45 protein-coding genes and 1 tRNA gene (1 of these 46 cut by a window edge) are annotated in these 57117 nt (G+C 57.2%); 23 read left to right on the top strand and 23 right to left on the bottom strand.

Annotated elements, in window-relative coordinates; all coding sequences use genetic code 11:
- Together B3Z17_RS14860 and B3Z17_RS14865 are read right to left on the bottom strand one after the other, a co-directional pair.
- A protein-coding gene (locus B3Z17_RS14860; RefSeq protein ID WP_286830583.1) for a TldD/PmbA family protein crosses the window boundary here: on the bottom strand, positions 1-1132 show its 5' portion. 212 nt of this gene lie to the left of the window's left edge; only the first 1132 of its 1344 coding nucleotides appear in the window; its start codon is at positions 1130-1132; its stop codon lies off the left edge, out of view.
- 98 nt (positions 1133-1230) lie between these two features.
- On the bottom strand, positions 1231-2121 hold the full coding sequence (locus tag B3Z17_RS14865; RefSeq protein ID WP_286830584.1) for a dienelactone hydrolase family protein: 891 nt from the start codon (positions 2119-2121) through the stop codon (positions 1231-1233).
- 165 nt (positions 2122-2286) lie between these two features.
- Between B3Z17_RS14865 and B3Z17_RS14870 the strand changes: the two genes are divergently transcribed.
- Positions 2287-3972: a U32 family peptidase gene (locus B3Z17_RS14870; protein ID WP_286830586.1), complete on the top strand. Its 1686-nt coding sequence runs from the start codon at positions 2287-2289 to the stop codon at positions 3970-3972.
- A 49-nt stretch (positions 3973-4021) separates the two neighbouring features.
- Here the strand turns inward: B3Z17_RS14870 and B3Z17_RS14875 are convergent, their stop codons facing one another.
- Positions 4022-6211: a toll/interleukin-1 receptor domain-containing protein gene (locus tag B3Z17_RS14875; RefSeq protein ID WP_286830588.1), complete on the bottom strand. Its 2190-nt coding sequence runs from the start codon at positions 6209-6211 to the stop codon at positions 4022-4024.
- A 370-nt stretch (positions 6212-6581) separates the two neighbouring features.
- Positions 6582-8093 carry a UbiD family decarboxylase gene (locus B3Z17_RS14880; protein WP_286830590.1) on the bottom strand — a complete coding sequence of 504 codons (1512 nt, stop codon included), beginning with the start codon at positions 8091-8093 and terminating at the stop codon, positions 6582-6584.
- 84 nt (positions 8094-8177) lie between these two features.
- Here B3Z17_RS14880 and B3Z17_RS14885 point away from each other — a divergent pair, with 84 nt between their 5' ends.
- The gene (locus B3Z17_RS14885) at positions 8178-8864 is read left to right on the top strand and encodes a hypothetical protein (protein ID WP_286830591.1); all 687 of its coding nucleotides are present in this window, start codon (positions 8178-8180) and stop codon (positions 8862-8864) included.
- Here B3Z17_RS14885 and B3Z17_RS14890 read toward each other — a convergent pair whose 3' ends face one another.
- Positions 8865-9710, bottom strand: a complete 846-nt coding sequence (locus B3Z17_RS14890) for a sterol desaturase family protein (RefSeq protein WP_286830593.1) — start codon at positions 9708-9710, stop codon at positions 8865-8867. It abuts the gene before it with no gap.
- A 110-nt stretch (positions 9711-9820) separates the two neighbouring features.
- Between B3Z17_RS14890 and B3Z17_RS14895 the strand changes: the two genes are divergently transcribed.
- Positions 9821-10507 carry a Crp/Fnr family transcriptional regulator gene (locus B3Z17_RS14895; protein ID WP_286830595.1) on the top strand — a complete coding sequence of 229 codons (687 nt, stop codon included), beginning with the start codon at positions 9821-9823 and terminating at the stop codon, positions 10505-10507.
- Positions 10508-10527: 20 nt separating this feature from the next.
- On the opposite strand, the gene B3Z17_RS14900 is transcribed toward B3Z17_RS14895, so the two are convergent.
- On the bottom strand, positions 10528-11328 hold the full coding sequence (locus B3Z17_RS14900) for a substrate-binding periplasmic protein (protein WP_286830596.1): 801 nt from the start codon (positions 11326-11328) through the stop codon (positions 10528-10530).
- A 122-nt stretch (positions 11329-11450) separates the two neighbouring features.
- Positions 11451-12653, bottom strand: a complete 1203-nt coding sequence (gene hutI / locus B3Z17_RS14905; RefSeq protein WP_286830597.1) for an imidazolonepropionase — start codon at positions 12651-12653, stop codon at positions 11451-11453.
- Between the two features lie 105 nt (positions 12654-12758).
- Here hutI and B3Z17_RS14910 point away from each other — a divergent pair, with 105 nt between their 5' ends.
- The 5 genes from B3Z17_RS14910 to hutG are packed head-to-tail and all read left to right on the top strand — an operon-like array spanning position 12759 to position 18910.
- Entirely contained in the window at positions 12759-14135 is a 1377-nt protein-coding gene (locus B3Z17_RS14910) for a formimidoylglutamate deiminase (RefSeq protein WP_286830598.1), read from the top strand.
- Positions 14132-14857, top strand: a complete 726-nt coding sequence (hutC, locus tag B3Z17_RS14915) for a histidine utilization repressor (RefSeq protein WP_286830599.1) — start codon at positions 14132-14134, stop codon at positions 14855-14857. The genes B3Z17_RS14910 and hutC overlap by 4 nt, the downstream gene beginning before the upstream one ends.
- A 32-nt stretch (positions 14858-14889) precedes the next feature.
- Positions 14890-16548, top strand: coding sequence for a urocanate hydratase (gene hutU, locus B3Z17_RS14920; RefSeq protein WP_068302702.1), 1659 nt, complete (start codon positions 14890-14892; stop codon positions 16546-16548).
- A 17-nt stretch (positions 16549-16565) separates the two neighbouring features.
- On the top strand, positions 16566-18119 hold the full coding sequence (gene hutH, locus B3Z17_RS14925) for a histidine ammonia-lyase (RefSeq protein WP_074519359.1): 1554 nt from the start codon (positions 16566-16568) through the stop codon (positions 18117-18119).
- A complete protein-coding gene (gene hutG / locus B3Z17_RS14930) occupies positions 18116-18910 on the top strand; it encodes an N-formylglutamate deformylase (protein WP_286830600.1) in 795 nt (264 codons plus the stop codon). The genes hutH and hutG overlap by 4 nt, the downstream gene beginning before the upstream one ends.
- Before the next feature lies 1 nt (position 18911).
- Here the strand turns inward: hutG and B3Z17_RS14935 are convergent, their stop codons facing one another.
- From B3Z17_RS14935 to B3Z17_RS14950, 4 genes are read right to left on the bottom strand one after another with little or no spacing between them, the layout of a single operon-like run.
- The gene (locus B3Z17_RS14935; RefSeq protein WP_286830601.1) at positions 18912-19367 is read right to left on the bottom strand and encodes a methyltransferase family protein; all 456 of its coding nucleotides are present in this window, start codon (positions 19365-19367) and stop codon (positions 18912-18914) included.
- Between the two features lie 15 nt (positions 19368-19382).
- The gene (locus tag B3Z17_RS14940; protein ID WP_286830602.1) at positions 19383-19799 is read right to left on the bottom strand and encodes a VOC family protein; all 417 of its coding nucleotides are present in this window, start codon (positions 19797-19799) and stop codon (positions 19383-19385) included.
- A gap of 11 nt (positions 19800-19810) precedes the next feature.
- Entirely contained in the window at positions 19811-21142 is a 1332-nt protein-coding gene (locus B3Z17_RS14945) for an amidohydrolase (RefSeq protein ID WP_286830603.1), read from the bottom strand.
- A 22-nt stretch (positions 21143-21164) separates the two neighbouring features.
- Positions 21165-22070 (bottom strand): haloalkane dehalogenase, encoded by a 906-nt coding sequence (locus B3Z17_RS14950; RefSeq protein ID WP_286830604.1) that lies wholly within the window; start codon positions 22068-22070, stop codon positions 21165-21167.
- Between the two features lie 198 nt (positions 22071-22268).
- Between B3Z17_RS14950 and B3Z17_RS14955 the strand changes: the two genes are divergently transcribed.
- Positions 22269-22358: transfer RNA gene (locus B3Z17_RS14955), tRNA-Ser, on the top strand.
- A 657-nt stretch (positions 22359-23015) separates the two neighbouring features.
- Here B3Z17_RS14955 and B3Z17_RS14960 read toward each other — a convergent pair.
- Both B3Z17_RS14960 and B3Z17_RS14965 read right to left on the bottom strand, forming a co-directional pair.
- Positions 23016-23900: an alpha/beta fold hydrolase gene (locus B3Z17_RS14960; RefSeq protein WP_286830605.1), complete on the bottom strand. Its 885-nt coding sequence runs from the start codon at positions 23898-23900 to the stop codon at positions 23016-23018.
- Positions 23901-23966: 66 nt separating this feature from the next.
- Positions 23967-26288: a TonB-dependent receptor gene (locus tag B3Z17_RS14965; protein ID WP_286830606.1), complete on the bottom strand. Its 2322-nt coding sequence runs from the start codon at positions 26286-26288 to the stop codon at positions 23967-23969.
- Positions 26289-26473: 185 nt separating this feature from the next.
- Between B3Z17_RS14965 and B3Z17_RS14970 the strand changes: the two genes are divergently transcribed.
- Positions 26474-27172 carry a TetR/AcrR family transcriptional regulator gene (locus tag B3Z17_RS14970; protein ID WP_286830607.1) on the top strand — a complete coding sequence of 233 codons (699 nt, stop codon included), beginning with the start codon at positions 26474-26476 and terminating at the stop codon, positions 27170-27172.
- Positions 27173-27297: 125 nt separating this feature from the next.
- Here the strand turns inward: B3Z17_RS14970 and B3Z17_RS14975 are convergent, their stop codons facing one another.
- Positions 27298-28233, bottom strand: a complete 936-nt coding sequence (locus B3Z17_RS14975; RefSeq protein ID WP_286830608.1) for a hypothetical protein — start codon at positions 28231-28233, stop codon at positions 27298-27300.
- A 281-nt stretch (positions 28234-28514) separates the two neighbouring features.
- Here B3Z17_RS14975 and B3Z17_RS14980 point away from each other — a divergent pair, with 281 nt between their 5' ends.
- The gene (locus B3Z17_RS14980; protein ID WP_068302749.1) at positions 28515-29225 is read left to right on the top strand and encodes a Crp/Fnr family transcriptional regulator; all 711 of its coding nucleotides are present in this window, start codon (positions 28515-28517) and stop codon (positions 29223-29225) included.
- 3 nt (positions 29226-29228) lie between these two features.
- Here B3Z17_RS14980 and B3Z17_RS14985 read toward each other — a convergent pair whose 3' ends face one another.
- The 6 genes from B3Z17_RS14985 to B3Z17_RS15010 form a co-directional block, all read right to left on the bottom strand.
- Positions 29229-30266 (bottom strand): adenylate/guanylate cyclase domain-containing protein, encoded by a 1038-nt coding sequence (locus B3Z17_RS14985; RefSeq protein WP_068302751.1) that lies wholly within the window; start codon positions 30264-30266, stop codon positions 29229-29231.
- A 10-nt stretch (positions 30267-30276) separates the two neighbouring features.
- Entirely contained in the window at positions 30277-30636 is a 360-nt protein-coding gene (locus B3Z17_RS14990) for a truncated hemoglobin (protein ID WP_068302758.1), read from the bottom strand.
- A gap of 146 nt (positions 30637-30782) precedes the next feature.
- Positions 30783-32363 (bottom strand): cysteine synthase A, encoded by a 1581-nt coding sequence (gene cysK, locus B3Z17_RS14995; protein ID WP_286830609.1) that lies wholly within the window; start codon positions 32361-32363, stop codon positions 30783-30785.
- 15 nt (positions 32364-32378) lie between these two features.
- Positions 32379-33809, bottom strand: coding sequence for a pyridoxal phosphate-dependent decarboxylase family protein (locus tag B3Z17_RS15000; RefSeq protein WP_414672778.1), 1431 nt, complete (start codon positions 33807-33809; stop codon positions 32379-32381).
- A gap of 50 nt (positions 33810-33859) precedes the next feature.
- Positions 33860-34783: a hypothetical protein gene (locus B3Z17_RS15005; RefSeq protein WP_286830611.1), complete on the bottom strand. Its 924-nt coding sequence runs from the start codon at positions 34781-34783 to the stop codon at positions 33860-33862.
- Between the two features lie 393 nt (positions 34784-35176).
- Positions 35177-35614, bottom strand: coding sequence for an RrF2 family transcriptional regulator (locus B3Z17_RS15010; protein ID WP_068302770.1), 438 nt, complete (start codon positions 35612-35614; stop codon positions 35177-35179).
- A gap of 244 nt (positions 35615-35858) precedes the next feature.
- Between B3Z17_RS15010 and ytfE the strand changes: the two genes are divergently transcribed.
- From ytfE to B3Z17_RS15035, 5 genes are all read left to right on the top strand, one after another.
- Entirely contained in the window at positions 35859-36533 is a 675-nt protein-coding gene (gene ytfE / locus B3Z17_RS15015) for an iron-sulfur cluster repair protein YtfE (protein ID WP_286830612.1), read from the top strand.
- A complete protein-coding gene (locus B3Z17_RS15020; protein ID WP_286830613.1) occupies positions 36526-38925 on the top strand; it encodes a nitric-oxide reductase large subunit in 2400 nt (799 codons plus the stop codon). Before ytfE ends, B3Z17_RS15020 begins: the two co-directional genes overlap by 8 nt.
- A 224-nt stretch (positions 38926-39149) precedes the next feature.
- Complete coding sequence (locus B3Z17_RS15025) at positions 39150-40178, top strand: NAD-dependent epimerase/dehydratase family protein (protein WP_286830614.1); 1029 nt, start codon at positions 39150-39152, stop codon at positions 40176-40178.
- Positions 40175-41593, top strand: a complete 1419-nt coding sequence (locus B3Z17_RS15030) for a B12-binding domain-containing radical SAM protein (protein WP_286830615.1) — start codon at positions 40175-40177, stop codon at positions 41591-41593. The genes B3Z17_RS15025 and B3Z17_RS15030 overlap by 4 nt, the downstream gene beginning before the upstream one ends.
- Positions 41590-42402, top strand: coding sequence for a hypothetical protein (locus tag B3Z17_RS15035; RefSeq protein WP_286830616.1), 813 nt, complete (start codon positions 41590-41592; stop codon positions 42400-42402). The genes B3Z17_RS15030 and B3Z17_RS15035 overlap by 4 nt, the downstream gene beginning before the upstream one ends.
- A 237-nt stretch (positions 42403-42639) precedes the next feature.
- Here the strand turns inward: B3Z17_RS15035 and B3Z17_RS15040 are convergent, their stop codons facing one another.
- Positions 42640-43572, bottom strand: coding sequence for a winged helix-turn-helix transcriptional regulator (locus tag B3Z17_RS15040; RefSeq protein ID WP_286830617.1), 933 nt, complete (start codon positions 43570-43572; stop codon positions 42640-42642).
- A gap of 41 nt (positions 43573-43613) precedes the next feature.
- Entirely contained in the window at positions 43614-45083 is a 1470-nt protein-coding gene (locus B3Z17_RS15045; RefSeq protein ID WP_286830618.1) for a carotenoid oxygenase family protein, read from the bottom strand.
- A gap of 96 nt (positions 45084-45179) precedes the next feature.
- On the opposite strand from B3Z17_RS15045, the gene B3Z17_RS15050 reads away from it, so the two are divergent.
- The 4 genes from B3Z17_RS15050 (at position 45180) to B3Z17_RS15065 (ending at position 49667) form a co-directional block, all read left to right on the top strand.
- Positions 45180-46409: an acetyl-CoA acetyltransferase gene (locus B3Z17_RS15050; RefSeq protein WP_286830619.1), complete on the top strand. Its 1230-nt coding sequence runs from the start codon at positions 45180-45182 to the stop codon at positions 46407-46409.
- Position 46410: 1 nt separating this feature from the next.
- Positions 46411-47580: an acetyl-CoA C-acyltransferase gene (locus B3Z17_RS15055; protein ID WP_286830620.1), complete on the top strand. Its 1170-nt coding sequence runs from the start codon at positions 46411-46413 to the stop codon at positions 47578-47580.
- 47 nt (positions 47581-47627) lie between these two features.
- Positions 47628-48503 (top strand): DUF1295 domain-containing protein, encoded by an 876-nt coding sequence (locus B3Z17_RS15060; RefSeq protein WP_286830621.1) that lies wholly within the window; start codon positions 47628-47630, stop codon positions 48501-48503.
- Positions 48504-48656: 153 nt separating this feature from the next.
- The gene (locus B3Z17_RS15065) at positions 48657-49667 is read left to right on the top strand and encodes a LacI family DNA-binding transcriptional regulator (protein ID WP_286830622.1); all 1011 of its coding nucleotides are present in this window, start codon (positions 48657-48659) and stop codon (positions 49665-49667) included.
- 157 nt (positions 49668-49824) lie between these two features.
- Here the strand turns inward: B3Z17_RS15065 and B3Z17_RS15070 are convergent, their stop codons facing one another.
- The gene (locus B3Z17_RS15070) at positions 49825-51414 is read right to left on the bottom strand and encodes a sodium:solute symporter (protein ID WP_286830623.1); all 1590 of its coding nucleotides are present in this window, start codon (positions 51412-51414) and stop codon (positions 49825-49827) included.
- A gap of 231 nt (positions 51415-51645) precedes the next feature.
- Between B3Z17_RS15070 and B3Z17_RS15075 the strand changes: the two genes are divergently transcribed.
- The 3 genes from B3Z17_RS15075 (at position 51646) to B3Z17_RS15085 (ending at position 57042) form a co-directional block, all read left to right on the top strand.
- On the top strand, positions 51646-54108 hold the full coding sequence (locus B3Z17_RS15075) for a TonB-dependent receptor (RefSeq protein ID WP_414672779.1): 2463 nt from the start codon (positions 51646-51648) through the stop codon (positions 54106-54108).
- A 147-nt stretch (positions 54109-54255) separates the two neighbouring features.
- Entirely contained in the window at positions 54256-56154 is a 1899-nt protein-coding gene (locus B3Z17_RS15080; protein WP_286830625.1) for an alpha-amylase family glycosyl hydrolase, read from the top strand.
- Between the two features lie 3 nt (positions 56155-56157).
- Entirely contained in the window at positions 56158-57042 is an 885-nt protein-coding gene (locus B3Z17_RS15085) for an ROK family protein (RefSeq protein ID WP_286830626.1), read from the top strand.
- Positions 57043-57117 lie beyond the last annotated feature (75 nt).

Consider the following 57117-nt stretch of genomic DNA (forward strand, 5'->3'; position numbering starts at 1 on the left):
CACCCATGCCAATCAGCTCGGTGATATATACGCCGTCCTTGATGTCGGCGATCAGCTCCGAAGGGCTCAGCTCGCCTGGTGCCATATAGAGGTTGCTGTGCGAAATGCCGGGGGCAGAGGACGTGCCGCGGCTGGCGTGCCCTGTTACCTCAAGGCCCAATTGGCGCGCGGTGGCAGAATTCAGCATCCAAGTTTGCAGGATGCCGTCCTCCACAATGGCGCATTTGTGCACACTGACACCTTCGCCATCAAACATGCGGGAACTGAGGCCACGCATCTTCAGTGGGTCATCAATGATAGTGATGCCAGGCGCGAATATCTGTTCGCCCATTTTGTCCTGCAGGAAGCTGCTTTTCCGTGCGATGGAGCCACCGTTGATGGCGCCTGACAGGTGATTGAGAAAAGACTTTGACCAGCGCGGATCATAGACAACGGGCATCTGCCCACTGGCCATTTTGGCAGCACCCAGCCGCTTCACGGCACGCTCGCCCGCTTCTGTGCCCACCCAGGAAGCGCTTTCAAGGTCACTAAAATGGCGGGCCGACGTAAATTCATAGTCACGCTCCATGCCCGTGCCCTCACCCGCGACGGCGGAGGAGGAAATGGAGAAGCTGGAACCCTGATAGTGGCCTGAGAAGCCGTGGCTTGTGACGAGAGAGATGGCCCAGCTGCTGGCGCTTGCGCCCGCACCAGATGAGTTGGTCACGCCTTCGACCGCCCTTGTGGCATCCTCGGCTTCGCGCGCCAGGTCGGTCAGTTGTTCCGCCGAGACTTCTGTGCTGTCAAAAAGGTCCAGCTCTGCCATCGGGCCGGTGTGCAGCCTGTCTTCCGGTGCTAGGCCGCAGTAGGCATCCTCTGGCACAGCCTTGGCCATGGTTACCGTGCGTTCCACAAGGGCTTTCAGGGCGGCCGGCCGGCGGTCGCTTGTGGACACCATCGCCTGCTTTTTCCCGATCATGACCCGAAGGCCGATATCTTCGCCCTCAGACCCGTCCACATCCTCCAAGTTACCTTCGCGCCAGGACACGCTTTTTGACCGGGCGTCCACGGCCACGGCATCAGCGGCATCGGCCCCTGCCTTCATCGCATTCGTGACAAGGTCCTGAAGCAGGTTGAGGGTTGTGTCGGTCATGAATTGTCCTTGGAAAAAAGCCTGAAAAACATGGACGCCAATAAGCCATAGAAAGCGCTGGTGTTCAATGTTGTTCTGGTTTGGCCACCATCAAAACCTCAGGATAGATGCTTCTCGAAAAATGCCAGCGTGCGGGTCCAGGCCAGTTCGGCAGCTTCAGGGTCATAGCGGGCTGTGGTGTCATTGTGAAAGCCGTGGTTGGCACCTGCGTACATATGCATCTTGTACGCCTTGCCGTTGGCCTTCAGCGCCGCCTCATAATCAGGCCAGCCGGCGTTCACACGCTTGTCCAGTTCGCCAAGATGAATCATGAGCGGGGCATTGATGCTCGGCACTGCCTCGGCTGGTACACCGCCGCCATAGAAGGGCACAGCGGCCTTGAGCGTAGGCACCTCTGCCGCCAGCCGGTTTGATACACTGCCGCCAAAACAGAAGCCCACGCAGCCGACATTGCCCGTGCAATTGGGGTGGGCCTGCAGGAAGCTGACGGCCGCTTTGAAGTCCTCGACCATCTCGTCGCGGTCGCGCTGACGCTGCATGGTGCGGCCGTCATCGTCGTTGCCGGGGTAACCGCCAAGGGGGTAAAGCGCATCGGGCGCGAATGCGATATAGCCCGCGGTGGCGACACGCCGGGCCACGTCACGGATATAAGGGTTCAGGCCACGATTTTCATGGATCACCACCACGCCCGGGCGCTTGTTCATGTCGCTGGCGTCCACCGGGCGCACCAGATAGCCCATCATGTCGCCCGCGCCCATGGGGGACGGGTAAGGCACATCGTCACCCACGATGCGCGGGTCATTTGGCTTTACCTGTTCCGCCAGCGCATAGTTGGGCATGAGGCTGTCAGCCAGCGCTGCCACGGTCAGGCCGCCAATCGCCAGACGGCCAAGGCGTGCCATGAAGGTGCGGCGGTCGATAAAACCGTGGGCATATTTGTCATAGAGGTCCAAGGCCTCCTGTGGTGGCGTTGTGCGTGTGTCAGCCATGATGTCCTCCTGTCCCCTGAAATTGTGCCCAGCTTACCATAAATTATCATGGGTGCGGTACGGTGTCGCGTGGGTGGCTGGATCAGCCATAAGACTGGAAAATTAGCGGGAAATGGCGTATGACCCGGCCAAATTGGCCGTTAGGCACAAGTGCGAGTGAAGGTAATGACCGAACAAATGATCGTGAACAAAACAGCATCCGGGCGCCGGTCCGAACTGTTGATGCCCGCGGGTAACCTGGAGAAGCTGAAAGCCGCTGTGCTATATGGCGCGGACGCGGTTTACCTGGGCACGCCGGACATGAGCCTGCGCACCAAGTCTGCCTTCTCGCTTGAGGATGTCGTGGAGGGTGTGGAGTTTGCACATGCGCACGGCAAGCGCGTCTACCTGACGCTCAATCTGTTCTCGCACAACAAGGACATCACCAAACTACCACAGTATCTGGAAACCGTCCGCAAGGTGGCGCCTGACGGTCTGATCGTGGCCGACCCGGGCGTGTTCATGTTTGTGAACGACCAGGCGCCGGAGCTCGAACTTCATATCTCCACGCAGGCGAATGTGTGTTCGTGGCAGTCAGTAAAATTCTGGGAAGATCTGGGCGCAGGGCTGGTGGTGCTCGGGCGTGAGGTGTCATTCGAGGAACTTAAGGAAATCCGTGAAAGATGCCCGGATATCAAGCTTGAGGCCTTTGTTCACGGCAGCATGTGCATGACCTATTCGGGCCGTTGTATGCTGTCGAACTTCATGGCGGAACGCGGCGCCAACCAGGGCGCGTGCGCTAACTCTTGCCGCTGGAAGTACAAGGTGCATATGCGGCTCAAGGACGGCACGGTGAAGGAGCTGCCTCTGTCGGAAGAGAATCTGGAGCTGTTTGAGTTCCTGATCGAAGAGGAATATCGCCCGGGCGACCTGCTGCCCATCGAGGAAGACCAGCGCGGCACCTACATTCTGAACAGTAAAGACCTCTGTATCATGCCGAAGCTGAATGATCTTTTGAGCATCGGTGTCGACAGCCTGAAGGTCGAAGGCCGGGGCAAAAGCCCTTACTATGTGGCTATGGTGGCGCGGGCTTACCGTATGGCCATAGACGCCTGGTACGATGACCCCGAGGGTTGGTCCGCCGACCCGTACATGAAAGAATTGAGCACTGTACCGTCACGCGGCTATACGATGGCATTCCATGACGGGCGGCTGACCAACTATGCCCACGGGTTTGAGGATACCTATACGCTTGCGGACCATGAATATGCAGGCCTGATCGAGGACGTCACTGATGACGCCTTTATCGTCAAGGTGAAGAATAAGCTGGTGGCGGGCGACGTGGTCGAGTTTGTGCCGCCCAGCGCGCGCGAGCCGATGCTGCTTCGGATCTATGATTATGAGAATGCCACGAACGGCAAGGTTGCCACAGAGGTCCATGCCGGCAACACGCCGCTCATTCGCCTGCCGTTCAGCCTGTTTGATCAGGAATCGGCGGAAAGCCTGAAGGCTGATTTCCCGCCCATGACGGTCCTCAGGAAGGAAAAGGCGTTGACGGAAGACCAGTGGGCGCGGTTGAAGCTGGACGCAGAAGCCCAGGCGCTTGAACAGGGCCGGGGCAACGCCGCCGTTTATGAGACGAAGCGTTCGACGTTGCAGGACGCGCTGGACGATCGCCGGTCGGAGCTTAGGCTACGCACTCCTCGTCGGGGCACGGAAGGATGCTGCGGCAAGGGCTGCAATGGTTGTCTTGTGTTCTGGCATGACGACAAATATGCCAAGGCCAGAGACATTCTTGCGAAGAAGAAGCAAGGCGAGATGCTGGCCCGCAAACTGACAGACGAAGACATCGCTGCCCTTGAGGCTGTATAATGCGCCCAGGAAGGCCTGTCCCAGAAAGGCCAGTCCGCGGCCTGAGACCTTATTCGCTGCCGCTTGTTTCCGAAAAATATCGAGCAGAACTATCTCGAAATCCGATACCGTCCAGTTGAGCGAGAAGGTGTTCAGCCTTCCCCAGGTCGCCCATTGCGGTATAGATTTGTGCCAGCTTGCTTTTGCCGTCAGGAGAGAGGGTGGCAGTTGTCGTTTCCAAGGCGTTCATGGCCTTGCTCCAAACCATTCTTGCGGCTTCCATATGGCCGGATTCTGCCAGCAGTTTTCCTTGGGCCAGATGGGTATTAGCATATTGTGTCAGCGCCCCATTCGAACGTAAGTATCCGTCCGATTCATGGTCCAGTGCCGTGATGGTTTTCGCAAGGAGAGCTTGAGCGTCTGCAGTGTTACCTCCGCGTACCAACAGCTCGGCCTCAAGAACGGCCACGCGGTAGCTGGTCAAGCGCCGGATGGTCCGGCTATTATCTCTCGCCAGCGCCTCTGTAATCTGAGCTTTACTCTTTTTCAGAGCGCGTGTTGCAAGAGGTACCTGCTCCAATTGCAGCGCCATATTGGCGAGTTCATAGTAAGCTTGCGCAGAATTGCCAAGCCACATGGTATTTTCCGGATCCTTTGCCACCAGGATGTCATACCCTTCGGCAGCAGCTTTCTGGAAAGACAGGGCTTCAGGGAGGTCGCCCCGGATACGGGCAAGGCTTCCCAGATTCTCCAGAGAAATCAAATATCGTCGATAAATGCGATAGTTTTCGGGGTCGCGGGTTGTCAACTCATCATACAGGCTCAGCCGTGCCTTGAAGGCGTCTTCTGCCATTTCAAATTCGCCGGCGTTCACATAGGTGTGCCCTGCATAGTGGTATGCACTGGCCAGATTAGTCAGGGAATCATTGTCATTCTCTCGAAGAGATGCGATCTGTTTATGCAACTCAATGCTTCTCGCATGCATAGGTAAGGCTTCTGTCAGGTTCCCTAGAGGGCCGGCAAGCAGAGATGCCAGGCCCATTAATGCGTCAGCCTCCCGTTCAAGCCATACTGTAGGAATGTACAGGTGCGCTGCGTCGCCGGGAACATATTGACTGGTATTTGCCCGATATTTCCTTATCAGTGCCAATCTTTCCCGATAATCTCGTTCAGCATCCACGAAATGACCCTGCCGGAGGGCCAGATAGCCAGTAAAAAAGAGGTTGTTTTGCAGCCGAAAAATTGCGGCTTCCCGCATTGGGTGATGCTCGTAATATCGCCGAGACACAACCAGGGTCTTGTCGAACATTTCTTTTGCTCGATCGCTTTCCCCCTTCCTGTCCAGAGTCTGCCCCAGCTTTAGCATGGACCCGGTCATTCGGGAAAACCCTTCGTCGCTCAGAGAGTTCAAGTCCTTGTTTTTGAAAAACTCTACTGTCTTACGTGTGAGATTTTCTGCCGCGCTCAGCTCTCCTGCCGCCAGCAGAGAATAATAGGATTCGCTCATCATGAATTTCAGCAGATCTTCAACGTCGTTCTTGTTGGTGATAGCTTCTTGTGTTTTAGCTTCCGCGAGCTTTTGCGCTTGTTTTGCAGCGTCGCGTGCTGTTGACGCCTCATATGTCAGGGCTCCCATAACTGACATCCCGACAATCGAGGCTGCTGCCACCGCAATCATGTTTCTCTGTCGACGCTGTTCGTCGCGGCGAACGAGATCGTTTAACCCCACGCCGATCAAACCGGCGACGATTTTCAGTAGGCCCATGGATTTGCCATCGCCTTCAGCGCGGATGTCTGCCGCCAGGCCTTCCGCTGACAAGCCGCCCCGACTGCCATCAGCGCGGAAGCTGTGCAGGAGGGCTTCGGGGAAGCATTCCTTTTCCGGGTCATCTGCGAACGGCACCCCGTCTACAATCATGCACAGGATGCGCCCGTCACCGTGGGTCTTTTTAAATTCAATGATTTCCCGGTTCACTAGCTTTGACTTGGCTGAGTTGGGTGAACACAGGACAATCAGAAATTCAGATGCTCTCAGGGCTTCAAAAAGCCTGTCGGTCAGCCGGTGAGCAGCAGGCAACTCGTCCCGATCTCTGAAGATGGGTGCCAAACGCGCTGGAACCTCTCCAATTTCGGTCGCGCGACCAACAAGGTTTTTTGGAATGCGATAGGATTCCAGCGATTTCAAGAGCCATTCAGCCCAGGCTTTATCAGCATGGCTATAGCTGATGAAAGCCTTGTACCTGAATTCTGTAACGGACATAGCACCCCCACACTCGTGCATATTCATATGTCGGTCGTAAATATATAAAAAAACAACCACTGCGGCCATTTCAGGGCCAATGATTGTTATTGTTGCCAGATTGCGAGGTGTGGCTCAATTCAGGATTGCGTCCCAAATGGCCGTTTTCTGCGGCGTTGAGGTTTGGTTGTCTGTTTACCTAAAATTTTACCTGAGTTTCTGCGGCTTTTCCTGAAATGTCGGAAAGCGTGAATCAAGATAATCTATTGGTGTGTATAAAACGGTATATGGCGGTTCTACGCGATGGGTGTGCCAACGGAAAACGGCTTGCGGGAGAATCTCCTGGAATGGCACCCGACAGGACGCTAATCAGAAGCTGCAAGACCGGGCGCTATTTCTTCCAGATTTTCGGGTTCTCGCCGGGGATGCCCAGGCTTTCCCAAATGGCGTCGACCTTGTCGATTACATCATTTTCCATGTAAATCTCTGCGCCCCATTCGCGGTGGGTCTCATTCCCCACCTTGTTGGTGGCATCCATACCCAGCTTACCGCCAAGGCCACTTTCCGGGCTGGCGAAATCCAGATAGTCGATCGGCGTGTTCTCGACCGTTACGATATCGCGCACCGGGTCCATGCGGGTTGAAATCGCCCACATCACGTCTTTCCAGTCCCGCGCATCAATATCATCGTCCACCACAATCACGAACTTGGTGTAGACAAACTGCCTGAGGAACGACCACACGCCCTGCATCACGCGTTTGGCATGGCCGGCATAGGCTTTCTTTATGCTGACAACCGCGATGCGGTAGCTGCAGCCTTCGGGGGGCAGCCAGAAATCCGTAATTTCAGGGAACTGCTGTTGGAGGAGCGGGATAAATACTTCATTCAGCGCCTCGCCCAGGATCGCAGGCTCGTCCGGTGGTCTGCCGGTATAGGTCGACAGGTAAATCGGGTCTTTCCGCATGGTGATGGCTGTGATGGTAAAGACCGGGAATTTCTCAACGCTGTTATAATAGCCGGTGTGGTCACCATACGGGCCTTCATCGCGGTAATCATCCAGGCTGACATAGCCTTCAAGCACGATCTCAGCGGTTGCAGGCACCTGCAGCGGCACGGTCTTACAGTCCACCAACGGCACTTTCTTGCCCCGCAGGAGCCCGGCGAACTGATATTCGCTGAGCGTGTCCGGCACGGGCGTCACAGCCGCCAGAATGGTGCCCGGGTCCGCGCCGATGACCACGGCGGCGGGCACAGGCTCGCGCTTTTCGTTTTTCCAGCGCTGATACTGCTGGGCACCGCCTCGGTGCTTCAGCCAGCGCATCAGCGTCTGGTTCTTCGAGAGTTTCTGCATCCGGTAGATGCCCAGGTTATAATTGTCCTGGGCCTTGTCGGACGGGCCTTTGGTGACCACTAGTGGCCAGGTAATGAGGGGCGCAGGTTCGCCCGGCCAGCAGGTCTGGATGGGTAGCTTGTCCAGATCGATATCGTCACCGGTCAGCACCACTTCCTGCACCGGCGCCTTCTTGACCTTCTTGGGCTTCATGGACAGAACCTGCTTGGCCAGCGGCAGCAGGCTGATGGCGTCCTTGATGCCACGTGGCGGCTCAGGCTGCCTCAGGAATGCCAGCGTTTCGCCCACTTCCCGCAGTTCATGCGGTTCCCGGTTCATGCCCCAGGCCACGCGCTCAACGGTACCGAATAGGTTCACCAGAACCGGCATGTCGGCTTTTTCGCCGCGTTCGTTCACGACATTTTCAAAGAGGAGGGCAGGGCCGCCCGCATGCAGCACGCGCGTTTGGATCTCCGTCATCTCCAGTTCGGTGGAGACGGGTTCCCTGACGCGCACAAGGCGTCCCTCAGCCTCTAGCCGGTCAATGAAATCTCTGAGCGAATCGTAAGCCATACAAGGGCTTATAGCGAAGCCGCGCGACAGGCGCTATGGTGTTTTTTTGGTTTGATCAATTTGACGCATGCAGGGGGCGAGGAAATGAGTGAAGCAAACGCACATGCCGAAGTGGCGACAGTAGAAGAAACAGCGCCAACGGTTCTGATGCCAAAATGGTTCCAGCGATTGGCGGCTGTGTGCGCCATTGCGGTTCCTGTGGTGATCCCGGTTTCCATGTTCGAGCTTGAAAAACGATCATCGGCTCAGGAGCGGACAGAAAGCGTCGCGTTTGAAATATCAAGCGACGCCATGAAAGGCGTGGCTACCATGCGGGATACGATGATGGTGCTTGAAGATATCATCAGGCTGCATGAAGCAGGCATGGCCGATAAGATCGCGGCTGCAGGGTTTGTTGACAGGTTCCTCAAGCTTCGGGATGAAAGCCGGTTGAAGATCATCAGGACTGGGGCCGAAATCAACGGCCACCTCCTGCGCTTTCACGGCACGATTGATAGCCAAACCCTGGATGCATTTGCGGCAGATGCACGGGCGTCCGTCAACCGATATATCCAGCCTTTCAGTGACTGTGTGAACAAAATGCTGCCGCTGGTGATGGCGGGTGAAAACCCAAAACAGGATTTTGACCAGTGCAAGCTGGCCGACCTTGCTGACGGCCTGATGGCCGCATCCATCGCGGTCAGCCAGGAATCGGTTTCACTGGGATTGCACGGACGCTATGACCCTGAGAAGCTGAGAGACGCAAAGGCAGGCGCCGACAAATCGGGTTGATCATTCGGCAGCTGCCGGCACCTCCTGGGGCGGGGTCTCAGCATAGGGCGTGGTTTCATCGCGGACGAGCGGCCATATCAGCTGCGCGCCGGCGCTCATGGGGGCGAGATTCTCGACCCCGTATTCCTTGGGGTAGGTTCGTGTGATTTTGGCGGTACCAAACAGCACGTCCCAGAAAAACAGCAGGTTGCCGAAGTTACCCTTATAGTTTGTTGCGGGGTCGGCGGCATGTTTGCCGTGGTGGGCGAAATGGGTGGCCGGCGTGCTGATGGTTCGTTCCACCAGCCACATCACGGGCGACAGCCATTTGATGTCATATAGCTTCGCATCCCATTTGGTGCTGGAGTGCGCCCCGTAAATCACCAACAGTTTGACGATGATATAGCCCCCATAGATGGGCGCGAGCCCCAGATGGATCAGCGCGCCAGATAGCCACAGAGAGGGCATGAAGGCGTAATAAAGGATGTTGTTCCGGTATACGATGCGGATGCTCATATATTCAGCGTTATGGTGCGAGCGGTGCAGGCCGTAAAGCCACGGGAAAGTGTGCGAAGCCCGGTGCCACCAATATTGCGCCATATCATCGAACACCAGCAGAAGCGCCACCCCGGCCCAGATCGGCATGTCCGCCAGCATGCCTTTGGCCTCAGGGGCGATCCAGCCGGTCACATAGGCAGACGCAATGATCACGCTTGGCTGGGTAATTGCCAGCAGGAACAGACCGCAAATCAGCTCGATCCATTTGTCCTCAGGGCGCTCTGTGGGCAGAAACAGTAATTTTGATTGTACGGCCTCAAGCGCTGCGAAGGCGAAAAAGATCGTGAAGATGATCAGCTCATACGGCATTTGGTGCTTCCCTGGTTCCGGCCATCGGCCGGGTTTCCTCAATTCCCGTGACAAAGCATGACGCATGTGGCTGAATAAGAATGTAAAATAGTTTACATTGTGGGGTATCCATGAGCTTTGTTTTCAACTTTGGCCTGCCGGGTCTGATGTCGGCGCTGTCGGCTGAGCAGCGCGCACTGCTGGACGGCCTTGGTGTGCGGCAAAGCTACCGGCACAAACAGCATATCCAAAGCCGGGGCGACCAGAACAAGGGCTTTTCCATCATCAAGGAAGGTGCAGTTTGCTTCGGCAAGACAGACCGCGATGGCCGTTTCATCGCGCTCGCCGTTCTGGAGGCAGGGCAATATTATGGTGAGTTCACCGTCTTTGGCGGCCTGCCGCGTAGCCACGATGCCCATGCCCAGGGTGACACAGTCGTCAGCCATATCTCGAAGGCCCGGTTTGACCAGCTGTTGATCGACAGGCCGGATCTTGCGCTGCCGATCATCCGGCTTTTGACGCTCAGGCTCTATCATTCGCTGGAATGGATGGATGATGTCAGGCGGTATCCGCTTAAATACCGGCTGGGAAAAACCTTGCTGTCCATGGCGCAGGAGGAAGGGGATGCCACCATCAAGGTCACCCAGGCTGAGTTGGCAGACCTGTTGGGTGTCAGTCGGGTTGCTGTTGCGCAAACGCTTGCGGACTACCGTCGGCGTGGTTTTGTTCAGTCCGTTTATGGTGGGGTAAAACTTATCGACCTGCAGGCTTTTCGCGATTGGTTGCGGGCGTTCGTCACCCTTGAGCCGGTGACGTAGGTGAGCGGGCAGGGTGTGCCTTAGTTGTCTTTTGGCTTCGGCAGGTAGGCGTCATAATTCGACACGAAATTGTTCGGTAGGGCGCGATCCATCGTACCGTCCCGAACCATCGACAAAATCGCTGCGTCAATGCGCTTGATCAGGGCGGGGGAGACACTCTTAGAAAACACCATGTGGGCCGGCCAGACATAGAAGGGCCGATTAACATCATATTTGATATTGTCGACGTCGGCTTCCAATATGCCCGCCCGTGTAGTGGTTTCGTCATTGATCCACACATCGGCGCGGCCCTTGGATAGAAGGGTCAGCGCCGAGGCATCTGAATGGGTTTCAAGGATGGCCAGTTCGTCCCTGATGACATTCAAGGGTGGTGGCAGGGTGGTCATGGGGCTTATGACCAGCACCATCTTCCGAATTTCATTCAGCGTATGAGGGATGGTGGTGTTTGTTCGTACGAAGGCATAATCGCGCCGGAATACGATGGGCAGGGAAAGCTGGACAGGCCGTTCATAGCGGAATTTGATCATTGCACCCAATTGGGGCACACCTGCCGCTGCCTCTTCGGTCTGCAATTCCCGGATCATTCGGTTCATCACCATATATTGCAGTTGAAATTCAACGTCCGCACGCTTGCTGACCTCGCGGATGACTTTGGCAAGCGGGCCGTGAATGGCACCATTTTCCCCCTCAAGGAGGCCGGGAAGCGCAAGGTAGTATAGCCGTAGGGTGTCGTCAGCGGCGGCCTTATGGCCAACACTGAAAAACAGACACATAGCAGCAAGACACACCTTGAAGGGGCGGCCCGACACGGCACGTTTCATTCCCTGAGCTTCCCTGAGCTTCCCTGAGCTTCCCTAGCTTTTATTGCGCGTACGATAACACATCCAATGCGCCCGCCAAAACGGCAGAGCAAAAAGAGGCTTAAAAGCCGCCTTGATACAATCTAGGGGTGGGAAATGATCCGGTTTGGCGAAATGCCACCCACATAATAGGCCAGTTCTGCGGGCTCCGAGATGTCGAACAGCAGAATGTCGGCCTGTTTGCCCGCTTCAAGCGTGCCAAGGTCTTGCTCGAGTCCCAGAGCGCGAGCACCGTTCAGGGTGATGCCGCGCAGCGCTTCTTCCGGTGTCATGCCGAAGAGCGTGCAGCCCATATGCAGCATTAGTTGCAGCGACAGAACGGGTGAACTGCCTGGGTTGGCATCTGTGGCCAATGCCATATGCACACCAGCCTGGCGCATCATCTCAACCGGTGGGCGCTTGGTTTCCTGCAGAACATAAAAGGCGCCGGGCAGCAGGACTGCCACAGTGCCAGTGTCCGCCATCGCGCGCACACTTGTCGCGCTGGCATATTCCAGGTGGTCGGCCGACAAGGCCTGATAGCTGGCGGCAAGCGCACCACCCGATAGGTCAGACAACTGGTCGGCATGCAGTTTCACGCGGATGCCGTGGGCTTTTGCGGCATCAAACACGCGCGCGGTTTGTTCTGCGCTGAAAGCAATGCCCTCGCAGAAGGCATCGACGGCATCAGCGAGGCCCTCTTTGGCGACGGCCGGGATCATCACATCGCACACATGGGCGATATAGCCGTCTTTGTCGTCCTTAAATTCCGGGGGCAGGGCATGGGCGCCCAGGAAGGTGGTACGCACGCGCAGGCCCACTTCTTCTGCGGCGGCCTTGGCGGCCCGTAGCATCTTCAATTCGTCATCAAGTGTCAGCCCGTAACCCGATTTGATCTCAACCGTGGTCACCCCGTCTGCGGCCAGGCGTTTCAGGCGTTTTACCGCGGAGGCGGTCAGCTCTTCCACGCTTGCAGCGCGAGTGTTTTTGACAGTCGACAGGATGCCGCCGCCCCGGCGGGCAATTTCTTCGTAGGACACACCGTTCAGGCGCTCTTCAAATTCACGGGCACGATTGCCGCCATAGACAATATGGGTATGACAGTCGACAAAACCCGGGAAGGCCCACATATCGTTGCCATCAATTTCCTCGGCCGCGGACAGGCCTGCAGGAAGCTCAGCCATGGGCCCAACAAATGCGAGTCGGCCATCCCTCACCCCGATTGCGCCACTTTCAATAGCGCCATAGGGCGCGCTGCCCTCGGCCATGGTGGCTATGTTTACATTGCGCAACAGCGTGTCAAACATGGGTTTTCCCTCGTTAATCCTCTCCCTGCCTTTTCGATTATCACAAGAATCGATTGACAGAAAGGCTAACCTGTATGAACTTGTATATACAAGTTGGAGGCGGCAATGCAAAAACATTATTTTTCTGAAGGCCTGGTGGGTGGAGACTGGCTCCATGACCTGTGCCTGACTGTCGCGCCAGATGGCATGATTACCGCGCTTGAAAGCGGCAAGAAGGCGCCAGCAGGCAAGCCTGTGCATGGACCTGTTCTGCCGGCGATGCCTAATCTCCATAGTCATGCGTTCCAGCGTGCGTTTGCCGGCCTCGCAGAATTTCGTGAAGCGGGTGCCTCGGATTTCTGGAGCTGGCGTAACGCCATGTATCACTTTGCCCGCCACATGACGCCTGAGGCGGTAGAGGTGATCGCAAGCGCGCTGTATGTCGAGATGTTGAAGGCAGGCTATTCGGCGGTGGGCGAGTTCCACTATCTTCATAATGCGCATGAGGATCAGTCGCTGGCCATGTCAGAGGCGGTTCTGAAGGCAGCGAACGCAAGCGGCATTGCGCTGACACATCTGCCGGTTCTCTATCAGGCATCGGACTTTGGTGGCGAGCTGCCGGTTTCAGGCCAGGCGCCCTTTATCCATTCCACAGATGATTTCACGCGGCTCCTGAAGGTATTGAAGCCGCGCTTTGATGGGCGCCACAGACTGGGGCTTACGTTCCACAGCCTGCGCGCGGTGCCGGAAGACAGTTTCGCGCCAGCCATTGACGCAATCGAGACGCTGGATATGAAAGCGCCGATCCACATCCATATCGCCGAACAGACGCGTGAGGTGAATGCATGCGTTGACTGGGCTGATAAGCGCCCGGTTGAATGGTTGCTGGAAACCCAAAATGTGGACGAACGCTGGTGCCTGGTACACGCCACCCATGTGGTGGAGGCTGAATGGCGCGGCATGGCAGAACGCGGCTGTGTCGTGGGCCTGTGTCCGACAACAGAGGCTAACCTGGGTGACGGTGTCTTCCCGGCGCATGAGTTTGTCAAGGCTGGCGGCCGGTTCGGTGTGGGCTCTGACAGCCACATCAGCATTGATGTGCGCGAAGAACTCAGGCTGCTGGAATATGGCCAGCGCCTTGCGCGGCAGGCCCGCACTGTCTTGACCCATGCAGATGGTGGCCACACGGGCGAGTTCCTGTGGCGTCAGGCGGCCATGGGCGGTGCCCAGGCACTGGCGCAACCGATTGGCGAGATTGCAGTGGGTAAGCGCGCAGACCTGATCGTCCTGGACGGTAAAGCACCCATGTTTGCGGGCGCGGCTTATAGCCAGATTGTGGATGCCTTTGTCTTTTCTGGCCAGCCCAACCCCATCACCGATGTGATGGTGGCGGGCGACTGGGTCATCACTGGTGGCAGGCACGCGAATGAGGATGAAATCTTCGGTCGATACAATGAGACAGTGGGCCGCATTGCCCGCCTGATGGAAGAGGAGGGCGCATGATTCCGGTCCCCAGATACGAGCAGGTCAAGCGCCACATCATGGACGCCATTGAGGCTGGCAGCTATGACGCAGGCGACAAGCTGCCAAGTGAAAATGAGCTGGTGCGCGAACTGAATGTGTCGCGCATGACCGTGAACCGGGCCCTTCGGGAACTGACCGAAGAAGGCCATATCGTGCGACGCGCGGGCATGGGCAGCTTTGTCGCAGACCGCCGCATGCGGGGCCACGCTGCAGATATCCTGTCGATCCGCGGTGAGCTTGAAGCCCGGGGCGAGGAATGGTCGGCGGTGGTTCTGTTCCAGGAAGAAATCGCGCTGCCGAAAGATGTGGCAGAGGAAATGGGCCGCACCACAGGTGACAAGGTTTTCTATCTGTTGATCGTCCACAAAGGCGACGATATGCCGATCGAGCTTGAAGAGCGCTGGGTGAACCCCGAGATCGCGCCAGAGCTGCTATCGCAGGATTTCGAAGCGACAACCCCGACCGATTATCTGCTGGCGGTGGCGCCCTTGTTGCGCGCCGAGCATGTTGTGCGCGCTGTAGCGGCAACCCCCAGCGAAAAGCGGCTCTTGGAGGTCAGGGAAGGGTCACCCTGCCTTGAGATCAACCGCCGTACCTGGACCGGTGACCGCGTGGCGTCCTATGCCCGCCTGCTGTACCCCGGCGATAGATATGAATTGACGGCAAGGTTCTCCCCCGTGGGTGCCTCGTCTACCGCATAAAAATACTGTTTCGAGAGAGAAGGGACAAAACCATGAAAAACCGCCCCGATATTCACGCACCGCACGGTGCTGAGCTGACATGTAAAAGCTGGGCCACTGAAGCGCCCATGCGTATGCTGATGAACAACCTGGACCCAATGGTGGCCGAAAACCCCGAAGAGCTTGTGGTCTATGGCGGCATCGGCAAGGCCGCGCGTAACTGGGAATGCTATGAGACCATCATCGCCACCCTGCGCGGCATGGAAGAAGATGAAACCCTCTTGGTGCAGTCGGGCAAGCCTGTGGGCGTGTTTAAAACCCACACGGACGCACCGCGCGTGCTGATCGCCAACTCGAATCTCGTGCCGCACTGGGCGACGTGGGAACATTTCAACGAGCTCGATAAAAAAGGCCTGATGATGTACGGCCAGATGACGGCGGGCTCATGGATCTATATCGGCAGCCAGGGCATCGTGCAGGGCACCTACGAGACATTCGTTGAGATGGGCCGCCAGCACTTCGGCGGTGACCTCTCCGGCAAGTGGATACTGACAGCTGGCCTAGGTGGCATGGGCGGCGCGCAGCCGCTGGCGGCCACCATGGCGGGGGCAAGCTGCATGGCCATCGAATGCCAGGAAAGCCGCATCGATTACCGTCTGAAGACCGGCTATCTGGACACCCGCGCCGACACGGTAGAGGAAGCGCTCCAGATCATTGAAAAATCGCACGCGGAAGGCAAAGCCATCTCTGTTGGTGTGCTCGGCAACGCCGCTGAAATCCTGCCGGAGATGGTAAAGAAGGGCATTCGCCCCGACGCGCTCACGGACCAGACTTCGGCGCACGATCCGGTGAACGGCTACCTGCCTATCGGCTGGACGGTTGAAGAGTGGTTCACCAAACGCGAGACGGACCCGGCAGCCGTTGCGGCTGCATCAAAGCCGTCGATGGCGGTGCATGTGCAGGCGATGCTTGACTATCACGCCATGGGCGTGCCCACGGTTGATTACGGCAACAACATTCGCCAGGTGGCGTTTGACGAAGGCGTGAAGAATGCGTTCGACTTCCCTGGCTTCGTGCCTGCCTATATTCGTCCGCTCTTCTGCCAGGGTATCGGCCCGTTCCGTTGGGCCGCGCTTTCTGGCGACCCTGAAGATATCTACAAGACCGACCAGAAGGTGAAGGAGCTGATCCCGGACAATCCGCACCTTCATAACTGGCTTGACATGGCGCGTGAGCGCATCCAGTTCCAGGGGCTGCCGGCACGGATTTGCTGGGTTGGCCTTGGTGACCGCCACCGTCTGGCGCTCGCGTTCAATGAGATGGTCAAGAACGGTGAGCTGAAGGCCCCTGTGGTTATCGGCCGCGACCATCTGGACAGCGGCTCTGTCGCGAGCCCGAACCGCGAAACGGAAGCCATGATGGACGGCTCAGATGCTGTGTCCGACTGGCCGCTCCTGAATGCCCTGTTGAACACGGCGTCTGGCGCTACCTGGGTCAGCCTCCACCACGGTGGCGGCGTGGGCATGGGCTTCAGCCAGCATTCGGGCGTCGTGATCCTGTGTGACGGCACCGAAGCCGCCGCCAAGCGTGTGGGCCGCGTGCTGTGGAATGACCCCGCCACGGGCGTGATGCGCCACGCGGACGCGGGCTATGATATCGCCAAGAATTGTGCACGCGAGAAGGGCCTGAACCTTCCGATGCTCGACAAGTAGAGAGTAGGAACTGATTGATGACAGTGCATAAAATGATCCGCAAGGCAGGCCATTTCAGCCTGCAGGACCTGAGGCATATTTACGAGAAGCCAACCGAGCTGACGCTCGATAAGTCCGACCAGGCGCGCATTGATGCCGCCCGGCAGACGGTGACCGACCTGATCGACCGCGGCGACACCGCTTACGGCATCAACACGGGCTTTGGCCTGATGGCCAACACGCGCATCAAGGCATCAGACGTTGAGAAGCTGCAGGAAAACCTGGTGCTCAGCCACGCCACCGGTACAGGCGAACCTTTGAAGGACGGGGTTGTGCGGCTCGTGCTGGCGCTTAAGGCCACGTCGCTGGCACAAGGCCACTCAGGCATCCGCGGTGAGGTGATCGATGCGCTTCTGAAGCTGCTCAGCCACGGCGTTTACCCTGTGATCCCGGCCAAGGGGTCCGTGGGCGCATCGGGTGATCTGGCGCCGCTCGCGCACATGTCGGCAGCCCTTCTGGGCGTGGGTGACGTGCGTCATGAGGGCAAGATCATGACCGCCAAGGACGGCCTGGAAATGCTTGGCCTTGAGCCGCTTCGGCTGGCCGCCAAGGAGGGCCTGGCGCTCTTGAACGGCACGCAGGTGTCGACGGCGCTGACGCTTTCCGGCCTCTTTGAGATTGAGAATGTGTTTGCCTCCGCCATGGTGGCGGGTGCCATGAGCGTGGACGCCATGAAGGGCTCTGACGTGCCGTTCGACCCACGCATCCATGCAGTGCGCAGGCAACAAGGTCAGATCGATACGGCGGCCATGTACCGTAGCCTACTGGCCGGCAGTAACATTCGTCAAAGTCACGAGGACTGCGAAAAGGTGCAGGACCCCTATAGTCTGCGCTGTCAGCCACAGGTGATGGGCGCGGCGCTTGGCGTGATGCGTCAGGCAGCTGAAACGCTGCTGACAGAAGCCAATGCGGTGACCGACAACCCGCTCATTTTCCCGGACGAGGGGGATATTCTCTCAGGCGGTAACTTCCACGCGGAGCCGGTGGCGATGGCGGCTGACATGCTGGCAATTGCCGCGTGCGAGATCGCCTCGATCTCAGAGCGTCGCACCAGCCTGCTTGTCGACCCCAAGATGTCCGGCCTGCCTGCCTTCCTGGTGGAAGACGGTGGCCTGAATTCGGGCTTCATGATCGCGCAGGTGACGACCGCCGCACTGGTGAGCGAGAACAAAACGTTCGCGCACCCTGCAAGTGTGGACAGCATCCCGACCTCGGCAGGGCAGGAAGACCATGTGTCCATGGCGACCTTCGCGGGTCGCCGCCTGCATGACATCGCCTTCAACGCTGGTGCGGTGATCGCGATCGAGCTTCTGGGTGCGGCACAGGGGATGGACTTCCACCGGCCGCTCAAGTCATCCGAACCACTAGAAGCTGTTTATGGGCTGATCCGGGAACGGGTGGATTTCTACAAAGAAGACCGTTACTTTGCCCCTGATATTGAGGCAGCGCGGGAATTGGTGGCCTCCGGTAGTCTGAATGGCTATGTGGAGACGCTCCTGCCGTCCACAAGCCTTGGGAGCCAAGCACTTTGACGCAAGTCTTTGATCTCACGAGGGGGCACAGCCCCCTCATTATCTCCATGCCGCACAGCGGTGAGGAACTCGGGGCCTACGCGGGCCGCATGACAGCCGACGCGCTCAAGATCGCGGATACGGACTGGCACCTGCCGAAGCTCTACAGCTTCCTTGCCGACATGGACGCAACAGTCGTGCATGCGCACTATTCGCGCTATGTGATCGACCTGAACCGCGATCCGTCAGGCAAGAGCCTGTACCCGGGCCAGAATGTGACCGAGCTGTGCCCCACCACCACATTTGACGAACATCCGGTTTATCTGCCGGGAGAGGCGCCGCATGATGCGGAACAGCGCGACCGTGTCGGTCACTTCTGGAAGCCGTATCATAACGCGCTGGCGGCAGAGATTGAACGCGTGCGGCATATCCATGGGTATGCGCTGCTGTGGGACGCGCATTCGATCCGGTCCCACGTGCCGCGTTTCTTTGATGGCCAATTGCCTGATTTTAACCTGGGTACCAACGACGGCCAGTCCTGCAGCTCGGAACTGGCAGAGGCTGTGTACGGTGTGGCACAGCAGGCTGAAGGCTATAGCGCAGTATTGAATGGCCGCTTTAAGGGTGGTTTCATCACTCGCAAATACGGCCAACCCGGGCACGGTGTGCACGCGATCCAGCTTGAGCTGTCGCAAATCACCTATATGGATGAAAGCTTCCCTTTCACCTATCTGCCGGAGCGGGCAGGCGAAGTGGCGAAACCCATCCAAGCAATGCTGGAAGCCATGCTTAGTTGGAAGCCGAAGGGCTGATTTAAAGCCAGCGCCGGACCTTTGATTTGTAGGTACGGTATTCGTCGCCGAACAGTTCTTCCAGCCGCCGTTCTTCCGGCAGGATGAAGCGGATTGTGATGATGCTGATGAACAGCACAAAAGGCACCACCGGCCAATAGCCGCCGGTGAGCGGCCACAGGCCAATCAGCCCAAGCACCATGCCCAGATACATCGGATTCCGTGTGAAGCGGTAGGCGCCATAGGTGATCAATTTGTGCGCGTCTTCGCCCGGATAGAAGCTGGTGCCAGCCGCGACAAAGCGGTTCTTTTCTCTTGCCGCCATCCAGATGCCGAAGATCGTCAGGCCAAGGGGCCAATACCGTACGCCGAAGCCGCCGGTTTCCCAGTATCCAATGCCCAGCATCAGTGCTGCTGTCAGGAAAAACAGGTGCGGTGGCAGGATGCGCGGCACATTTGGGCGTTTCTTCTCAGGCATGGCCGTTTCCTCTGACTATTTCGCGAAAAGCTGGGATGGGTCCTTGAAGGCCTTCAGTTCAATGGCGTTCCCGGCGGGGTCGAGGAAGAACATGGTGGCCTGTTCGCCCACTTCTCCCTCGAACCGGATGCCAGGCTCGATCACGAACTCAATTTCCGCCGCTGCCAGCTTGGTGGCCAGCGCGTGCCAGTCCTCCCATTCCAGCACTGCGCCGAAATGGAAGCTGGGCACTTGCTTGCCGTCCACATTATTGGTGTCTGCCTGGCCAAGGGGTGTGCCTTGGTGCACCACAAACTGGTGGCCGAAGAAGTTGAAATCGATCCATGTGTCGCTGGACCGCCCCTCAGGGCAGCCCATCAGCCCGCCATAGAAGGCGCGGGCTGCTTCAAGGTCGTCAACCGGGACCGCAAGATGGAAAGGAGGAATTGCCATATCCTTCACCTTTATTTCCCAAGAAGATCCAACGCGATCACGGTCATGGCTTCAACGCCTGCTTTCACTGATGGCTCAGGTGCGATTTTGAAGAGGGGTGAATGGTGCCCGGCAACAGTGGGGCCGCCATTCTTTTCGGCTTCAAAAGCTTTCATCGGCGTGCCGCCAACGATGAAATAGAAACCGGGCACAGCTGGGTCGACCTGACTGAAGTAGGCAAAGTCCTCAGCCCCCATGTTTTTCTGCTCGTAGCGGGCAACCTGGCCTTCGGGGAAGTGCTCCCTAAGCACATTATCCAGCCGCGAAGTCAGCGCCTTGTCGTTCACTGTCGTGGGCGTGCTTTCGATCGACAGTTCAACGGTCGGCAGTTTGTCTTCCGGCAAGCCCGCGACACGGCCTGTGTTTTCCGCGATGCGTTTGATGCCTGCCAGCAGCTTGTGACGCACTTCCTCATCGTTAGACCGGACAGTGAGGGTGAGTACGGCTTCATCCGAGATGATGTTGTTCTTGGTGCCGGCGTGGAAGGTGCCCACCGTTACCACACCTGGTGAAAGCGGCGAGATTTCACGGGCTACCAGGGTCTGGAGGGCATTGACGATCTGGGAACCGATCACGATCGGGTCCTTGCCCAGGTGGGGCGACGCCCCGTGTGTGCCCACGCCGTGGACCGTGATGCGCACGCTGTCGCTGGAGCTGTACATGATGCCTGGCTTATAGACGATCATACCAGCAGGCGCTTGGGCGGCCACGTGCAAGGCCACGGCATAATCCGGGCGCGGGAAGCGCTCATAGATGCCGTCTTCGATCATCGCCTTGGCGCCGCTGATGGTCTCCTCCGCCGGTTGGCCGACAAGCAGAAGTGTGCCTTGCCATTTGTCTTTCATGGCCACCAGCTGACGGGCGGTGCCAACAAGGCCTGTCATGTGCATGTCGTGCCCGCAGGCGTGCATCACGGGCATTTCAACACCGTCCAGGTTCACCTGCCGTTTGGTCGACGCATAGGGGAGGCCCGAAGCTTCCTCAACCGGTAGGCCGTCCATATCCGCCCTGATCAGGAGCGTCGGGCCATCACCGTTTTTCATCATGGCTACAAGGCCGGTCCTGCCCACCCCGGTGGTAACGTCGAAGCCAAGCGCACTCAGTTCTTTCGATAGCCGCTCAGCCGTCTCGTTCTCGCGGAAAGACAGCTCAGGATTCTTGTGCAGATAGACGAACAGGTCCTCGAGATAATCATAATCTTTGGCGATGGCATCCTTGATGCTGTGATTATCTGCAGCCGCGCCCAGGCTGGTGCTTGCCAGCAGGCTCAGCGCTGCAATGGTTTTGGTGAAACTATGTTTCATGGTTGTGTCCCCTTGTCCCTGTTTATGCGATGTCCCCAAAATGCTTCAGGGCGGCCGGCGCAATCTCGTTGCCCCATTCCTGCACAAAATGCCCTCCGTCTGCAATCTCCATCGGTTCAGGGCAGCCTTTGATCAGCCCAGCGAGCATACGCATGGCGGGTGGGCCAAGGACCGGGTCTTTCATGCCAATGGCCATGAACGTCTCGCCCGTCCAGTCTTCATTCCAGAATTTGGCGGCACGCTTTGATGTGCCCACGCCTTCCATATCCGGGGCGGTCATCACCAGTTGCGGGAAGGCCCGCACGCCAGCCTTATAGTGGTGATCGGGGAAGGGGGCGTCATAGGCCGCAACTTCTGCGTCGGTCAGGTGCGGTGTTGTGCGCTTCATCAGGCCACCCACTGGCATATCGGGCGTTGTGCGGGCATATTCGCGCCACTCATTAAAGCCTTTGCCCGCGGGGACCCCGACCGCAAGGGCTGTGTTCATCACAAGCAGGCGTTTGAAACGGTCGGGCATGTCCACCGGCAACGTCAGCCCCAGAACACCGCCCCAATCCTGGCACACCAATGTGATGTTCTTCAGGTCCAGCTTTTCGATAAAGCGCAGCAGGAAGTTGCGGTGGAAGTGGAAGCTATAGTCTTCATCGCGCGTTGGCTTGTCGGAACGGCCGAAGCCAAAGAAGTCGGGGGCAACAACCCGTGCGCCTGACGCAGTGAAATGCGGGATCATGTGCCGGTAAAGATAGGACCAGCTGGGTTCGCCATGCAGGCACAGAAAGGTACGATCTGCGTCTTTCGGGCCCTCGTCAATATAGTGGGTGCGCATGCCCTCATAGCCTTTGAGGTCATCCATATAGTGCGGTTCAAATGGCCAGTCCGGCAGGTCGTCGAACCGGTCGTCGGGCGTTCGGATTGCTTCCAGTGTCATATTTTTCCTTCCCAGATTTTAGCTGTTTCATCAGGATATAGGCGGATATCGCCCCGTGGCGAGCCGGGGCCTTGCAACACAGCTATTCGCTTTTGTGACATCGGCAGTGATGGCGGCAGACTGCGGCAAATCGGGCACCGTGCATTTTTTTGAAACTGTTCGTTGACTCAGGGGTGGCACTTAGCTATTCACGGCGGCGGAGACGTGGCTGAGTGGTCGAAAGCGCTCCCCTGCTAAGGGAGTATACTGGCAACGGTATCGAGGGTTCGAATCCCTTCGTCTCCGCCATTTTCTCGACCAAGAGAATTCATGAAAAGTCAAAACCCGCAGTTTTCTGCGGGTTTTCTTTTTGCCATTGGGCCAGTAGGTCCAGGAGGTACCATGCAGGTCCCCTCAAGTGGGGGGCAAGTGGGGGGTGTAATCGGGAATCTGGTTTTGTGTGGGCGTAGCTGCGACACTTGCTACGAGATTGCTACGATCTCCTTGTGCCTTTTGGCTTTCCTATATGCATTCCGTCCATCCTTTTGCGCCGAGATATTAGGAAGCGCACTTTTTCAGATGGGCCATAAATTCCCCCAATCAGTATTCCTAAGTCTGCTGAAGGTCGTGCCTACTTTTCAAGACAAGTCTAGAAAATGCACTTGGCACTTGGCAGTTGGGAGTGGAACGACTGTTTCCTGATCCAAAAGGGGACAAACCATGAAACTCTACTTTCAATATGAAATTCCCAGCGCTGCTCATAGATAAACAACGAAGAACCTCAGGGCCGTTCAGTTGCCATTGGTCATTCGAATATGGAGAGCATGGTTCGCGATTTGGGTGTCGATGTGGTTGACGCTCCTGAGGTTGCGGATTCACTGGAGATCTAAAAGCAGACATTCAGAGCGACCATTTCGGTGGTCGTTCTTTGGTCAGAAGCAGGCATAGGTGTATGGGGTCAGGCACTCAGGTTCTGTTTTCGGTAATGCCCAGAAAATTAGCGATTGCAGTGCGGGCATCCGCCTCGTCGAGCGTGGGGGCGTGTCCTACGTTTGCAACCTCGGCAGTCAGGAGTGTTGGCGCCTTGTATTTCAGTTTCTCGACAGTGGCAGGCGCTAGAAGGTCGGACAAGCTGCCCCGAAGCAGCAAGGTTGGGTGCTTTCTTGCCAGGCGGGTGAAGCGCGGCCAGAGAAACAGGGACAGAAGGCGAACCTGTAGTGGCGACACGGTACGCGCCACAGCCGGATCATAATCGAAGCGTGGTTTGCCTTCGGCGGTCTCTCTGAAGGTTCTGCGCAGAAAACGGCGCCAGTCGGCATCGGAGAACGCAGGATAAACATCAGCCCCAACATGCCGGCAATAGGCATCCGCGTCTGACCAATTGGCAATGGATGCCTTTCCGCCCGCGTATGCCCCAATGCGCTTGATTCCTTTCGGGTTCGCTTCCGGGCCGATGTCATTGAGCATGACCCTACCAATCCTGTTCCCATGCCTCATTGCTATTGTAGCTGTAACGATGCCGCCAAGGGACGTGCCGATGAAATGGGCGCGATCGATCTTCTGTTCCTGCATCAGGGCCAGAATGTCCTGCGCATAGGTGTTTGGGTGATAATTTTTTGCCTTTGGGTCATAGTCTGACAGGCCGCGCCCGCGGAAGTCCACGGCAATCGTCCGCTTGCCCTGGACGGCAAGCCAAGTGGCGACGTCTTCAAAATCACGGGCATTTCGGGTCAGGCCGGGCAGGCAGATAATGGGCAAAGAAGGCCTGCTGTCCCCCATTGCGGGATAGTCCCGTGCATGCAGTTGCAGGCCGTCCCGCGACTGCCAATAGATATCCTGATAGGCGGTCACTGATTGTCCCCTGTTGGTTGGAAAGCGCCGCCAGCTGTTGCCGGCAGCGCATCGTCAAATGCGGATTTAGAAGCGATATTCAATGGATGCAGTCACCGTGCGTGGCGGGCCATAGAAGCCGATCACGGAATCGCCGAACGCCAGGCCAGGGAAATTGTAGGCCCCGGTCCTGTATGTTGTATTCGTCAGATTGCGGCCATGCAGCCCCACGCGCCAATGGTCTCCAACTGACGTCCAGACGACCGAGAGATCAAGTAGCTGATAGGCATCCTGGTTGATCTCGTCGACCGGCGTTTCGAACATCGACGTGGCGCTGCGGAAGCTCATGGCACCATGGATGTTTACGCTGCCCCGGCTGTCGAGCGGCACCATATAGCTGAAGCCCACATTGCCGTTCCATTTCGGAGTGTTTTGGAACACGCGGTCGTCCGCCACGTTGGTGAGCACAAAGCCAGTGCCGTCAGAGACATAGGCAAGATACTCATCAAAAGCGGCATCAGTATAGCCAAGGGTGACATTGATACTGAAAGTGTCGGTCAGGAAAGCTGTCGTCTCCAATTCAGCGCCCTTGATGGTTGACTTGCCCACATTATCGACAAAGCTGACAACACCTGTGTTTGTGGCGTTGATCTGCTGGCTGGTCACCTGTTGACCGTCATAGGAGGCATGGAACAACGCTGTGGCAAGCGACAGGCGATTGTTAAAGAGGCTGCCCTTGAAGCCCAGCTCGAACGTTTCCACTGTTTCGGGATCATACCCCTCCATTGTAGCGGGGGTTGCGAAGGCATCGCCGCGCATGTCGAAGCCGCCAGATTTGAACCCCCGGCTGTAGCTTGCATATATGTTGGTCGTGTCGCTCATATCGTAGGCAAGGCTGACGCGGGGTGTGAATTCCTCGAAGGCGAGTTGGTTGGTATAGTCGGTCAGCGGCTGGATCAAGATGCCAGTACCGCCAGATATTGGGCTGCCGAGCCCCAGATAATTGGCCTTGAAGACGGTGCCGGTTTTTTCATCCCGCGTCCAGCGGCCGCCAAGAGACAGGTGCCAGCGTGTGCTCAGGTCGATATCGATGTCGGCAAACACGGCATAGGATTTGGTCTCGACCCGACCACTGGTGCCTTGGGTGAGATTTGGTGTTGGCGCGTTCGGGATGGCTGCGGCTGCAAGAGCGAGTACTGTGTCAAACGCCCCTTGCGCCACCGCGTCCATATAGTAGGCGCCGACAACGCCGCTCCAGCTGTCGTGATCAATGAGAAGCTGCAGTTCCTCAGAATATTGATGGTCTTCATAGACGCTTTCCGGCGCGACGATATCGAGCAGCGGTGCGGGCGTGCCATCAAAATCAATACCATCACCATGTGTTACGCCATCACGGTAAGCGCTGATCGACTTGATCGTGTAATGCTCAGTCAGTGTCCATTCCGCCAGCAGCGAAATCCCTTGAGTGATCACCTCGTTGGTGTCGCCAAGCCCGGCCCATGTGTCATAGACATCCTCCTGGACCGGGAAAGCATCGGCCGGAATGTCGAGACTGAACGGCGCAAGGGTGAAGGGCGGCACGGAAAATACCGCAGGCACGGCCAATTCCCGGTGGCCATGATTGGCATTCGAGTTGTCTTCTGTACGGTCGGCGGAGATGCGGAAGAAGAGCTGGTCTGAGGGCATGAATTCCATGGTCAGGCGCCCAGCCCATGCATCCTTATTGTTGGTGTCTTTGCCGGTAAAATGATTGGTGCCATAGCCGTTCCGGTTGAAAAGCGCGAAGGCACCGCCGACAGCGAGCCTGTCGCCGACAGGGGCGGAGCCGGAGACGATCAGATCGTGCTGGCCATAAGAGCCCACATTGGCCCGAACCTTGGCCTGAGGCTCCGCCCCCAATCGGGCGGTAACATATTTCACCGCGCCGCCAATGGTGTTGCGGCCATAGAGCGTGCCTTGTGGCCCGCGCAGCACCTCGATCCGCTCGATATCAAATATATCAAGGATCGCTCCTTGCGGTCGCGCGATATAGACATCGTCGACATAAAGGCCGACCCCGGGTTCGAAACCCCATAGGGGGTCCTGCTGGCCAATGCCTCGAATGAAGCTGGTAAGCGTGCTATTGGTGCCCCGGGCCACCTGCAGGGTCAGGTTCGGGGTAAGGCGCTGAAGCGCCGTGATGTCAGCAGCGCCCTTCAGGTCGAGCTGATCGCCGGATTGAACTGAAACCGCAACTGGTACGTCTCTCAGGCTTTCTTCCCGCCTGCGGGCGGTCACTACAATTTCTTCCAGCAAAAAATCACTCGCTGCTTCGGTGCTTTGCTGAGCGGCCGCGGGTGGCGTAACTGCGATCAGGCTCACGTTTGCCATCAGCGCCATGGACATGGTCGATATTGTCATTCTGTTCATAGGTTCCTCCCAAAACCAACTTTCCCATCGTTGGTCATGCATGAGCTGAAACATTGATGGAGTCAACTTATTTATTGATTGACCAATAAATAAGTTTCAGTATGCCTTGCCAAATCATGTTAGTTTGCGCATGGTGCCAGGCAGGCCTGTGGGCCGGAAATTTTAGGAAGCGACTGAGGCAGGGCATGACCGTCACTGACATGAAAAACAAACCAGCGCGACGCAAGCGGCGCAAACAGGCTGACAGGCGGGAGGAGTCGCGCGAACGAATCCTGGACGCGGCGGAAGAGCTATTTGCAAAACGCGGTTTTCATGGTGTGTCGGTTCGCGAGATAGCAGATGCCTCTGGTGCCGATACGTCACTTCTGCATTATTATTTTGGTGCTAAAGCTGCCTTGTTCGAGACGGTGATCGAGCGGCGGGCTGCGCTTGTGAACGACAGCCGGTTAGCGTCGCTTGAGGCGTATGAGCGAGATAATGCGAATGCGATGACGGCGGCGGGGATCATTCGCGCCTATCTGGAGCCGACTTTTAAATTCATGATGGCCGGAGACCCGGGCTACCTGAACTATGGTGCGCTGATTGCCCGTATCAATAGCTCGCCGCCAGGTGAGGGGCCTGATATGTCCGCCTCCCCATTCGACGGTGTTGTGCAGAAGCTCATCGGGCTTTTGAAAACAGTACGACCCGAATGCAGTGAGGCCGAGCTGTACTGGTTTTATCATCTGATGTCTGGGGCGATTACTCTGTCGTTGGCCCAGACAGGCCGCATCGATTTCCTGTCAGGCGGTGCCTGCCGGTCGGACGACTTTGAGGCGATCCTGCAGCATATGGTGCAGGTGTTTGGCCATGGCTTGGGGGGGCTGGTCGGGAACAAAGTTTAGCGGATATCTGTTTTCATTCTGTAGGAGGCCCCGCCGGCAGTTTACTACCAGCGGGGCTGACCCGTGTGGCACGCAGCATGCTCTCCGGGAGGAGTTGTGGGTCGCTGCGCACCCCGGGCCTTATCCTATGCCTGAAGGGGACCAAGCGCTGCAACAATACGGTCCAGTTGGGCGTCTGTCAGAAGATCCCCCAGCACCTTCTGGAATTGCGGGTGGCCTGCGCCAGAGAGGATATATTGCCAGCGGTAGGCCTTCAGGATACCCGCTTCGATTTGTTGAACCTCACCGGCAGCAACATCGCGACCGCAGGTATTGGCGAAATATCCTGCGTCTGCGGCAGCCTGCGCTTGTAGGATGCCGTCCACAGCACCAACGAGTTCGATAAAGTCGGTTACGGCCTGATTGCGCTCTGCATCGGTCAGAGTTGCGTCATGTTTCCGAAGCTCCAGCTCATCAAGAATTGCGTGCTGGCTCTCTTCCTTCCAGTGAAACAGGAAGACATCTTTGAAGAGAGGCGACAGGGCTTCGTCCTTGTCGATGCTTTCGCGGTAGTGTTGTTGGGTAAAGAGCTCGATATGAAGGGTCAGCGTCAGGACCGCCCAGGTGCATTTGCTGAGAACAGCCTGGGCGACGGCATCGGGGTCAGGTGTGTTGGTATACCCTGCAGGCATGGCTTCCGCTATCATCGTTTCAATACGGCGAAACAGTTCCTGGTGCTTCAGTTCTTCGTCACTGAAACGCACCAGCGCTTCCAGCTTTACCTGGTCGCCCAGCCAATAGTCACGGCTCAGCTCCAGGATTTTGGCATTGATGAATCGCTCAACCAGACCAAAGATATTGGCATAAGTGCGGCCCTGGATCTGGCTCAGATACTTCTTCTCATCAGAACTCAGGCTGGTGAACTCTGCGGCAAGCGACAAGCCATCCGGCAAATATTTATGCGCTGTATCGAAAGCACGTCCCTGGATAACGTCGCGCTCAATTTCCCAACGTACCCGCTTCGATGCTTCAATGCACCGCGCAAAGCGTTCTGTCGTGTCCATCTCGATCTTATCAAACATGATCTACTCCTTATCTTTCGAGCGCCGGGCAACTGGGGAGGTGCGACCCGGTCTGAGGCAGGAAATACCGTGGGCAGGCTGGGCGGACTGTGACGCAGAGCACATATTTGAAAAAGAATGAAAATCTTTGAAAAATGGTAGAACCAGAAAAATGGCAGAATTCAGCGAATCTTGGGCGGCGTTATGCAAAAAAGCATGGGCTCCATACGATCTTGACCTTTTGGCAGCACGCTGATCCAATATAGACAGCCACCGACGTGCGAGGCGCAAAGGAACAAGCGATGACATTCCGAAATCCTGAATCTTTCAACGCGGAGGGTACTTTGCTGGCGAGTCTGTCTGACGCGCAGAAGCAAGCAGCCCTGAATATTGCCGTTGAAAAGTCAGTTCCCAAAGGGACAACCCTGATGCACCAGGGTGATGATGGAGACACGCTTCTGGTGATCCGCGAAGGTACTTGCAAAATTTGCATTTATACCGCCTCAGGCAAAGAGCTGATCCTGGATTATCTTGGGCCGGGTCAGATCGCGGGAGAGCTCTCAGTATTTGACGGCCAGCCATGCTCGGCTTCCGTGATCACGGTTGAATCATGTCGGGTAGCCGTTTTCCAACGTGCGGCGCTATTGTCCTTTCTCGAGAAGAACCCGGATATCACTCTGCAGATCATTAAGGTTTTGTGTGCCCGGATCAGACGTACCAACCAGTTGCTGGAAAGCGACCGGTCTTATGCGATGGGGCCGAAGTTGGCGCGTGGCCTTCTGCAATTGGTCGCCTTCCATGGCGCCAACATCGATAGCGCCCTGAATGCTGAAAGCAGCCTGCGCTTTGCTATCAGCCAATCAGACTTGGGGAACTTTGTCAGTCTTAGTCGGGAAAACGTAAACCGACAGCTGAGGGACTGGCAGGAAACAGGAATTCTGACTGCTGCCGGTGGCAAGATCACCATAAAAGACCTTCAAGCCCTTAGAGATATCGCCGACTATATCGACTAGGCGCTAGCTCCGGTCCTCGAAGTCGAGGGTGTAGAGCTGTTGTTCGCCAAAACCCTTCACGTCCACCAAGGGAAGCTGAGTAAGGGAAAAGTTATTGCGGATCAGCTCTTCAGTAGGCTGACAAACAGTGATTTTCATTGGCTCGCATGCGCTTTCCAGCCGTGCTGCGAGGTTCACAGCCGGACCGAAAACGTCATAGACATATTTCTGAATACCCACGATCGACCCGATGAGCGGCCCGGTGGCAATACCAATGCGGAAGCGCCACTGGGTGGGGTGGGCTGCGTTCCGTTTTTCCAGGTATCGCTTCATCCTCAATGCCACGCGTGCCAGCTGTGTCGCATGATCACTATTGGGCTCAGGCAAGCCAGCCACCGCCATATAGGCATCGCCAATGGTCTTGATGCGCTCACAATCAAAAAGCTCCACAATCCGGTCAAACGCAGAGAAGATGTCATTCAATTCTGCGATCAAAGCCCCGGGATCCCGAGCTACCGCCATTTCGGTAAAGTCAACGAAATCGAGCATCAGCACGGATGCGCTGTCAAATTTTTGCGGCGTTGTGGTGCCGTAGTCCTTCATCTCCTCGTAGACGGACCGGGGCATGATGTTCAGAAGCAGCTTTTCAACGCGCTCTTTTTCGCGTTCCAGCTCCCGGCGTGCCTTTTCAGACATTTTGGAATAGCTGTCGAGCATCAGCTCGGCTTCGCGCTGCTTGGTGACATTCTGTGCTTCGAGAAGAACAAGGGGTTGTTCTTCGCTGGCCGGATGAAATACCAGGTTAAGGCATATGGTGCGGGGGTCCTGGCGGACATCGATGGCGAATTCATACTTGCGCCCACGGCCCAGGCGCTTTTCAAGTTTGTCCCGGTCCAACCCGGCAACCCGGTCGAATATCGTCTCTCCATCACCACCGCTACAAGGGAAAAAGCGGAAGAAAGCAGCATTTTCAAACACTGGCTCCCAAGACGTCGGGTTGATCACCGCGACCGCTGTGTCCAGTCCCTGAAGGGCTTGTATGGCTTCTTCAGAAAGGCTCATATCTGTTTCCCTATTCGGTCACAATCAGATGAGACCGCTTACGAATTTCACCCACGACATATTTCACATCTTCGGGCTCAATATCGTGATCTTCAAGGGCCTCTTCGAAAATAAGGGCCATTTCTTCAAACTCAGGTCTGGTGATTTTCAGCATCTTGTGTGCTCGTGCCAGATGATCGTCGGATATGTTGGCCGGTCCACCGGTTACATAGGTCACAAACTTGGTCTGGTGATCAATCAGTCGGGCCATGTCGACACCGGTAAAATGCTTCTGCAAAACAGGGCTGTCCAGCACCTGATCGTAAAAGGCTGAGACCACTTTACGGAAGGTCGGGAAGCCGCCGTATTTCTCGAACAGGGTTTTGGCCATATCTACTCCTTTATGGCGAATCCACGCCAAAGCACGACAAAACTCCCGCCTGCCTAAAGCCGGAGGGAGAAATGTCTTGTGCGAAACTAAAGATTACTATGCCACTGAAAGCGGTTTCATATCAATGGCATAGTTCTGAATAGCTGCTATCTACGGTGCAACCACTTCGGTAACATCTGATAGGGGTCGATGGCCGCGTTTTCATCATAGGCAATGCCCGCTTCCTTCAGCGTTTCCTGAAGGCTGCCATCTTTGAAGGCGTCGAAAATATCTGTGCAGCCACCGATGAATTTGCCATTCACGAACACTTGCGGAAAGGTGTTGACACCCGAGCGCGCCTCGATATCTGCCCGCACACGCACCCCGGCATCATTCACCTGAAACTCAGGTCGGTCAATTTCCACCATTTGGTATTTTACACCGATTTTGTTGAGGAACTTGGTCGCAGACCAGCCAAATTCACACCAGGCCAGGCCAAATACAACAACAGGGTTCGTTTCGTCAGCCAAGGTATCGGCAACGAAGGTGTCGGCATTGATGGACCGCTGCACCGCCGGCTTCGCCTCCTGCTTTTCCGGCACCTCCGGCGCTAAGGGCGCAGGAGGGGTGTCGCCAAAGCGGCAGCTATCCGTGGACTGCGAAATTGCCATTTCTTCAGGTGACATTTCTTCCTCGATGCCATCGAACAAAGGCGTACTCAAATATCGTTCACCCGTGTCCGGTAGCATGCACAGAATGCGCGAACCTGCTGGGGCTTTTTCCGCGATTTGCAAAGCGCCGGCAAATGTCGCCCCACCGGTAATGCCGGTGAGTATACCTTCCTCTCTTGCCAGTTTTCTGCTCAGTTCGACAGCACGCCCACCGTCGATCAATTCAAATCCGTCGATCAGATTACTGGTCAGGGCATCTTCGGTAAGCCGCGAAATGAAATCGGGGCTCCAGCCCTGCATCAGGTGCGGCCTAAAATGAGGATGGCTTTCAGTCGGAACACCGTCCGAGCGGCGGGCCTGTCCGTGGCCTGATGTAACCACTGGCGCGTTGTCGGGCTCGCAGGCAATAATCTTGATGTCGGGTCGAGCTTGCTTGAGCCTGGATGCGACACCGTTCAAGGTGCCGCCAGTGCCAAAGCCGGACACCCAATAGTCCAACCGTTCGCCTTCAAAAGCCTCCAGAATTTCAGGGGCCGTTGTACGGCGATGCATTTCTGCATTTGCCTCATTTTCAAACTGACGGGTCAGGAACCAGCCGTGCTCGTTTGCGAGCTCCTCGGCCTTTCGGATCATGCCCATGCCTTTTTCCGCGGCGGGTGTCAGGACCACTTTGGCCCCAAGGAAGCGCATCAGCTTCCGGCGCTCCACGCTGAAGCTTTCGGCCATCACAATTACCAGCGGATAGCCTTTGGCCGCGCAGACCATGGCAAGGCCAATGCCGGTGTTGCCGCTGGTTGCCTCCACAATAGTCTGTCCAGGTTTAAGCGCGCCGGATCGCTCGGCATCTTCAATGATGCCCAGCGCCAACCGGTCCTTCACTGATCCTCCAGGGTTGAAGGCTTCCAGCTTGGCATATACCTCCACGTGATCCGGCACGCCCGCGCGGATACGTACAATCGGGGTGCGACCAATAGTAGACAGGATGGTTTGGTGCTTGGTGTCCGGCTTCTCGATATTGGCGATCGCCTGTTCAACCGCCACCCGGTTTACCCGTTGAATTTGCTCAGCAACAGTCATGATCTCTCTCCTAACCTAGGCTTTGGGGGAGGCCAGCATGGCGTGCGTTTCATGCACTTTCTTCCATGCCTTGATGATTTCATCGGCCAATAATTCTATGTCTGCCTGTTGGGTCGGCTCTGAAATGATCGATACTCGCAGCACCCAATGGCCGCGCCAATCACCGCCTTCGACAAACACACGGTTCCTGTTCTGAATTTCCAATATGACGGCCTTCGTCAGGGTATCGCGCATCTGCTGGTCAGCCTCTGCGCCACCGAAACTGATAATGACCTGATTCAGCCGAACCTGGTTTTCCACGCGAATGCCAACCTCGGGTTTGAGCTTGTCCGCCAGGTAGCGCGCGAAATCACAGTGCCCCACAACCATTCTTTCCACACCGTCACGGCCCAGTGCGCGCAGCAGTGCCCATGTTGCGAAGCCCCGTGCGCGGCGTGACAGCTCGGGCACATACTGTGACGCCTCATACTGGGCACCCTTCGTTTCAGGCAGGTAGCTGGCATTGATGTTCATCGCCCTGCGGTGAGCTGCCGGGTGACGCACGATGGCGAAGCCGGTCTCATAGGGAAGTTGAAGCCATTTGTGTCCGTCTGTGGCCCAACTGTCCGCCCCTTCAATGCCGATTGTCTGCGACCTGAGAAGCGAGCTTGCATTTGCCCAAAGCCCAAAGGCGCCGTCAACATGCAACCATGCGCCAGCGGCTCGGCAAATCTTCACAATGTCACTCATGGGATCAATGGCGCCTGTGTTGATCTGCCCGGCCTGCGCCACAACAATTTTCGGACCCACAGTAGCCTGGATTTTTGCTTCAAGCGCTGCAGGCCGCATGCGACCCTGGTCGTCGGTTTCGATTGCAACCACGCGTTTGCGGCCCATGCCCAGATATTGCAGGGCATTCAGGACCGTGGCATGAGCATCCGCGCCGATAAATACCGTCACGGCCGGGGCACCCATCAGGCCATCAGCTTCCACATCCCACCCCACGCGGCACAGTACCTCGCTTCGGGCGGCCGCAAGACATGTGAAGTTGGCCATTGTGGCCCCGGTTACAAATCCGACAGAACTGTCTTGCGGCAAATTCAGAATGTCCAAAAGCCAGCGGGACGCCGCTTTTTCGGCCATCGCGGCAGCCGGGGACGCATGAAAGTTCCCCGCGTTTTGTCCCCAGGCACTGGCGAGCCAATCCGCCGCCACGCCTGCTTCATGGGAAGCGCCGATCACCCAACCGAAGAACCGTGGGCCTGCCATGCCCATCAGGCCTGGTTCTGCCGCAGCGGCCAGCTCATCTATGACCGTATCGGCATCCAGGCCATGCTCGGGCGTTGGCAGCCCAAACGCCAGTTCAAGCATTTCTGCACTGGCCGGAGCCTTCGGGGGGCGGCTTTCAAGATTCGACCGAAAACGGTCGGCATGGGCAAACGCGGTTTTCAGCGCGCTGGATGTCATACGATCTTTTGTCACGGTCTATTGCCAATCTTTAGGGTTGAAGGTCGTCTTCAGGCGGACTCTTTAAGAAAGGGCGTCACAGTCTCAGTGTGGCTCTCGTCATCACCGGCCATCCACAGCAAGCGATCACCCTGGTTTACGCCGGACAGAAACTCTACCAACCGGGGCAATTGGTCTGTTGGGCGTGCCCAGGTGCGACTGGCAACACCCTCGAAACTTGCGAAAAGTGCACGACGGTCCGCCGTGAAGGGCTCGGTTGCCCAGATAATTTCGGTCAGGCCGGTGTAGGAGGCCGCAAAATGCGCTGCCATCTGCGCAGTCAGTCCATATATTGCACGCAGGTCTGATGCAGCGCGGCGCGTCTCGTTGCCGCCATATGCGGCGGCTGTTACTTCAATCATCTTCTTCAAAACACCGCGCAGTTCCGCATCAATCCGTCGCTCGGTCGCCAGCAGGCATGGCACGGCCTGATGCGACATACTGTTGGTGTTTCGGCAAGCATGGGACATCCACTCAGTTGCCCACAGGGTTTCAAGAACGAAGACCTGCACAGCCAACGGATCCAGCTTCAGTATCGATGCTGCAAGGTCCTTGCGCTTGTCGGAGAAGTCGAGGCTGCTTTCGCCACATGTCTGTGTAATCTGACGTCCAAGTAGGTCGAACAGGCCCTGCTGCGACGCCTTGTTCTGTGCGAAACGCACGAGCGCACCAAACTCAGCCAGGGTTTTGTTGCTAAACGCCCGCGCCTGCTCAAGCGCCCAGGAAATAGTGATCTCTGCAGCTGCGCCCATTTGGGCAGCAAACATTGCAGCCATCATATGATTTATCTGGACTTCAACCTGCCCGGTTGAGGCCAATTGCATGAGCCCTGCTGGCATTACGGGAACATTGAAGCCGGGCTTCGGCCACGGCGTAACAACTGGTTGGCTGCTTACTTCATCCAGTCGCATCTGTTCAAAACGGGTCACTGACATCCTCGGCCTCCATCACTCGGGCATTCGTAAATTCATTGGGCCATTGCGGCCTTGAACCATGCCTTTGTCTCATGGCAGAGAATTCCGCGCTGTGATGCACAGCACACAGGACAAGAAGTTTTCCCGCCGGGCACAAAGCCCGCCTAAGTATTTGGTTTTCAAAAGGGATGGGTGGATCGGCCAATCGTGAAGGAAAGGGAAAACTTCAGTGACTGACACCTTCAGGCGTGGGTGAGCAACTACGCGCAAGCCCGTTTCCAGGTCTTGGATTTGTCAGCTGAGGGTCAGAAAGGAACCAGTCGAATGAAGGCCCATCTTTCGCCAGACTGAGACGCAATCGTCTCGGGCCAAGCTATGTCGAGACAAGCAACAACAGTTGCCAGCGATGGCCGGTTATTCGAGCCTTAGGATTTGTTCCAAGCCTTTCATGTGCTTGGGAAGTAACATATCAGCCAAGCTGTATTGGTCGAGCGTTTGGAAGAAACTTTCCATGGCTTCCGCCAGAACGTGCTTCAGCTGGCAGGCTGGTGTGATCACACATTCATTGTCGGTGCCAAAACACTCAACCAGCGGCGAGCCCTGTTCCATGTCGCGCACCAGCTTGCCGATATTGATCTGCTCTGGTTTGGCGGCCAACCGGAGGCCACCGTTTTTTCCCCTTACGGCTTCAACATGGCCCTTGGCACTGAGGTGCTGCACGATCTTCATCAGATGATTTTTGGAAATGCCATAGCTGTCGGCGATCACCTTGATGGTTGCCAGCTCCTTGTTGTTTACGGCCAAATACAGAAGAACGCGTAGCGAATAATCTGTGTAACGTGTGATATGCATTTGTTCTCCAATGTGGGCAGGAACAATACTGCGGGTCGAAGCGGGAGCAAAGCTCGGCAACGCCAGTGACCCGCATAACCTCTCTACAATTCATTTAGCGGTTCAGTGATCAATCGGCAACGTTAAAGATGAATGTAGATTGCATCTTTTAAAGATGTATGTAAAATACATTTATTGATTCCGGACAGACCATCCGGAATCCAGTGCCTGCTGTCAGGTGAACCGCTGTTTTATGGAGATAATCATGAGTATGCTGGATAGGTCATTGGCCCAGTTAGCACAGGAGTTGCCTGGAGCAACCGCAGTTTTCCACCAATATAGGTTGAGCTTTTGTTGTGGCGGCGAACACACATTGCGTGAGGCTGCGATCAAGCGTGGCGTGGACGTGAAAGAGATTGCGGCCGCCCTGGCCGCTCTTTCAGGGGCTGCTATCAACGCCAAAAACGTGGATACATTGAGCGACGCCGACCTTGTCGAGTTTATCCTTAATCGGTTTCACAAAGTTCACCGCGAACAATTGACTGAGCTGAAAAGATTGGCGCACAGGGTTGAAAGCGTACACGGCGACAACCCTGCCTGCCCACATGGTTTGACAGAATTTCTGCACCATCTTGCCCTTGAACTGGAGCACCATATGCAGAAAGAAGAAGCAATTCTCTTTCCAATGCTGGTGCAGGGCCAGGGTAGCATGGCGGGTGCGCCGCTTCGTGTGATGATGGCTGAACATGAAGGGCATGTGCAGGAGTTGGCCCGGCTGGACGAACTGACAGGTGGGTGCGTGCCCCCTGAAGGGGCCTGCAACACATGGCGTGCCCTTTATCTGGGGCTGGAGGCCTTTGTGGCAGATCTGGCATCCCACATTCATCTGGAAAATGACGTTCTGTTCGCACGTAACCTGAAGGGGGCGGTTCATGGCTAGATATTACCGACTTTGGTGGACATTGATCGCAACACTTGCGGTCACGTTCGGGCTGCTTGGGTATTTCGGTAACGAGGTTTACCGTGAAGCGCCTCCAATACCCGGGGCTGTTGTGTCCGAAGACGGCGCTGTCATCATGACCCGTGACAGTATTCTGGATGGCCAGACGGCCTGGCAGTCGGTTGGCGGCATGCAGTTGGGCTCCGTCTGGGGGCACGGTGCCTATCAGGCGCCGGACTGGACAGCAGACTGGTTGCACCGTGAACTGGTGGCGTGGCTGGAACTGGCCTCTCGGGATGTCTATGGGCGAGATTACAGCCAACTGTCAGGGGCGGAACAGAACAGCCTTCAGTATGAACTGACGCAGGCCTACCGTACCAATGGCTATGACGCCGCGACCGACACACTGATGCTGTCACCGCGCAGGCTTGAGGCCATTTACCAGACAGCTGACTATTATTCCCGGCTTTTTGGTGGTGCGCCGGAGCTTCGCGGAACCCGCGACAGCTATGCGATGAAAGAGTTGGTGCTGCCAAGTGCCGAGCGCCGGGAACGGTTGACGGAATTCTTTTTCTGGACAGCCTGGGCCGCCGCAACTGAAAGGCCGGGCAGTGCCGCAACCTACACCAACAACTGGCCCCACGAGCCCCTGATCAAGAATGTCCCAACGGCAGAGAATGTTGTTTGGTCCATTGTCAGTGTTGTCTTGCTGATTGCTGGTATTGGCGGCCTGGTTTGGGCCTGGTCCTTCATGCGCGGGGAAGATGAAAAGGAGCCCGAAGCTCCCGCTCGCGACCCTTTGAGCCGCTTTCAGCTGACCCCTTCCCAGAAGGCGTTGGGCAAATATCTGTTCCTTGTTGTTGCGCTTTTTACCTTCCAGGTGTTCCTGGGTGGTTTCACAGCGCACTATACGGTGGAAGGCCAAAGCTTCTACGGGATCGAAACCTCCAAATGGTTTCCCTACACGCTTGTTCGGACGTGGCATATCCAATCGGCACTGTTTTGGATAGCGACCGGTTTCCTTGCCGCAGGCCTGTTTCTGGCCCCCATCATCAACGGTGGGAAAGATCCAAAGTATCAGAAGCTTGGTGTCGACGTGCTGTTCTGGGCTCTCATCGTTGTTGTGGTGGGGTCTTTCGTCGGGAACTATCTGGCGATTGCCCAGATCATGCCCGCGGAATGGAACTTCTGGCTTGGCCATCAGGGCTATGAATATGTCGACCTTGGCCGACTGTGGCAAATCGGCAAATTCACCGGAATCGTGCTTTGGCTGGGGCTAATGATGCGCGGCATTGTTCCCGCGCTGATGCAGCCGGGCGACAAGCACCTTCTGGCCTTGTTCACCGCATCCGTTGTTGCCATTGGCTTCTTCTATGGCGCTGGCTTCTTCTATGGCGAGCGGACCCATATTTCCGTTATGGAATATTGGCGCTGGTGGATTGTCCATCTGTGGGTGGAAGGTTTCTTTGAAGTCTTTGCGACCGCAGCGCTGGCCTTTATTTTCTCCAGCATGGGGCTGGTCTCAAAGCGGATGGCAACCATTGCCGCTCTCGCGTCAGCCTCCTTGTTCATGCTGGGCGGTGTCCCGGGCACATTCCACCATCTGTATTTTTCCGGCACAACGACACCGGTGATGGCTGTTGGTGCGACCTTCAGTGCGCTTGAGGTCGTGCCCTTGATTGTCCTGGGCCATGAGGCTTGGGAACATTGGAAGCTGCAGCACCGCGCGCCCTGGATGGACCAGATGAAATGGCCACTCTATTTCTTCGTGGCGGTTGCTTTCTGGAATATGCTTGGGGCAGGCGTGCTTGGTTTTTCCATCAACCCGCCGATTGCGCTCTATTATATCCAGGGGCTGAATACCACGGCAACACACGCACATGCCGCCTTGTTCGGCGTCTATGGCTTCCTTGCCCTGGGCTTCACCATCCTGGTTCTGCGCTATATCCGGCCACAAATGGCCTTTGACGAAAAGCTGATGAAATGGGGATTCCGTTGCTTGAATGGCGGCCTTGTTCTGATGCTGTTCACCAGCTTGCTGCCCGTGGGCATTATTCAGTTTGTGGCCAGTGCGTCTGAAGGGCTTTGGTATGCAAGAAGTGAGAGCTTCATGCAAAGTGACCTCCTGCAAACCCTGAGGTGGGTCCGCACCATTGGTGACCTCGTCTTTATCGTCGGTGCGCTGGCTGTAAGTTGGCAGGTTGTGAAGGGCCTTTTCAATATCGGCGACACCAGATCACACCAGCCGACAGAAGCTCTTGCCAAAGGTGCGGGCGCGTCGATGGCGCCGGTCCTTGAAAGCGGGAACTCTGCGATGTCCCCTGCGGTATCGATGAATAGTGAGCAGGAAGACAGCATCTGCTGTGGTTCATGTGGCGGTCAGGGCCACTGAGCTGCAACACAAGGAAACCCGAGCCCGCTTGTGCTGGCTCGGGTCATATTGCTGGGGTATGGCTTGTGCCTGGCCATGAACAATATAAAAGCTCTCGCTCCTCCACACGCCTCTGTCCGGTCAAGCAGTAGAGTGCCGTTTCTGATGCTGGTTGATCCAGATCAAGCACAGACGATGTCCTCATGATTAACGTTCCGACCTGACGCGAACAGGTGGGGCGCATCATGCTTTGTATTTCTAAAGGCAGCCGTGTTGCGGTAACGGGCGCAACTGGCTTCATCGGTCGGCATGTGACTGCGGCGCTGGCGCATGCGGGCTTTCGCCCGGTGGTGCTTGCCCGGTCTCCGGATATGGCGGCACGGGTGCTGCCGCCTGGAACGGAGGTAAGATATGCCGACATTCTTGAACCCTGCTCCCTTGCCAATAGCCTGCCCGATGTCGCAGCAGCGGTTCACATAGCCGGGTTTGTCTCGGTGCAGGCAGCGGACAAGGCTGCGTTAAGGCAGGTCAATATTGACGGGATGCGGAACATGCTGGCGGCATCTCGCCAGGCTGGTCTGGCGCGCTTGCTCGTCATGTCCAGCACGTCCGCTGTCGGGGCGCTTCCGGCGCACCGGCCTGCAGATGCCCTTGATGAGCATGCTCCGTTCAACCTGGCGGGCGCCGGTATCCCCTATGTAACGGCAAAACGGGCTGGCCATGAGATGGCCCTTGGGGCCCGAAGAGATGGCGACCCCGTTATCACATTGAGTCCTACTTTCGTGCTGGGCCCGGGTGACGGCCCAAGAAATGGCACAGCTCTTATCGACCTTGTTAGCCGCAGTCGGCTTCCCGTGTGGCCGGATGGTGGCGTAAACCCCATCGATGTTCGCGACGTCGCTGCCGCCACCGTGGCGGCGCTGGCCTGTCCATCCCCCGAAGATCATTACATCCTTGCTGGACGGGACAATATCGCCCTGACGGCTTTGGTGAGCCGGATTGCCCGCTTGTCCGGGGCTCGGCCTCCATGGTTTAACATCCCATATCCGTTGGCACTTGGTGTCGCCGCGGTTGCAGAGACCTTTGCGCCGCGCGGTGCCCTGACAACAGCCGGGGTGCGGCTATCACGCTATTACTGGTATTTCAATGCCGACAGGGCGCGCAGGGGCCTCGGGCTGGATACACGTCCTCTGGATATCACACTCAAGGACACGCTTGCCTGGTTGCAGGCACGGTGTCCTGCCGCCCTCCATCCACGACAGGAGCCTTCATGAAAATTCTTCTGATCAATCCGCCGTGTGGCGACCATACCATCGGGCTTAAAAATATAGCCAAGATCGAACCACTCAATCTGGAGCTGCTTGGGGCCATGGTCGGCGACCGCCATGAGGTTCGCCTGGTGGATATGGAGGTCGCGCCCCAGGATCTGGACCTCACCCTGCGAGAGTTTATCCCCGATATTGTGGGCGTCACCTCTGAAGTTGTGCATGTGGAAACCGCGAAACGGGCACTTGCTCGGGCACGCCTGGCAGCGCCTCACTGCGTTACGGTCGTTGGGGGACACCATCCCACAGTGTGGCCGCAGGATTTTCTGGACCCGGCCATTGATCTGGTGGTGCGCGGGGAGGGCACGGAGGCCTTCCGCGACATATGCGATACCGTTGCTGATGGCGGCCGAACCTTTCACCATATCGACGGGCTGATGATCCGTGAGGGTGACGTGCTGACGCCGACAAAGCCCCGCCCATTGCCGCAGACGCTGGACCACCAGCCGATGCCTGATCGGTCGCTTACAGCTCGCTACAGGCATAAATATTTCTATCTTTGGGAACGTCGGATTGCAGCGGTACGCAGTTCGGTGGGATGCAGCTTCCCCTGCATCTTCTGTTCTTGCAGGGTTTATTCCCATGGCGGATTCATCCCGCGTTCGCCGGAGTTGCTGCTTGAGGAAATTGCCGGTCTTGAAGAAGAGTTTGTTTATCTGTGCGACGACCATGCCTTCCACGATCCCGAGCGTATGTGGAAACTTGGTGAAATGCTGTTGTCCGCCGGGGTCAAGAAGCGTTATTTCACATACGCTAGGGTGGATTCAATCGTGGAAAACAGGGAGCTCTTTGCCCTGTGGGCGCGGGCGGGTCTGCAATTGGTGATGTCGGGCCTTGAAAGCCTGGACTATGAAGCGCTGAAGCGAACGGGTAAGCGGGTGGAAAAGGGTCGGGACGAAGAAGCCCTTGCGATCCTTGACGACCTTGGTATCGGCATGAGTGCGGGGTTCCTCGTCGAGCCACATTTCGAAGAAAAAGACTTCCTGGCCATTGACGACTATGTGAAGCGACACCCCGCCATTCTGTTGACCGAATTCACGCCCTTGACCCCGCTGCCGGGCACGCCCCTGTACCGGAAGGTGGAGCCGGACCTCATTTCAAACGACAGACAACTATATGACCTGCAGCATTTTCTCCTGCCCACGGAAACGCCGACAAAACGCCTCTACCAGTTGATGCGTCAGGCTTATTCGCGCGTCATCCGGCGGGCAGTGATGAAGCTGGGCCTTTGGCGTCCGGGCAACTGGTCATGGCATTACATCCGAATGTTTGGCGGCCTGATGCGCAACTACAAGGCGCTGAAAGCGGCCCATCTACACACACCGCCGACCGTACCTGATGCAAAATTGGAAGACGCGGCATGATCAGCAGGTGGGGTTCCTATGTTGTGGACTATCTGGGCTGGTCCGGTTTTCACCTGTATGGTACCGGGCTGCCGTCCATCTTCATTGACCCGCCGAAAGGTACGCAGTTCCCGGATCGCGGCGACATCCTCATTCTTATCACCCATGGCCATCCAGAGCATCTGGGCGGGACGATAGATCTCCTCAATCGGCCTTGCCGCAGTGGCAACATCACGCTTGTCGCTTCGACGTGGCTGTGCCGGTATTTTCGGCGCCACTATCCCAAGGCCAACCTGACATTGCACCAGGCAACCGAGGGAGAGCAGATATCCCTGCCGGGTGATATCAGCCTCTCGGTTTTCGGTTGGACCCATATGCCCCTTTTGCCACCAGGCCTGGCGCCGGCAGTACGGCATCTGGGGAAGCTGATCAGAAAAGCACCGACCGCCTGGCGGATCGTGCGTATGATGATGAAGGGGCCCAAATGGGCAGGCCCCATGCTGGGTTATAGAATTGAATACAGAGGTGCCATCTTTGTAGTTGCATACGGCGAGGGGTTGCACCGGCGTTGCGCACCTGAAGCGGTCGCCCGGCACTGCGCTGGCGCCCGGCAAGCTTCGCTTCTTGCGGCGGTTGAACCCGAGGATGAGAATATGCTTCCCTGTCTCCTGCGTTCCGCGGGGATAGGGCATGTCATTCTCTATGCCCCGCACAGCGACTGGCGAACAGCGTTCGGTCTGCCTCAAGCAGATCTTCCTCGGCTGAAAAAGGCCCTGGAATCCGAGGAGCTGCCGGTCGACATCGCGGCACAAGCCTACATCCCTCAATAGGAGGCAGGTGCAAGAAAAGGCGGCTGGCACGTTGCGATGTGGCCTTTCCACGTTTTTCCGCGAAACTGTGACAATCGGTCTGTGCAGCGCATGAGAAGAGATGGTCCTCAAATGCCACTTCGATGCAGAAATTGCGCTTCCGTTGGCGCGCTGGGATATCTCCAATTAGCCAAAAGCGGGCATAAGCCTCCAGCGAAGAATATCCCCGTGGCTTTGTATCCAAATTCAACAGATTGTTTAGTACGGTCCCATCAAGAGCTTTGATGTGTCGCGGCATGCCGGGTCGCCACAATGCTGGCAAACCACCACAGGGTGCAAGGTCTTGCCACAACTGTGAGTGATGACAGCATGTTCGCCCGGATTGGCCTCATACCAGTCCTGGCCCCACCGTATAAGGGTGAGGACAACCGAAAGCAGGTCTCGTGCTTTCTCAGAAAGCTGATATTCATAGCGGGGCGGATTATCTTGATACCGGCTACGCTGCATCAGGCCAGTGTCTACGGCGCGTGCCAGTCTGTCCGCCAGGATGTTGGTGGCGATCCCCGTTGACAGCAGAAAGTCGTCATAACGGCTTATGCCGATCAAAGCCATCCGCAAGATCAAGGCCATCCATCGGTCCCCAATGATTTCAGCAACTTCATGGAAAATCTTGGTGTTTGTGCGGTTCAGTCCTGCCTGGCGGCGACGTTTCACAAAGCCCTTTTGGCCCAGCATGAAAGCGTTACCCCCTTCAAAGGATAGACCCTTTGCGGCAACTGTATCGCCGCAGGCTTTGCAGTGCAGTTCCGGTATCAGCTCATGGCCGCAACCGGTATGAACAACCTTAACCTCAGGTCCTTCGCTGGCGTTCCACTTTTGCTCCCACGCGAGCATCAGTAGGGCGGTTGGGAAAAGGGCGAGACCGCGCTCTTCCAGAATATATTCCTGATGCTTGCCATTCCCCACCGGGCGTTTTGCCAGCAAACCTTCCTGAACCAGATATTTCAGGCGGTCACTTATCAGCGCTTTCTGCAGGCCGGTTGACTGTTCGAAATCAACAAAGCGGCGGCTGCCAAGCCAGCAGGCCTCCAGAATCAGAAGGATGGCTGTGTCGCAAACAACATCGAATGCTTTCCAGACACCTGTCTGAAGTGCGGCTTCCTGCTGTGCCGTTGGGTGGGGTGAACTCATACCAGTTGATTACCTGACAAATTGAATCAAAAGGCATGGTATCAACGATACTTTCGAATGTCCTCCCCATTCGCCCAGGTGGAGTGCGTGCCGCTGGGGATTCGCTCCGGCAGCATGATCCTGCAGACCGGGCCGTCTTCAATTCGGCGGGCGTCGACAAGAACGGCCTCGGATGTATTGGTGTTCATGTCCGTGATGAAGCTTACCAGATAACCGTCGTCTTCTTCAGTCGCACCAACGCGCGGCACAAAGGGGGCTTCACTGCCGTAGCGGTTTTCACCGAAGTCCAAACGGGTTTTCTCACCGGTCTTGAGGTCGTGCTTCACCAGGCCTTCAAACAGGAACCACCCTTGCTTTGGCTTTGCGCTGTAGGCGTACCGGTAAGGTTTGCCGGCAAATTTCTGGTTGAACATGCCGAATTCCAGATACTCGTCATCCAGCTTTTCCTCGCGTGTTTCACCTGTTTTCAGGTTGAAGCGCCAGCGGTGCAGGCGCGCGCCAAGGGTGGTCAGGTCCAGGAAGGTTGCCATCATGGCGTATTTGGGCGGCACGTGATCCACCATTTTTGCCGGGAAGGGGTCTTCCTGGAAATAGCCGTCCAGAATAATTTCGTCGCCTTCTTCCCAGGCATTCAGCCAATGCAGCACATATGTGGGTTCGGCCTCGAACCAGCGGATGTCCTCCGGCTTTCCCTTGCGCGGGATAATGCCGAACCGGGACTTCTTGGTTTTGTCGAACATGGGAATATGGATGCCCTGCTCCAGGGCATCCGGGCGGTAAAACATCGGGAAGTCGTTGACGATGGCAAAGTTCTCGGTGAAGGCCATGTCATGCGGCATGCGCGGGCCGGGCAGGTCCACCGGAATATAGTGTTCCAGATTGCCGTCGGCACCCACGAGGCCATAGTGCATGTAGGGAGCTTCCAGGCTATAGTTGAAGAACAGCAGTTCGCCGGTGTTTTCATCCAATTTGGTGTGTGCGGAGATGCCAGCTTCCGGACACCAGTCGACCGTGCCGTCATCCTCGAGCGTATAGGGGTCCAGCTTGTAGCCCTGGCCGCACTGCCAGTAGGTGGTGATGACCTTGCCCGCATGCACGATGACATCCGTGGAGGACGCATCCTTGAGGCCGGGCTGCTGCACTTCACCCGGCCGTTTGGACATGTTGGGGATGGCTGTCCAGCCCGACCATAGCGCTTCGCCCGCGGCCTGTTCCTCGCGGAAGGCGTTCGTCTGGATGAAACGATTGCGGTAGGTGGCCTTGCCGTCCTTGAAGCTGATCATATGCAACATACCGTCGCCTTCGAACGGGTGATACATGCCCAGTGGCCGGTGGACGGGGTTTTCTGTGTTGCGGATGTAAACACCGTCAATGTCTGTCGGGATGGTGCCGATCACTTCCATGTCGGTGGCGTTATATTCCCGGTGCATCGGCGCCCAGGCCCCGCTCATGTAGGGGTGATTGTTTTCACGAATCGACGTTTCATATTCCCGGACAAGTTCACTGGCCATGCTGCTTCCCCAAATTTGCTTCATAATTTCAGACGTTGACGCACCATGCCTAAGTTAGTATGGTTTTGCAAGTTACTATTTTGAAGCGGGGGAAATATGGGGCAGGCAGTCTTTGTCATTGGCGGGTCGCAAACGGATTTTGCGCGCAATTGGGCACGCGAAGGCGGTGGCCTGCATGAATTGATGGACACATCAATAAACGGCGCCCTGGACCAGAGCGGCATGGCAGGGTCGGACATCGAGGTGGCCCATATCGGCAACTTCGTTGGCGAATTGTTCGCGGGCCAGGGCAACCTGGGCGGATTTCTGGCGACCATCAACGCTGACCTGATGGGCATACCGGCCAGCAGGCATGAAGGTGCGTGCGCGTCCGGGTCATTGGCGATCCTTGCTGCCATGGCTGATATTGAGGCCGGCAGGTATGGCACGGCTTTGGTGACGGGTGTGGAGCTTATGCGCAACGTGCCCGGGAGGCAGGCCGCAGATTTCCTGGGTGCCGCAGCATGGCAGGGGCGTGAAACGGACGGCAGGAAATATGTCTGGCCATCCATTTTCTCTGACCTTCTGGAATTTTATCAGGACCGGTACGGAATTGAGCGAGAGCATCTTGCGGCAATCTCCCGCAAGAATTTCGATAATGCGAAAGTCAATCCATTGGCCCAAACGCGAAACTGGGAATTTCCCGCTGACGCCTTTGGCGAAGATGATGACGCGAACCCCGTCATTGAAGGCTCCATAAGGCGGTCGGACTGCGGACAGGTGACCGACGGCGCCGCGACAGTGATCCTGGCGGGTGAGAAGGCAGCCGCGGCCTGGGCCGCACGGCACGGCAAAAGCCTTTCGGACCTGCCCCGGATTTCTGGCTGGGGCCACACCAGCGCGCCCATGATGCTGGCAGACAAACTGAAGGCAGCGCCGACGGAAGGGAATCTCTTCCCCATGATCCGCAAAGCGATTACCGACGCCTTCAAGCGCGCCGATATTCCCGGGCACCAGGCACTGGACGGCATTGAATTGCATGACTGTTTTTCCATCACAGAATATATGCTCACCGAACATTTCGGCCTGACCGCGCCAGGCGAGGCCTGGAAGGCGATCGAGGCGGGCGATACCTTGAAAACAGGCAAGCTGCCGGTGAATGCATCTGGCGGGCTGATCGGCGGTGGGCACCCTGTTGGCGCCACCGGCATCCGGATGCTGCTGGATGCCTCAAGGCAGGTCACGGGCCAAGCGGGAGACTGCCAGATAGACGGTGCCCGGCGGATGGCCACCATGAACATCGGCGGCTCGGGTGTTACCAACGTCTCCTTCGTTGTGGAGCGCTAGCATGTATATCTTCGACGCCCTCTACACGCCTCGCGGGGCGGCCCGTAAGGGCGGCGCCTTGTCCGGCGTTGCCCCGGCCGATCTGCTGGCAGGCACCATTGACAGCATGCTCACCCGCGCGCCAGAAGCGGCGCCGGCGGGTGTTTTTGCCGGCTGCGTGACCCAGTCGGCCGAGCAGGGCGGGCATATCGCCCGCACTGCGGCTTTGCTTTCCGGCCTGCCTGAGCATACAGCTGCGTTGACTCTCAACAATTTCTGCTGTTCGGGCCTCGATGCGATCTGGACCGCCGCCCTTCATGGCAGCGCGCAAAACAGCCTGCAGCTGGCTGGCGGGGTGGAGAGCATGTCCCGCGTTGCGCCCTTCTCCGATGGTGGCCCCTACTATAGCGACCCGAAGATGATGCAGCGCACCGGCTTTGTGCCCCTCTGGTTCGCGGCGGATTTCGTGGCGACCCTTGAAGGCATCTCCCGCGAAGAAGCTGATGCCTATGCCGCACGCTCACAGGCACGGGCGCAGGCACGCACTCCCGCCTCAGTGATCCCGGTCGAAACACCACATGGCAGGGTTACCAGCAATGAAACCCCGCGCGTGGGCGTGACGGCCGAAAGCCTCGCAGGCATGGAGCCAATGGCCGAAAAGCTAGGGCCCATGATTGCGGACAAGGCTTTTCTGGCGGCCTATCCGGACGCCGGGCCAGTCAATCATATCCACACCTTCGGGAATGCACCGGCGTTGGCTGACGCGGCTTCCATGCTGCTGGTGGGGGATCTTGCCGCCGGTGAGGCCGCCGGGCTGAGGCCAAAAGCAAGAATTGTCAGCTATGCGACTGTGGCAGATGATAAGCTCCTTTCCCTGACCGGTGGCCTGAAGGCCGCGCGCGAGGTATTGGATAAGGCAGGCATGAGCGCGTCTGACATTGATCTGTTTGAGTTCAACGAGGCCTATGCGGCTGTTTGCATCCAGTTCATGCGACATCTGGATATTGATCTGGACCGTATGAACACAGGTGGCGGGGCGATTGCGCTGGGGCATCCCATGGGGGCAACGGGCGGCATATTGCTCGCGACGCTGCTGGAATGTCTGGAGCGGGAAGGCAAGTCCACCGGAATGGTCGTCATATCCGGCGCTTCCGGGCTCGGGTCAGCGATGATCATTGAACGACTGTCCTGACCGATCAGGGACGCAGCGTTGAGGCAAGGCACACAAGGGAAGAAATGATGAAACTTTTGAAATCCATGATGGTTGCCCTGATCGCAACGACGATTGGCTTGGGCACCATGTTCTTGGCGGGGGGCGAAGGCCCGCAGGTATTTGGCTTGCCGATGATGGTGGTGTGCGGCCTGTTGGCCTATGCGGTGAACTGGATTGCTTTTGTTCCGGCGGCGCTTGCCCAGACCGAAAAATACTATGACCTGATGGGTTCCGTTTCCTACCTGGTAACGATCGTCGCTGCCTGTTTACTGAGTGCGCCACTGCATGAAAGGGCGCTTGTTGTTGCGGCTCTGGTCATCATCTGGACAGTGCGCCTCGGCAGTTTCCTTTTTGCCCGGATCAGGGCTGACGGCCAGGACAAACGGTTTACGGAAATCAGGTCCAACCCGGCACGTTTCTTTGTTACCTGGACCATCCAGGGTGCGTGGGTAACGCTGACGGCTGCGGCGGCGTTTCTGATCATTACATCGGCCAATACAGCCCCGCTGGGCGCTGCTTTCTATGCGGGTGTTGCCATGTGGGTCGTTGGTTTTGCGTTTGAGGCCGTGGCGGACAGCCAAAAGAAAGCCTTCAGGAACAACCCGGAAAACAAAGGGAAGTTCATCCAGAGCGGCCTTTGGGCATGGTCGCGGCACCCCAACTATTTTGGCGAACTGCTGCTGTGGTCGGGCATCTTTGTGATCTCGCTTCCGCTCCTGAGCGGGATGGAGTGGATCGTCTTGATTTCACCGGTCTTTGTCTATTTCCTGCTCACGAAGGTCAGCGGGATTCCGCTTCTTGAGAAGCTCGGCAAAAAGAGGTGGGGCGAAGACCCATCCTATCAGGCTTACCTGAAACGAACTTCGCGCCTTTTGCCGCTCCCTCCTTCGAACGCGCGGTAGCGTAGCTATAGGGAAGGTGCCTCTATCAGCAATGGGGCGAAAGCGGACGGTGGGCTTCATGCGGTGCATGAATTGTCGTTTCCCTTGAAAACCAAATAAACCCCTCCTAGTGTTATGCAACAGTTGCATGGGCGTATCGTAGGGAGAGTGGGGTTGACACAAAAGCCGCCAATCAAGATGGCAGATTTGGCGAAACTCGCGGGGGTTTCCAAGTCGACAGTGTCGCGCGCTCTGGCTGACAGCCCGCTTATTCCCCAGGAGACGAAGCAGAAGATTGCGGCGCTGGCGAAAGAGCATAACTACCGCCTGAACAAGCGGGCCCGGAATTTTCGCACCAAGGAAACGCTGACAATCGCTGTGCTGATTCCGGATACCAGGGAGAAGGACTGGCGGCTTTCCGACCCCTTCTTTCTTGAGCTTCTGGGCAGTATTGCCGATACGCTGAATGACCAGAACCACGAGCTTCTGCTGGCGAAATCGTCTGTCAGTGCCGAAGAGTGGGCGCGGGACCATATTGAGCGCGGCACCTGCGACGGTGTGATCTTGGTGGGGCAGGGCACCCAGCATGAAGAAATCAACAAGCTGGCGGAAGGCAGCACACCATTCGTTGTGTGGGGCGGCCTCCTTGATGGCCAGCATTATTGCACGGTGGGCAGCGATAACCGCCTGGGCGGTAAAAAGGCCAGCAGTCATCTGATTGAACGCGGCCGCAGGCATATTGCGTTTCTGGGGGACCGGCGCCTGCCCGAGGTGGCGCTAAGGTACGCCGGGTATCAGGATGCGCTTGCTGCGGCAGGCCTGGATGTGGATGCCAGCCTTGAAGTTGTGACGCCCTTTGGTGGCGAAGCGGCCTACAGGGCAGTGGCAGATTTTCTTGACAGCGGCCAAGCTGTTGACGGCATTTTTGCTTGTTCTGACGTGATCGCGATGGCGACGATCCGGGCGCTCAGGGAACGCGGGCTTTCCATTCCCGAAGATGTGGCAATCGTGGGGTATGACGATATTGCTTTGTCATCATACTATAGCCCGCCGCTGACCACCGTGCGGCAGGATTGCCAGCGTGGCGGGCAGGAACTCGTATCCCGTCTTCTTGAAATCATTCAGGGAGGCAAGCCTGCCCCCCTGATGCTGGATACCGAGATTGTCGAACGCGCCTCGACCTAGTATCGTTAATCTGAAGTTCGCCTTATCATTTGAGGCAGGCAATTTGCGAACTTCAGATTCTGAAACGATACTAAGTCTTTTATTCTAGTGAGGTTTAGGGATTTTAAGTTCCCAGAAGCGCGCCTCCAAGAATGAAGGGAACTTAAAATCCCCCTCACTAGGCGAAGCTGATTACCAACAGGGCAGTGACCGTCAGCAGGATCACCGACAGAACGCGGTAGTTGGCGTACCAGGGCGTGCCCTTGAGTGCCACCGTTTCTGCGCGGTATACGTCGGTTGTCCAGGTCAGACCGTCAAGCTTGTCCGTGCCCGGTGCGGGCGACATCAGGCTGGCGACAATCAGGATCACGGTGCACAGCGCGCACAAGATCGGTGCGGCATACAGGAAATGGATCGATGTTGCATCCATCACTTCATTGGCTACGAACAGGCTGATGCCTGCGATAGTGCCAATGAGGATGGTCCAGAAAGCGCCGGTAGCGTTGGCGCGGCGCCAGAAGGTGCCCACCAGGAACAGCACCACCACAGGCGGAATGCTGTAGGACAGGATCTTCTGCAGGTATTTGAACAGGGAACCGAAATTCTCAATCTGCGGCGCCCACAGGACCGACAGGATCATGAAGACGAAGGTCAGCCAGCGGCCGGTTTTCATCAGTTCCTGTCCAGTGGCTTCGGGGCGCGCGCGGCGGATGAAATCCATCGTCACAAGGGTGGATGCCGAATTGAGCGTGCTGTCGATCTGCGACATCAGCGCCGCAATAAAGCCTGCGATCACAAGGCCTAGAAGCCCGGTGGGTAACAGGTCAAACATCAGGGTTGGGTACACCAGGTCGGCGCGCTCAAGGTCCGGATACAGAAGGATCGCAAAGGTGCCAGGCAGCACCATGATGAACAGCACCGGCAGCTTCAGCGCGCCTGCAAACAGGCTGCCCAGCTGGCCGTGCTGTACCGATTTGGCGGAGAGCACCCGTTGCACCATGAACTGGTTGGTACACCAGAAATAGAAGCCGATCAGCGGTACGCCGGTTGCCAGCCCCAGCCAGGGCAGGCTGGTGTCATCCAGGGGGCGGATAAGGCTCAGCTTGTCTGCGGACACCGCAGTGGTGACAGCTTCCCAGCTGCCGATTTTGTCAAACGCCACGATGGAAATCACCACCGCGCCAATCAGCAGCAGGCCTGCCTGTATGGCGTCTGTGTACATGACGGCGGCAAGCCCGCCCATCATGGTATAGATGCCAGCCACGAGCGCGAGAATCGCGATGATCTGCCACACGGGCAAGGCGGGGAAAACCATTTTCACCACCAGCGCACCGGCGAACAGGCTGCCGGCGGTATCCACCACAATATTCAGGAAGATGGTCAGGCCGGAAAAATACAGCCGGGCACGGGCGTCAAAGCGGCGCTCCAGGAACTCGGGCATCGTGAATACGCCGGATTTCAACACAAAAGGCAGCAGGAAGATGGCGAAGAACACCAGGACAACAGCTGCCATCCATTCGTAGTTGAACACTGAAATGCCAGTGGCATAGGCGTCTCCTGCCAGCCCGATCAGCGTGGTAGAGGAAATATTGGACGCGAAAAGCGAAAGGCCGATGAAAGGCCAGACCATCTTGCGGCCAGCCAGGAAATAGTCCCCTGCGTCTTCATGCTTGCGGCCAAGCATAACCCCAAGCGTCAGTACAAAAACAAAATAGGCAGCCAGGATCGCCAGATCCACCGGATGCATCGAAACGCCAAAATCAGGCATTTGCCCCTCCCAGAATATGAAGCCCACCGGCTGCCGACCTTCCCGTTGGCATAGTATGGCGGTGGACAGGTTGCTTTTACCATAGCGTAAAAAATAAATTACGCAACCGGTTGCATAAAGTTCTTGCAACCGGTTGCATATGAGCGTATGACTCGAAGCTGTGGAAGGTGCATTGAGCTTTGGGGGGCTCTTTGCAGAGTTTTTGATTACAATGACCTGGGGAGGTTTATGATGAAGAAATATAGCCCTTACGGCTTGCTGGTTTCCACATCCGCCATGGTGATGGCGGCAGGTGCCCATGCTGCGGATGATGCAGCTGATGCGCAAAAACCAGCAGAGATGCCCCTTGAAGAAATCGTGGTAACAGCAGTTGCCAACGCCACATCGCAAATGATGTCCAGTGTATCTGTATCATCCGTCAGCCCTGACGAGATTCAGAAATATGCACCACGCTCGGCCGCGGAAATCTTCCGTAACATCCCGGGTGTACGGTCCGAATCGACAGGCGGTGAAGGCAATGCCAACATTGCTGTACGCGGTTTGCCGGTGGCGGCTGGCGGCGCCAAGTTCCTGCAGCTCCATGAAGACGGCCTGCCGGTCATGGAGTTTGGCGACATTGCGTTTGGTAACGCCGATATTTTCCTGCGCGCCGATTATTCCATCCGGAGAGTCGAGGCGGTTCGCGGTGGGTCGGCCTCCACATTCGTGTCCAACTCGCCAGGCGGGGTGATCAACTTCATCTCCAACACCGGTGAAGAAGAAGGCGGCAGCCTCGCGCTCACGCGCGGCCTTGACTATAACACCACGCGGGCGGACTTCGCCTATGGTGGCCCGATCGGCGATGACCTCCGTTTCCATGTTGCAGGCTTCTACCGCGTTGGCGAAGGCCCGCGCGAAGCTGGCTATAACGGCAACAAGGGCGGCCAGATCAAAGCCAATATCACCAAGGAATTCGAAAACGGCTTCGTACGCCTTTACTTCAAGCACCTGAATGACCGGTCCATTGGCTATCTGCCGATGCCCGTACTGGTTTCCGGCACCAATGCCGATCCGGAAATCGGCTCTGTTGAAGGGTTTGATGTGTCCGGCGATACGCCACACAGCCCCTTCTTTCAGAGCAACTTCGGGCTGGACGGCAATGGCGCGCGCCGCACGTCTGATGTAGCGGACGGCATGCACCCAGTCAGCACGGCTGTGGGCGGCGAATTCAACTTCGATTTCGATGACGGCTGGAACATCACCAACAAGATTCGTGTAGCCAGCACCAAAGGCCGCTTCGTCTCGCCGTTCCCGGCGCAGGTGGCTGATGCGTCCTCTATTGCTGAATCCATCGGTGGCGCTGGGGCAACGCTTGCGTTTGCCAATGGCCCATCGGGCGGTGACGCCATCGCAAGCCCGTCCAGCCTGAACGGCAATGGGCTGGCGATGCGCATGCATGTGTTCGATACCGAAATCAATGACTTCGGCAATTTCGCCAATGATTTCAAAGTCACCAAATCCATGGACATGGACAGTGGCGCCGCCATTGACCTGTCGGCCGGCTTTTACAAAGCCAGCCAGTCGATCGACATGGATTGGCTGTGGAACAGCTACCTGATGGAAATCAAGGGCGACGGCGCAGCACTTCTGGATGTCTATGATGCAGACGGGAATGCCGTCACGGAAAATGGCCTTATTGCCTATGGCGTGCCCTTCTGGGGCAACTGCTGTACCCGCAACTATGACACCTCCTATGATATCGATGCGCCGTATGCGTCTCTCAGCTACATGCAGGGCAACCTGACGGCTGATGTGTCTGTCCGCTATGACCGGGGCAGTGCGTCCGGCACCTATGCGGGTGCTGTTCAGATGGCAAATCTGGACGTCAACCAGGACGGCGTGATTTCAGTGCCAGAGCAGAGCGTGTCGGCGGTGGATAACGCCAACCCGATGCCGGTTGACTATACCTGGAGCTACTGGTCCTGGTCTGTGGGCGCCAACTATGCCTTCAACGATGATCTCGCCGTCTTTGCCCGCGCCAGCCGCGGTGGCCGTGCCAATGCCGACCGCCTGCTGTTTGGCAAGGTGAATGCTGATGGGTCTGTCGCAGAGGAAGACGCGGTTGATATGGTTGATCAGTATGAGCTGGGCGTCAAATACCGTACCGGCAGCTTCGGCCTGTTTGCGACCGGCTTCTATGCCAAAACGCAGGAACAGAATTTCGAGGCCACGACCCAGACATTCTTCGACCGCACCTACAAGGCTAAAGGGCTGGAGCTTGAAGCCAGCTACTTCAATGGCCCGTTCGACCTGACGGCGGGGATCACCTACACGGACGCGGAAATCTCCAAGGACGCCCTCAATCCGACGGTTGTTGGCAACACACCGCGCCGGCAGGCTGATTTCATCTATCAGGCGACGGCCAGCTATACGGCCGACCGCTTCTTCTTCGGTGCCAACATGATCGGCACCACCAAGGCCTATGCGCAGGACAGCAACGAGCTGGTTATGCCCGGCTATACGCAAGTCAACGCATTCGCGGGTTATCAGATTGTCGACGGGCTGACACTCAGCCTCAATGTCAACAACCTGTTTGACGCCGTGGGCCTGACGGAATCCGAAGAAGGATCCATCGTCGAAGGCGTGGACAATGTGATCCGTGCGCGGTCCATCAATGGACGCACCACGACGCTGACACTGAAGTACGTCTTCTAGGCGCTCATATGAGTCCAAGTACGCCTGTGCCATGTTTCTTCCATCCCTTATCGGCATGGCACAGGTTTTCCCTTGGTGCGGCTCTGTCCCCCCAAATCCATACACAGGGCCGCACCGCCCCTTTTTGTTAATTGAGTTTTGATGCAAATGAGAAAACAGACCGCACATACCCATGGTGACACCTGCTTTGATGGCCGTATGGCCCGGTTCGGCGGTGATCTGCGCGCGGCGCTGACGGCCCTTTACGGCAAGCGCACCGATTTCGCGGATTGGCATCAGCGGCTGATCGACCTTGTATGGCGGGCATATGATGCGAGGCCCCAGCACCTGAAGGCGCTGGATGAAGCGCGGGCAGCTGCCGACAAGCCCTGGTACCAGGACGCGAAGATGCTGGGCTATATGTGCTACCCGGATCGGTTCGCGGGCGATTTTGGCGGCGTGAAGCAGAAGATCCCCTACCTTCAGGAACTGGGGGTCACCTATTTGCACCTGCTGTCCGTGCTGAAGGCGCGGAAGGGCGACAGCGACGGTGGTTTCGCCATCGCGGATTATCTTTCGACCAACGACAATCTGGGCAGTATCGATGATCTGGAAGGCCTGATCAGCGACCTGCGGGATGCAGGCATCAGCCTGTGCCTCGATTTCGTGTTCAACCACACGGCGCGGGAACACGAATGGGCCCAGCGCGCCATCGCCGGTGAAAAGGCATTCCAGGATTTCTATTTCATGTATCCCGACCGCACGGTGCCAGATCAGGTTGAGCCGCTTCTTGATGAAGTGTTCCCTCAGACGGCGCCCGGCAATTTCACCTATGTGGAGGAGGCAGAAAAATGGGTCTGGACAACCTTCTATCCCTATCAGTGGGACCTGAATTACCATAACCCGGCGGTCCTGTTGGCGATGCTGGATAACCTGTTTCAACTGGCGAACCGGGGTGTTGAAATCTTCCGCCTGGACGCCGCCATCTATGTCTGGAAACAGCTGGGCACCCATTGCCGCAACCTGCCGGAAACCCATGAGCTGATCCAGTTGTTCCGCGCCGCAGTCTCCATCGTGGCGCCAGGCGTGGCGCTGAAGGCGGAAGCCATGGCCGGGGCGCGGCACATCACCAAATATTTTGGCCATGCGGACCAGGCAGGCAAGGAATGCCAGCTCGCGTACCATAACGCCGCGATGGCGGCGCTGTGGGACAGTCTGGCGACAGGCAGTGCGAAACCGGCTTACGATATGCTGTCGGCCCTGCCGGAAAAACCGGAGGGCACTTCATGGGTCTATTATGCCCGCTGCCACGATGATATCGGCTGGGCGGCGCTCAGGGACACCAAAGGCGCTGAATGGGGCGCGAGTGACGAGCACTTGAATTGGCTGTGGCGCTTCTATGCGGGCGAGGTGGACGGCAGCTTCGCGCGCGGCCTCAGGTTCCAGCCGGTGCCGGGCGAGGCGTTCGCTGGCAGCAACGGCACGCTGGCATCGCTCGCGGGGCTTGAGGCGGCGCTTGAGGCAGGCGACGACACAGCGCTCGATCTTGCCGTTCGCCGAATCCTGCTTCTCCATGCCGTTCCCATGGCGCTCGACGGCATCCCACTCATCTATATGGGCGACGAACTGGCGCTCTTGAACGACTATGGCCATGCCGACAGTCCGGCCCACCAGGACGGCCGCTGGCTACACCGTCCGGTGATGCCGGACGGGCTTGAAGGCTTTATCCCTGTTCACCAAAGCGCCTATGCGCGGGTGCGCGCCGGGCTCCGGTCTCTCATCAAGGCGCGCAAGCATTTGCCGCTTCTGGGGGCGATGAACAGCTCGCGCTACCTTGACGCTGGCAACGACCATGTGCTGGCATTCGTCCGCCCTGCGAAAGATGAGGTCATGCTGTGTCTTGCAAATTTCAGCGCCAGCGAACAGTCTGTGGATGCGGGCGTCATTGAAGAAGTGCTTGGGGCCGGGGCGCGGGATATCAGCCCCTTGAACGGCATCTGCGGGCGGCGCCTTAATGAACTGGGTCCGTACCAGTGCCGCTGGATACTGGGTGAGAAGACGGAGTAGGGGATGAGCAAGCTGATTGGCGCGGTTGAAGCCGGGGGCACCAAATTTATCTGTGCGGTCGGTCGGGGGCATGATGATATCGTCGCCCAGGCCACGTTCCCGACCACCACGCCCGAGGAAACGCTGGACCTGTGCGCCCACTTTTTTGCCGACACCGCTGCGACGCACGGACCGGTAGAGCGCCTTGGTATTGCTGCTTTCGGCCCACTTGACCTGGACCCGGCCTCTGCCACCTATGGTGCGCTTCTGGATACACCCAAGCCGGGCTGGGCTGGTACCAATTTCATAGACTATTTCAAGCAGCATCTGGGCGTGCCCACAGTGCTGGATACTGACGTGAACGGCGCTGTTCTGGCTGAAGTGCGATGGGGCCATGCGCGCGGCTGCGACAGCGCCGTTTACGTGACAGTTGGTACCGGCATTGGCGGTGGTGCCTTTGTGAATGGCAAGCTGGTGCACGGCCTGCTGCACCCGGAAATCGGTCATATCCCCATGCCGCGTGCGCCGGGTGATGAAGCCTTTGCGGGGGGGTGCCCCTTCCACGATGACTGCCTTGAAGGGCTGGCCGCCGGCCCGGCAATCGCAGAACGTTGGGGTGTGCCGGGTCAGGACCTGCCCGAAGGCCATAAGGCCTGGGAATTTGAGGCCTTTTACCTGGCGCAGATGTGCCGGTCCATCACCCTGATGCTGTCCCCGCAGAAGATCATCCTGGGCGGCGGCGTAATGGCGCGTCCCGGGCTTATTGAAGCTGTGCGGCAGGAGTTTGCCAAAGCACTTGCCAGCTACGTGCCGGTCGCTGCGCGCGCAGGCGGGCTGGATAGTTACATCGTGCCGCAATCCCTTGGCGGTGTTTCGGGGTTGGCTGGGGCGTTCGCGCTTTGCTCCTAGCCCTCACCGGCATGGGAGCCGGGGGGCGGAACATTGCCTTGAAGCCCGCTTCGGGCCTATTCCGTTGAAAAACTC

The organism is Kordiimonas sp. UBA4487 (assembly GCF_002389025.1).
Classification (GTDB): Bacteria; Pseudomonadota; Alphaproteobacteria; order Sphingomonadales; family Kordiimonadaceae; genus Kordiimonas; species Kordiimonas lacus.

Coding starts and splice junctions, on each gene's coding strand:
- B3Z17_RS14865 (WP_286830584.1), bottom strand. CDS start 2,121: ATGGCTGACACACGCACAACGCCACCACAGGAGGCCTTGGACCTCTAT.
- B3Z17_RS14870 (WP_286830586.1), top strand. CDS start 2,287: ATGACCGAACAAATGATCGTGAACAAAACAGCATCCGGGCGCCGGTCC.
- B3Z17_RS14875 (WP_286830588.1), bottom strand. CDS start 6,211: ATGTCCGTTACAGAATTCAGGTACAAGGCTTTCATCAGCTATAGCCAT.
- B3Z17_RS14880 (WP_286830590.1), bottom strand. CDS start 8,093: ATGGCTTACGATTCGCTCAGAGATTTCATTGACCGGCTAGAGGCTGAG.
- B3Z17_RS14885 (WP_286830591.1), top strand. CDS start 8,178: ATGAGTGAAGCAAACGCACATGCCGAAGTGGCGACAGTAGAAGAAACA.
- B3Z17_RS14890 (WP_286830593.1), bottom strand. CDS start 9,710: ATGCCGTATGAGCTGATCATCTTCACGATCTTTTTCGCCTTCGCAGCG.
- B3Z17_RS14895 (WP_286830595.1), top strand. CDS start 9,821: ATGAGCTTTGTTTTCAACTTTGGCCTGCCGGGTCTGATGTCGGCGCTG.
- B3Z17_RS14900 (WP_286830596.1), bottom strand. CDS start 11,328: ATGAAACGTGCCGTGTCGGGCCGCCCCTTCAAGGTGTGTCTTGCTGCT.
- hutI (WP_286830597.1), bottom strand. CDS start 12,653: ATGTTTGACACGCTGTTGCGCAATGTAAACATAGCCACCATGGCCGAG.
- B3Z17_RS14910 (WP_286830598.1), top strand. CDS start 12,759: ATGCAAAAACATTATTTTTCTGAAGGCCTGGTGGGTGGAGACTGGCTC.
- hutC (WP_286830599.1), top strand. CDS start 14,132: ATGATTCCGGTCCCCAGATACGAGCAGGTCAAGCGCCACATCATGGAC.
- hutU (WP_068302702.1), top strand. CDS start 14,890: ATGAAAAACCGCCCCGATATTCACGCACCGCACGGTGCTGAGCTGACA.
- hutH (WP_074519359.1), top strand. CDS start 16,566: ATGACAGTGCATAAAATGATCCGCAAGGCAGGCCATTTCAGCCTGCAG.
- B3Z17_RS14935 (WP_286830601.1), bottom strand. CDS start 19,367: ATGCCTGAGAAGAAACGCCCAAATGTGCCGCGCATCCTGCCACCGCAC.
- B3Z17_RS14940 (WP_286830602.1), bottom strand. CDS start 19,799: ATGGCAATTCCTCCTTTCCATCTTGCGGTCCCGGTTGACGACCTTGAA.
- B3Z17_RS14945 (WP_286830603.1), bottom strand. CDS start 21,142: ATGAAACATAGTTTCACCAAAACCATTGCAGCGCTGAGCCTGCTGGCA.
- B3Z17_RS14950 (WP_286830604.1), bottom strand. CDS start 22,070: ATGACACTGGAAGCAATCCGAACGCCCGACGACCGGTTCGACGACCTG.
- B3Z17_RS14965 (WP_286830606.1), bottom strand. CDS start 26,288: ATGAACAGAATGACAATATCGACCATGTCCATGGCGCTGATGGCAAAC.
- B3Z17_RS14970 (WP_286830607.1), top strand. CDS start 26,474: ATGACCGTCACTGACATGAAAAACAAACCAGCGCGACGCAAGCGGCGC.
- B3Z17_RS14975 (WP_286830608.1), bottom strand. CDS start 28,233: ATGTTTGATAAGATCGAGATGGACACGACAGAACGCTTTGCGCGGTGC.
- B3Z17_RS14980 (WP_068302749.1), top strand. CDS start 28,515: ATGACATTCCGAAATCCTGAATCTTTCAACGCGGAGGGTACTTTGCTG.
- B3Z17_RS14985 (WP_068302751.1), bottom strand. CDS start 30,266: ATGAGCCTTTCTGAAGAAGCCATACAAGCCCTTCAGGGACTGGACACA.
- B3Z17_RS14990 (WP_068302758.1), bottom strand. CDS start 30,636: ATGGCCAAAACCCTGTTCGAGAAATACGGCGGCTTCCCGACCTTCCGT.
- cysK (WP_286830609.1), bottom strand. CDS start 32,363: ATGACTGTTGCTGAGCAAATTCAACGGGTAAACCGGGTGGCGGTTGAA.
- B3Z17_RS15000 (WP_414672778.1), bottom strand. CDS start 33,809: ATGACATCCAGCGCGCTGAAAACCGCGTTTGCCCATGCCGACCGTTTT.
- B3Z17_RS15005 (WP_286830611.1), bottom strand. CDS start 34,783: ATGTCAGTGACCCGTTTTGAACAGATGCGACTGGATGAAGTAAGCAGC.
- B3Z17_RS15010 (WP_068302770.1), bottom strand. CDS start 35,614: ATGCATATCACACGTTACACAGATTATTCGCTACGCGTTCTTCTGTAT.
- ytfE (WP_286830612.1), top strand. CDS start 35,859: ATGAGTATGCTGGATAGGTCATTGGCCCAGTTAGCACAGGAGTTGCCT.
- B3Z17_RS15020 (WP_286830613.1), top strand. CDS start 36,526: ATGGCTAGATATTACCGACTTTGGTGGACATTGATCGCAACACTTGCG.
- B3Z17_RS15025 (WP_286830614.1), top strand. CDS start 39,150: ATGCTTTGTATTTCTAAAGGCAGCCGTGTTGCGGTAACGGGCGCAACT.
- B3Z17_RS15030 (WP_286830615.1), top strand. CDS start 40,175: ATGAAAATTCTTCTGATCAATCCGCCGTGTGGCGACCATACCATCGGG.
- B3Z17_RS15035 (WP_286830616.1), top strand. CDS start 41,590: ATGATCAGCAGGTGGGGTTCCTATGTTGTGGACTATCTGGGCTGGTCC.
- B3Z17_RS15040 (WP_286830617.1), bottom strand. CDS start 43,572: ATGAGTTCACCCCACCCAACGGCACAGCAGGAAGCCGCACTTCAGACA.
- B3Z17_RS15045 (WP_286830618.1), bottom strand. CDS start 45,083: ATGGCCAGTGAACTTGTCCGGGAATATGAAACGTCGATTCGTGAAAAC.
- B3Z17_RS15050 (WP_286830619.1), top strand. CDS start 45,180: ATGGGGCAGGCAGTCTTTGTCATTGGCGGGTCGCAAACGGATTTTGCG.
- B3Z17_RS15055 (WP_286830620.1), top strand. CDS start 46,411: ATGTATATCTTCGACGCCCTCTACACGCCTCGCGGGGCGGCCCGTAAG.
- B3Z17_RS15060 (WP_286830621.1), top strand. CDS start 47,628: ATGAAACTTTTGAAATCCATGATGGTTGCCCTGATCGCAACGACGATT.
- B3Z17_RS15070 (WP_286830623.1), bottom strand. CDS start 51,414: ATGCCTGATTTTGGCGTTTCGATGCATCCGGTGGATCTGGCGATCCTG.
- B3Z17_RS15075 (WP_414672779.1), top strand. CDS start 51,646: ATGAAGAAATATAGCCCTTACGGCTTGCTGGTTTCCACATCCGCCATG.
- B3Z17_RS15080 (WP_286830625.1), top strand. CDS start 54,256: ATGAGAAAACAGACCGCACATACCCATGGTGACACCTGCTTTGATGGC.
- B3Z17_RS15085 (WP_286830626.1), top strand. CDS start 56,158: ATGAGCAAGCTGATTGGCGCGGTTGAAGCCGGGGGCACCAAATTTATC.